The organism is Streptomyces sp. NPDC107454 (assembly GCF_055582885.1).
Window position 1 is genome coordinate 335,818 of sequence record NZ_JBVJPA010000003.1, and the last position, 57,671, is coordinate 393,488.

38 protein-coding genes and 4 pseudogenes (2 of these 42 only partly in view) are annotated in these 57,671 nt (G+C 68.3%); 15 read left to right on the plus strand and 27 right to left on the minus strand.

Annotated features, from left to right (window positions below; all coding sequences use genetic code 11):
* Positions 1–234 carry the 5' portion of a type B 50S ribosomal protein L31 gene (locus ACZ69M_RS09180; protein ID WP_470048071.1) on the minus strand. Its footprint begins 27 nt before the window's first position, so the window shows 234 of its 261 coding nt (coding positions 1–234); the start codon lies at positions 232–234; the stop codon falls past the left edge of the window.
* A gap of 144 nt (positions 235–378) precedes the next feature.
* Positions 379–543, minus strand: coding sequence for a 50S ribosomal protein L33 (gene rpmG / locus ACZ69M_RS09185; RefSeq protein WP_054230143.1), 165 nt, complete (start codon positions 541–543; stop codon positions 379–381).
* Positions 544–1,263: 720 nt separating this feature from the next.
* Between rpmG and ACZ69M_RS09190 the strand changes: the two genes are divergently transcribed.
* Positions 1,264–3,075 (plus strand): hypothetical protein, encoded by a 1,812-nt coding sequence (locus ACZ69M_RS09190; RefSeq protein ID WP_470048074.1) that lies wholly within the window; start codon positions 1,264–1,266, stop codon positions 3,073–3,075.
* Between the two features lie 7 nt (positions 3,076–3,082).
* Positions 3,083–4,213: a serine/threonine-protein kinase gene (locus ACZ69M_RS09195; RefSeq protein WP_470048076.1), complete on the plus strand. Its 1,131-nt coding sequence runs from the start codon at positions 3,083–3,085 to the stop codon at positions 4,211–4,213.
* 94 nt (positions 4,214–4,307) lie between these two features.
* Here ACZ69M_RS09195 and ACZ69M_RS09200 read toward each other — a convergent pair whose 3' ends face one another.
* From ACZ69M_RS09200 to ACZ69M_RS09240, 9 genes and pseudogenes are all read right to left on the minus strand, one after another.
* Entirely contained in the window at positions 4,308–5,549 is a 1,242-nt protein-coding gene (locus ACZ69M_RS09200) for a cytochrome P450 (RefSeq protein WP_470048078.1), read from the minus strand.
* Between the two features lie 200 nt (positions 5,550–5,749).
* Positions 5,750–5,857 (minus strand): annotated as a pseudogene (locus ACZ69M_RS09205) (oxidoreductase); the annotation flags it as partial.
* Between the two features lie 125 nt (positions 5,858–5,982).
* The gene (locus tag ACZ69M_RS09210; protein WP_470048080.1) at positions 5,983–6,525 is read right to left on the minus strand and encodes a heme-binding beta-barrel domain-containing protein; all 543 of its coding nucleotides are present in this window, start codon (positions 6,523–6,525) and stop codon (positions 5,983–5,985) included.
* Positions 6,526–6,905: 380 nt separating this feature from the next.
* Entirely contained in the window at positions 6,906–7,496 is a 591-nt protein-coding gene (locus tag ACZ69M_RS09215) for a hypothetical protein (protein WP_470048082.1), read from the minus strand.
* Positions 7,497–7,687: 191 nt separating this feature from the next.
* Positions 7,688–8,050 (minus strand): BlaI/MecI/CopY family transcriptional regulator, encoded by a 363-nt coding sequence (locus ACZ69M_RS09220; RefSeq protein WP_470048084.1) that lies wholly within the window; start codon positions 8,048–8,050, stop codon positions 7,688–7,690.
* Between the two features lie 737 nt (positions 8,051–8,787).
* Positions 8,788–9,801, minus strand: a complete 1,014-nt coding sequence (locus tag ACZ69M_RS09225; protein ID WP_470048086.1) for a helix-turn-helix domain-containing protein — start codon at positions 9,799–9,801, stop codon at positions 8,788–8,790.
* Between the two features lie 81 nt (positions 9,802–9,882).
* The gene (locus ACZ69M_RS09230; protein WP_470048389.1) at positions 9,883–10,527 is read right to left on the minus strand and encodes a class I SAM-dependent methyltransferase; all 645 of its coding nucleotides are present in this window, start codon (positions 10,525–10,527) and stop codon (positions 9,883–9,885) included.
* Positions 10,528–10,629: 102 nt separating this feature from the next.
* Entirely contained in the window at positions 10,630–12,021 is a 1,392-nt protein-coding gene (locus tag ACZ69M_RS09235; RefSeq protein ID WP_470048088.1) for an amidohydrolase family protein, read from the minus strand.
* A gap of 85 nt (positions 12,022–12,106) precedes the next feature.
* The gene (locus ACZ69M_RS09240; RefSeq protein WP_470048090.1) at positions 12,107–12,868 is read right to left on the minus strand and encodes an Atu4866 domain-containing protein; all 762 of its coding nucleotides are present in this window, start codon (positions 12,866–12,868) and stop codon (positions 12,107–12,109) included.
* A gap of 270 nt (positions 12,869–13,138) precedes the next feature.
* Here ACZ69M_RS09240 and ACZ69M_RS09245 point away from each other — a divergent pair, with 270 nt between their 5' ends.
* Positions 13,139–13,423: an Atu4866 domain-containing protein gene (locus ACZ69M_RS09245; RefSeq protein ID WP_470048092.1), complete on the plus strand. Its 285-nt coding sequence runs from the start codon at positions 13,139–13,141 to the stop codon at positions 13,421–13,423.
* 326 nt (positions 13,424–13,749) lie between these two features.
* Here ACZ69M_RS09245 and ACZ69M_RS09250 read toward each other — a convergent pair whose 3' ends face one another.
* From ACZ69M_RS09250 to ACZ69M_RS09270, 5 genes and pseudogenes are all read right to left on the minus strand, one after another.
* Positions 13,750–14,622, minus strand: coding sequence for a helix-turn-helix transcriptional regulator (locus ACZ69M_RS09250; RefSeq protein ID WP_470048094.1), 873 nt, complete (start codon positions 14,620–14,622; stop codon positions 13,750–13,752).
* Between the two features lie 120 nt (positions 14,623–14,742).
* Positions 14,743–14,985: pseudogene (locus tag ACZ69M_RS09255) on the minus strand (MmyB family transcriptional regulator); the annotation flags it as partial.
* Entirely contained in the window at positions 14,933–15,268 is a 336-nt protein-coding gene (locus ACZ69M_RS09260) for an MmyB family transcriptional regulator (RefSeq protein ID WP_470048390.1), read from the minus strand. The gene ACZ69M_RS09260 and the pseudogene ACZ69M_RS09255, both read right to left, overlap by 53 nt.
* Before the next feature lie 2 nt (positions 15,269–15,270).
* Positions 15,271–15,426 (minus strand): annotated as a pseudogene (locus ACZ69M_RS09265) (DUF429 domain-containing protein); the annotation flags it as partial.
* 70 nt (positions 15,427–15,496) lie between these two features.
* On the minus strand, positions 15,497–15,853 hold the full coding sequence (locus ACZ69M_RS09270; RefSeq protein WP_470048096.1) for a DUF429 domain-containing protein: 357 nt from the start codon (positions 15,851–15,853) through the stop codon (positions 15,497–15,499).
* 368 nt (positions 15,854–16,221) lie between these two features.
* Between ACZ69M_RS09270 and ACZ69M_RS09275 the strand changes: the two genes are divergently transcribed.
* From ACZ69M_RS09275 to ACZ69M_RS09285, 3 genes and pseudogenes are all read left to right on the plus strand, one after another.
* The gene (locus ACZ69M_RS09275; protein ID WP_470048391.1) at positions 16,222–17,430 is read left to right on the plus strand and encodes a L,D-transpeptidase; all 1,209 of its coding nucleotides are present in this window, start codon (positions 16,222–16,224) and stop codon (positions 17,428–17,430) included.
* A gap of 167 nt (positions 17,431–17,597) precedes the next feature.
* Complete coding sequence (locus ACZ69M_RS09280) at positions 17,598–18,500, plus strand: RNA repair domain-containing protein (RefSeq protein ID WP_470048098.1); 903 nt, start codon at positions 17,598–17,600, stop codon at positions 18,498–18,500.
* An 891-nt stretch (positions 18,501–19,391) separates the two neighbouring features.
* A pseudogene (locus ACZ69M_RS09285) lies at positions 19,392–19,721 on the plus strand (helix-turn-helix domain-containing protein); the annotation flags it as partial.
* A gap of 140 nt (positions 19,722–19,861) precedes the next feature.
* Here ACZ69M_RS09285 and drmC read toward each other — a convergent pair.
* The 3 genes from drmC to drmA are packed head-to-tail and all read right to left on the minus strand — an operon-like array spanning position 19,862 to position 26,258.
* A complete protein-coding gene (drmC, locus tag ACZ69M_RS09290) occupies positions 19,862–20,626 on the minus strand; it encodes a DISARM system phospholipase D-like protein DrmC (RefSeq protein WP_470048100.1) in 765 nt (254 codons plus the stop codon).
* A complete protein-coding gene (gene drmB / locus ACZ69M_RS09295; protein ID WP_470048102.1) occupies positions 20,623–22,515 on the minus strand; it encodes a DrmB family protein in 1,893 nt (630 codons plus the stop codon). The genes drmC and drmB overlap by 4 nt, the downstream gene beginning before the upstream one ends.
* Positions 22,512–26,258, minus strand: coding sequence for a DISARM system helicase DrmA (gene drmA / locus ACZ69M_RS09300; protein ID WP_470048104.1), 3,747 nt, complete (start codon positions 26,256–26,258; stop codon positions 22,512–22,514). Before drmA ends, drmB begins: the two co-directional genes overlap by 4 nt.
* Before the next feature lie 265 nt (positions 26,259–26,523).
* On the opposite strand from drmA, the gene ACZ69M_RS09305 reads away from it, so the two are divergent.
* Positions 26,524–28,698 carry a UvrD-helicase domain-containing protein gene (locus ACZ69M_RS09305; protein ID WP_470048106.1) on the plus strand — a complete coding sequence of 725 codons (2,175 nt, stop codon included), beginning with the start codon at positions 26,524–26,526 and terminating at the stop codon, positions 28,696–28,698.
* 97 nt (positions 28,699–28,795) lie between these two features.
* On the opposite strand, the gene ACZ69M_RS09310 is transcribed toward ACZ69M_RS09305, so the two are convergent.
* Positions 28,796–34,801, minus strand: coding sequence for an AAA domain-containing protein (locus ACZ69M_RS09310; RefSeq protein WP_470048108.1), 6,006 nt, complete (start codon positions 34,799–34,801; stop codon positions 28,796–28,798).
* A 332-nt stretch (positions 34,802–35,133) separates the two neighbouring features.
* On the opposite strand from ACZ69M_RS09310, the gene ACZ69M_RS09315 reads away from it, so the two are divergent.
* The 4 genes from ACZ69M_RS09315 (at position 35,134) to ACZ69M_RS09330 (ending at position 41,027) form a co-directional block, all read left to right on the plus strand.
* Positions 35,134–35,973 carry a hypothetical protein gene (locus ACZ69M_RS09315; protein WP_392706657.1) on the plus strand — a complete coding sequence of 280 codons (840 nt, stop codon included), beginning with the start codon at positions 35,134–35,136 and terminating at the stop codon, positions 35,971–35,973.
* 176 nt (positions 35,974–36,149) lie between these two features.
* Positions 36,150–38,696 (plus strand): GmrSD restriction endonuclease domain-containing protein, encoded by a 2,547-nt coding sequence (locus ACZ69M_RS09320; RefSeq protein ID WP_470048110.1) that lies wholly within the window; start codon positions 36,150–36,152, stop codon positions 38,694–38,696.
* A gap of 343 nt (positions 38,697–39,039) precedes the next feature.
* Entirely contained in the window at positions 39,040–40,122 is a 1,083-nt protein-coding gene (locus tag ACZ69M_RS09325) for a DNA polymerase III subunit beta family protein (protein WP_470048112.1), read from the plus strand.
* A 125-nt stretch (positions 40,123–40,247) separates the two neighbouring features.
* Complete coding sequence (locus ACZ69M_RS09330; protein ID WP_470048114.1) at positions 40,248–41,027, plus strand: HNH endonuclease; 780 nt, start codon at positions 40,248–40,250, stop codon at positions 41,025–41,027.
* Between the two features lie 66 nt (positions 41,028–41,093).
* On the opposite strand, the gene ACZ69M_RS09335 is transcribed toward ACZ69M_RS09330, so the two are convergent.
* A complete protein-coding gene (locus ACZ69M_RS09335; RefSeq protein WP_470048116.1) occupies positions 41,094–41,624 on the minus strand; it encodes an ATP-binding protein in 531 nt (176 codons plus the stop codon).
* 226 nt (positions 41,625–41,850) lie between these two features.
* Between ACZ69M_RS09335 and ACZ69M_RS09340 the strand changes: the two genes are divergently transcribed.
* Positions 41,851–42,153: a hypothetical protein gene (locus ACZ69M_RS09340; RefSeq protein WP_470048118.1), complete on the plus strand. Its 303-nt coding sequence runs from the start codon at positions 41,851–41,853 to the stop codon at positions 42,151–42,153.
* Between the two features lie 17 nt (positions 42,154–42,170).
* On the opposite strand, the gene ACZ69M_RS09345 is transcribed toward ACZ69M_RS09340, so the two are convergent.
* From ACZ69M_RS09345 to ACZ69M_RS09355, 3 genes are all read right to left on the minus strand, one after another.
* A complete protein-coding gene (locus ACZ69M_RS09345) occupies positions 42,171–44,948 on the minus strand; it encodes an ADP-ribosylglycohydrolase family protein (protein WP_470048120.1) in 2,778 nt (925 codons plus the stop codon).
* 286 nt (positions 44,949–45,234) lie between these two features.
* Positions 45,235–47,535, minus strand: a complete 2,301-nt coding sequence (locus ACZ69M_RS09350; RefSeq protein ID WP_470048122.1) for a CCA tRNA nucleotidyltransferase — start codon at positions 47,533–47,535, stop codon at positions 45,235–45,237.
* A 134-nt stretch (positions 47,536–47,669) separates the two neighbouring features.
* Entirely contained in the window at positions 47,670–48,929 is a 1,260-nt protein-coding gene (locus ACZ69M_RS09355; RefSeq protein WP_470048124.1) for a hypothetical protein, read from the minus strand.
* A gap of 521 nt (positions 48,930–49,450) precedes the next feature.
* On the opposite strand from ACZ69M_RS09355, the gene ACZ69M_RS09360 reads away from it, so the two are divergent.
* The gene (locus ACZ69M_RS09360) at positions 49,451–49,819 is read left to right on the plus strand and encodes a hypothetical protein (RefSeq protein WP_470048126.1); all 369 of its coding nucleotides are present in this window, start codon (positions 49,451–49,453) and stop codon (positions 49,817–49,819) included.
* 71 nt (positions 49,820–49,890) lie between these two features.
* Here ACZ69M_RS09360 and ACZ69M_RS09365 read toward each other — a convergent pair whose 3' ends face one another.
* Positions 49,891–50,352: an ATP-binding protein gene (locus ACZ69M_RS09365; RefSeq protein ID WP_470048128.1), complete on the minus strand. Its 462-nt coding sequence runs from the start codon at positions 50,350–50,352 to the stop codon at positions 49,891–49,893.
* Positions 50,353–50,650: 298 nt separating this feature from the next.
* Between ACZ69M_RS09365 and ACZ69M_RS09370 the strand changes: the two genes are divergently transcribed.
* Positions 50,651–51,445, plus strand: a complete 795-nt coding sequence (locus ACZ69M_RS09370) for a helix-turn-helix domain-containing protein (RefSeq protein ID WP_470048130.1) — start codon at positions 50,651–50,653, stop codon at positions 51,443–51,445.
* Positions 51,442–51,648: a DUF397 domain-containing protein gene (locus ACZ69M_RS09375; RefSeq protein ID WP_470048132.1), complete on the plus strand. Its 207-nt coding sequence runs from the start codon at positions 51,442–51,444 to the stop codon at positions 51,646–51,648. Before ACZ69M_RS09370 ends, ACZ69M_RS09375 begins: the two co-directional genes overlap by 4 nt.
* Positions 51,649–51,732: 84 nt before the next feature.
* Here the strand turns inward: ACZ69M_RS09375 and ACZ69M_RS09380 are convergent, their stop codons facing one another.
* Together ACZ69M_RS09380 and drmD are read right to left on the minus strand one after the other, a co-directional pair.
* Entirely contained in the window at positions 51,733–56,049 is a 4,317-nt protein-coding gene (locus ACZ69M_RS09380) for an Eco57I restriction-modification methylase domain-containing protein (protein ID WP_470048134.1), read from the minus strand.
* A protein-coding gene (gene drmD / locus ACZ69M_RS09385) for a DISARM system SNF2-like helicase DrmD (RefSeq protein WP_470048136.1) crosses the window boundary here: on the minus strand, positions 56,046–57,671 show its final stretch. The gene runs 1,626 nt beyond the window's last position; only the last 1,626 of its 3,252 coding nucleotides appear in the window; its start codon lies beyond the right edge, outside the window — the gene reads right to left on this strand; the stop codon is at positions 56,046–56,048. Before drmD ends, ACZ69M_RS09380 begins: the two co-directional genes overlap by 4 nt.

Below are 57,671 nucleotides of genomic sequence, written 5' to 3' on the forward strand. Positions count from 1 at the left end.
GTAACGCCGCTCGAAGCGCTCCACGCGGCCTGCGGTGTCCAGGACCCGCGAGGTCCCGGTGTAGAACGGATGGCTCGCCGACGAGATCTCGACGTCGATCAGCGGATAGGTGACCCCGTCCTCCCACTCGATCGTCTTCGACGAGTGCGCGGTCGAACGGGTCACGAACGCCATGTCCGCGGCCCGGTCACGGAAGACGACGGGGCGGGATTCGGGGTGGATGCGGGGCTTCATGAGGTTGCCTCCCTTGGTGACGGTCGACGGTTCCGGTTCCGGTTCTGCTTCTGGTCCCGGTCCCGGTCCCGGTTCCGTGACGGTCGACGGTCTGGTGACGGTCGACCGTCCTGTGACGCTCCGCCCGGTGTCGCCGGGCTCGGCTCAGCGCTCCTCGCGGAACGGGACGTGCTCACCGACCACCGGGTCGTACTTACGCAGGACGAGCCGGTCGGGGTCGTTCCCGCGGTTCTTCCGCGTCACGTAGGTGACGCCGGTCCCGGCTGTCGACCTCAGCGTGACGACGGGTCGCGCGCTGTTGCGTGCCATGAGGTCCTCCTTCCGCCCACATCCGCGATCTTGACTCGCGCATGTCAGCTACGTGGGGTTTAACAGCGGACCTGGTCGGCGCATTCCCGGGCGGCAGGGAGGCTGAGAGGCTGGGGGCGAAACGAAACAAGCCCCGCCTCCGGAACACAGGAGGCGGGGCTGTGGAGCGCCGGGCAGGCCTTGCACCTGCATCTCCCCGCAGGAAGCGGGGCATCTTTCCTTGGACCACCAACGCGAGGCCGTCCGCCGAAGTCCTCCGGCGGGCTGCTCAAGATCAATCATAGCGCAGCCGGAGCGGTGCATGACACCGCCAGGCCCGGCACCCGGGCGGGAGCAGGAAGTCCGACCGGCGCCCCTTGCGCCGACGCGGCGCGCATGCAGGCGCCTCGGCGGTGTGGAGTGGTTCGGCGGGCTCGGTGAGTGAGTCCTCCCGGACCGAGCCGTGTCCGGCCGGCTCCCGGACGTGGTTGCCCCCGGCAGCCCACGAGGATTTCGACGGCGCTCACGCGCCTCGTCCGCGCGCCGGGGAAGCCCGAAGTCGAGTGAACGGCACTCACGAAGTCGAGTGAGCCGATGCAGCTGTCTCCGCGCACCGGCGCCCGTCCGAAGCCCCACATGCGCCGCGCGCGCCGCTACGCGCCCTTGCGCTCCTCCGGTGCGTCGCCAGAAGGTACCTGTTCCGAAGACCGAAACCGCACGGCGGGACGAACGGGGAGCGGTGTGAGTGAGCAGCCCGAGGCCGAGGCCAGTCTCAACGAGTTGAGGGACGGCCTCAAGGAGATACGCGAGGCACAGCAGCGCCGCGAAGGCGACCTGAAGACCCTGCACGACCGGTTCGGCACGCTGTCCGGGGGCCTGGAGGCCCTGCGCGGCAGAGCCAACGAACTCGCCCTTCAGATCGAATCGGTGGGTTCCGCCACCGAAGAGCTGCGGGAGGGGCTGTCCCGGACCCGGTCCGAGATCGGCCAGGTCAAGGCCGAACTCACGGACTTCCGGTCCCAGTACGAACGCGACCAGGCCGTCCTCGCCGCGCGGTTCGAGCTCGACCGGATCACCGAGGACTGGCAGCGCAGGTTCGGCAACCGGGAAAAGGTGCGCTCTCTCGCTCGTGGCCTGGTCAAACAGCTGACCCCGCAGCTCGTGAAGAGCGGGGTGCTGAGGACCGACAACCTCCGGCTCTTCGTGGAGCAACACCTGGTCCACGACCCCGACTTCTGGCTCGCCCACGCAACGCTGGCGGTCGCCGCCCGACTGGACGGGGACGACGAAGTCCGGCTCACCGCGATGGGGCAGGCGCAGGGGCTCGACCTCGGCAAGGCCAACCTGTTCTTCTCACTCGCCGCGGCCAGGCTGGGCGAACACGAGCGGGCCGGGAACTGGATGGACGGCTACCTTCAGCACGCCGTCGACCCGGATCGGCTCGGCAGGGACTTCCTCGTGGTCCTCGACGCCGTCGCCAGCCGCGAACTCGGCGACCTCGCTCACAGCTACGCCCGGCAGGTGATGGTGCGCTGGGGCACCGAGGCGGCGGCGGGCGGCACGGCGGCCAGGGCGAGTGTGCGGCGGTGGACACCCCAGCTGCGCAAACTCCTCGCCTCACCCGGCGACCGGTTCGAGTCCCTGGGCCAGGCGTACGACGGGGACTGGCCGGCGCTCCTCGAACACTGGCGGCTCGCCACCGTCACCACGGGCACCCTCGCCCACCTCCGCAAGGAGTTCCCACCCCCGAACCGCACGGCGTCCGCCCCCGGACGTGTCCGCTACGCCGAGACGGCCATCGACCGCCTCATCCGCCATCTCGAACCCGATGAGGCCGCCCTGCACACCAAGAAGGAGGCGCTGCTCCGGTTCATCGAGCACCGGGGCGACGAGAAGGCGGCACAGGAGGAGCACGCGCTGCGCCAGGAGGCGGACGCCGAGGTCATGGACTTCACGACGCTCCTCGACAACGCCGTTTTCAAACCGAGTCAGATCGCACTCGGAGACGACGCGCGCCGCCTCGCCCTCATGCAGATGCTGCCCAACCTGTGCACCGCCGCCGAGGAGCTGGTGGTGGCCTCGCTGAGCCACCGGCCTGCGAACATCCGTATCGCGATCGACGGCTGGCACGCTCTGCTGCCGACCGACCCCGCCGCGTCCGTCGACGGGAAATCCCTGGCCGACGAGCTGGAGAGCGAACTGCTCGAACGCACGGAGGCCGAGGCCGCGGCGGTCGACCGCAACCTGCCGCGGCGCGTAGGGGGCACCGCCGGTGGACTGTCGGCCGTCGTCCTGGCCCCCTTCCTCCTCGGCGGCTTCTTCCTGGCACTCGTGTTGCTGGTCGGCGCCTTCGCCGGGGTGTGGGGGGTGTTGGACATGACGCGCGTACCGACCGAGCGCGGCAGGATCCGCGAGGCCGGCGTGGTGCGGCGGCGCAGTGCGCAGCGCCGGTTGCAGGATGTGCTGAGCCGGCGCATCGAGTTCTTCGCCGAATGGAACGAGCATGTCGCGCGGCTGCCCGAGCTGTGCGCCTGGGACCCGACGGGCAAGTGACGCAATCATGGAATCAGGACGTGTCCTCGACCGGCGATACAAGCTGGAGTCGCCCCTCGGCCGCGGCGCCCAGGGCTCCGTCTGGCTCGGACTCGACCTCCGCCTGAACCGGCCGGTCGCGGTGAAGGTGGCCACACTGCACCGTCACCCCGGACAGGGCGAGCACTCCGAGGAACTGAACCGGCGCGTCGAGCGATTCCGCAAGGAGGCTCAGGCGATGGCGCGCATCCGTAACCGGCCCCATGTCGCCGTCATCTACGACCACGGCGAGGACGGCGACATCCTGTACTCCGTCATGGAGTACATCGAGGGCAGGCCGCTCTCCGCCCACACCGGGCAGGGTCGGCACCTCACCCTGGAACAGACCGTGCGCTGGACGAGGCACATCTGCGACGGCCTCGCCGACGCCCACGAGGCGGGCGTGGTGCACAGGGACGTCAAACCCGGCAACATCGTCATCGACACCACCGGATCCGCCAAGGTCGTCGACTTCGGCCTCGCCCGCTTCATCGACGCGTCCTCCACGCACGGTCCGGGGTGGGGCACCGTTCACTACGCTTCCCCCGAGCGGCTCCGTGAGGAGTCCGGCAGCGCTCTCAGCGACCTCTACTCACTCGGCTGCGTCGTGTACGAGATGCTCACCGGCTGGTCTCCCTTCGGCCACATCTCGGATCCCTATGCCGTCATGTGGCACCACGTGGAGAAAGTGCCCGCCCCGCCGGGCGCGCTGCGTCCCGGGATCCCCCGGCCTCTCGACTCCCTCGTGCTGAGACTGCTGGAGAAGTCACCCGGGAACCGGCCACCCGACGCCCGAGCCGTGGCCCGGGCGGTCCAGCAGATCGAGTACGTCTCGGACGACTCCGCGGATCCACACGTCGACACGCGCCATATCGCCGAGATCCAGACCTTGGAACGGTTCATCCAGCTGCACGCCGACGGCCCCCGGGCCATGGACACGGACGTCCTCGACGCACGCGCCCGGCACGCCAGGCTCACCGGCGAGTCGGGCGACTCCCGAGGCGCCGCCGCGCTCTGCCAGCGCCTGGGGCAGGACTGCGCGCGCCTGCTCGGCCCCGATCACCACCGTGTCTTCGAGGCCTACCGGGAGGCGTCGCGCTGGAAGGAGGGCACCGGCTGAAGCCCCGTATCTCGCTTGGTATCTCCCTTGGCTTGTCCCTTCCCGCGTCCTGCTGGTGTCAAAGGGCTACGGGCTACGGGCTACGGACTACGGGCTACCAAGTGACCGGCAGCGCGACGACGCCGTACGCCATCGCGTCTTCCTTGAAGTCGATCTCCTCCAGCGTGGTGGCCAGTCCCAGCGTGGGCACGCGCCGGTAGAGCGTGCCGTAGACGACCTGGAGTTCCACGCGGGCGAGTTGCTGGCCCAGGCACTGGTGGACGCCGAAGGCGAACGCGTTGTGCTGGCGGGCGTCGCGGAGCAGATCGAGGCGGTCGGGCTCCGGGAAGGCCTCGGGGTCCCAGTTCGCGGCGGGGAGGGAGACGATGATTCCGTCCCCGCCGCGGATGACCTCGCCGCCGATCTCGATGTCCTCCAGGGCGATCCGGCGCTGGCCGGTGTGGGCGATGGTCAGGTAGCGCAGCAGTTCCTCGACCGCTCCGGCCACGACCTTGGGATCGTCCGTCTCGCGCAGCAGGGCGAGCTGCTCCGGGTGTTCCAGCAGCGCGAGGGTGCCGAGCGCGATCATGTTCGCGCTGGTCTCGTGCCCGGCGATGAGCAGGATGACGGCCATGAGGGACGCCTCACCCATGGTCAGTTCACCGGCCTTGACGAGGGCCGCCAGGTCGGACAGGGCGTCTTCGGCGGGGTTCTCCGTCTTGGCATGGATCTGCTGGGCCAGGTACTCGCCGAGCGCGACGCTCGACTCGCGGTCCTGCTCGGCCGATGACGTCTGGCTGACCGCGACGGTGGCGTGGTGCTGGAAGAACTCGTGGTCCTCGTAAGGGACTCCGAGCAGTTCGCAGATCATCAGTGTCGGAATGGGCAGACCCAGCGCCTGGACCAGGTCGGCCGGCTTCGGCCCGGCCAGCATCGCGTCGATGTGCTCGTCGGTGACCCTCTGGATGGCGGGGCGCAGGGCCGCCATCCGCTTCGCGGTGAAGGAGGAGGTCAGCATCCGGCGGAGCCGGGTGTGGACGGGGGCGTCCGTGTTGAAGAGCGTGTCGGGGTGGTGGTGCGCGTTCTCCGCCATGGCCTTCTTCGGGAACGGAAAGCCGGGCCGCTTGTCGTCGACGCTAACGCGGGGGTCGCCGAGGACGGCCCGCAGGTCCTCGTGGCGGGTGATGAGCCAGGGGGTGCTGCCGTCCCAGATCCGCACCTTGCTGATCGGCTTCTCCTCGCGGATGTCCGCGAGGACCGGCGGCGGCGCGAACGGGCAGGCGGCCGCCCTGGGCGGTACGAACTCGGGGATCTCCTCGGCGGCGCCGCTCGCGGTTCCGGTCAGTGTCTCAGCCATGTCACTCCTCGGTGGGGGGCTCCCCTCAGGGCGGGGAGCGGGGGTCTCAGAGGGGCTCTGGGGCCCATGAGACCGGAGCAGACTGACGGCTACGGGCCACTTCACTGACGGGAACCTGACGTGACTCGGATCACGCGTACGCCCCCCACAACTCGGCGTCGGCAGCCCATGACGCGGCATGGCGTGGCGGCGAACGGACCTCAGTCCTGCGCGGTGGGACGCACCACGATGTCACCCACGTCGACACCGTCCAGCTGCTCGACGGCGAAGGCGACGGCGCGGGCCACCGCGGCCGGCGGGATCGCGATGCGGAACGCCTCCTCGACCTCGCCCTGGACGGCCTGCGGCCGGTGCCGCCACAGGCGCCCGACCACTGACGGCGACGCCGCGGGCGGGTGCGACCGGCGCAGGACTGGGCCTGGCAGCCGCGCGCCTATGCCTTGCGCCGCAGCGTCGCCGAGAGGTGGTGCTGCAACGGCTGCCCCATTGCCGCGAGCTCATGGACGAACGTGAGCGTGTCGTCGTCGGTCAGGGCATAGGTCCGGCGGGTTGCGTCGACCTCCTTGGCCGTGGGCGTGAGGGCCACCTCGTGGCTGGAGAGGTCGACCGTGTTGTCGGCCGCCCGGCCGACGGCGATCTCGGCGATGCCGGTGGGCTGGGTGATCAGTGCCTCCACCCGGCCGTCGGGCTGGAGCCGCCACCAGCCGCTCTCCCGAGCCGACGGGCGCAGCGGTGTGCCGTCGACGTCCAGCAACCAGGCCCGGGCCTCGTACCGGAGGAAGGGGCGGCCGTCGTGGCTGAAGGTGACTTCCTGCGCGTACGCGAACTCCCCGGGGAGCGTGGGATACCCGCCGTGACCCCGCCCGTGCCAGGCACCCAGGAGTCCGATCACCGGCGCGAGAAGCGCGTGCGGAGTGGGCGCCTCATCCGATCGGTGGACGTCAGGGTACGGATACTCCGGTGCGGGGTCGAACACGGTGCGCGCTCCTGGGATCGGGTCCGGTGGGTGCCGGGCCGAAGCCTAGGCCGTCGATGCCGCTCCCCGCGGCGACGGCGCGAAGGACTCTCCGCCGACCCGTCGATGCCGGCGGTCCCGGGGTACGCGATCGCGTCCGCGGACGCGGTGTCCGCGGACGCGATGGACAGCACGGTCGCCGTGAACGAGCAGGGCGCCCAACCAGCCTGCGCTGTACGTACGTTCACGCAGCGACTCGGCTCCAGGCGGCGCGGCGCACGGCGGACCACGTACGCCACGACATCTCGACCTCCACCGTTCCGGCCGCGCCCGAACTCGCCTCCCGCCGGGATGTCGAACCGTGCCCTCCCCGCGGCGAGCCCACGGTCGCGTATCTGGGCTCAGCCCACGCTGGTGGACTTCGTGCCGGACGGGGTGACGGCGTACCACGTCTTGTCCTTGGCCTGGCCGTTCGTCTGTCCGGCCTGTGTGTCACCCACATATCGGTACAGCGGCCAGCCGCCGATGGTGAGCTGTTTCATGCCGTTCCGATGGACCGTTCCGAGAAGGCTCTTCTCGACCCCCATGGTCTGTACGGAGTCCTGCACGATGACGGGGATCCACGTCTTCGTACACGCGCCGGCGCACGTCCACTTGGACGGATTCGCCTCGTCCTTGTCGTAGCGGTAGAGGGTCATCCCCTTGCCGTCGGCCACCACGCTGCCGATGTCGTTGACCGTCTTGGCCATCACCATGGTGGTGGTGGCCGTGTTGCCGCTGCCGGAGTCACCGCCGGCGGCCGGTGCGGAGGGCGTGGATTCCGAGGCGGTCGGAGCAGAGGTCGCGGACTCCGAGGCGGCCGTGGCGACCGGAACGGCGTTGCCGGGGCCCGCACCGGTGGACGCCTTTTCCGTCGAGCTGCCGCACGCCGCCAGAAGGAACGCCGAGGCGAGCCCTGCGGCCGAGAGGACGACGATGCGTCGCTGGATCACGGAGTTTCCCTTCGCCGGTCGTTCTCCTTACTCCCTTAGTACGTTGGGTAACTCCCGCCCGCTCAGCCATCAGTGGCACATGGCGAAGCCTTGACCGACTGCGACGGAGAACTCAGGAGGCTCAGTTGGCGGCCGGCCGGGGCGGACCACGGCCGCCGTGCAGCCGACCAGGACGGGGGCCGCGTTCACGGCTACACCTGTCGGCCCATGCTTCGCAGAGCCCTGCGCAGTGCGGCCACTTCTTCCTGCGACATGTTCTCCACGAAGTGGCGCAGCGCGGCCGAGCGGTCCTTGCTCTCCCCCAGGCCGTCCTCCATGAGTGCGGCGGCGTAGGCCTCACGGCTGCGGACCGGCGCGTACAGCCAGGCACGGCCCTGCTTGCCCCGCAGCAGCCAGCCCTTCGTGTACAGGATGTTGGTGACGGTCATCACCGTGGTGTACGCGACGGGGCGGGTCTTGTTGATGTCGTCGACGACCTCACGCACGGTCGCCGGACGGTCCCACGTCCAGAGGCGATCCATGATCTCCGCCTCGAGATCCCCCAGCCGCCGCATGGCCCGGCTCCCTCACGCCTCCGAATACGTAGGGCCATAGTAGACGGCTGACCTGTCGCATTTCCGGGGACAACATGCTCAGCGGACCTTGACGGCATGCAGCAGTGTGACGCCGAACCATGGACCGCCGTACCAGTACCCCGGGCCGAGTCCGCGCAGCGTGCCCTGGCCGATGTGCGCCGCGTACTTCCTGGCCATGGGCCGACGTCGAAGGAGTCGTCCGCGAACGGCGGCGCGGTCATGTCGGCCGTATGCACTTCCGGTGTCCCGTCGGCAGCCTCCTGGCCGCCTCGATCAGCACCGCGCCGCGACCGCACCCCAGGTCCAGCAGCCGCTCGTCACCCGTCAAGCCGGCCTGGTCCAGCTCCCGCCTTCAGATGCGCGGCTTGCCGCTGCAGACCGTCGGGTGTGCAGACCGTCGAGTGCAGACCGTCGGATGTCGGGTACAGACCCGGGTCCGGACTTGGACAGGTATTCAGGGGCGGCCGACGTCACGTCGTCGACCGTGAGTCACAGCGCACCCGCGACGCTTCCGCGCCGGCTTCGACCTCCTGGTCACGCACACGATGACGTGCCTGGCGGGCAGGCGCTGACACGATCGCCTGATGCCACTGCTGAACAGCTCTCCGACGGGGGTGTTCACGTCGGTGTTCGACGTGACGGGCCAACCGGCGATCTCGATCGCCATCCACCACGACGACGGCCCCGGCTTGCCCGTCGGCTGAGCAGGGAGGTGGTCAGTCCATCGGGGACCGGCTGAGGGTCTGCTCCCGGTCGGACGATGCCTGGATCCGGTACTCCCTCGGAGAGAGCCCGTACGCGGTGCGAAAGGCGCGGGTGAATTCGGAGGCGCGGGGGAAGCCCCAGCGGGCGGCGACGGCGTGGATCGGCGTGGTGCGCAGCGAGGAGTCGGCCAGGTCGCGGCGGGCGTTCTCCAGTCGTCGGCCGCGGATCCAGGCCGCGACCGTTTCGCCGTGCGACTGCTGCTGAAAGACCCGGTACAGGTAGCTTCGGGAGATGTGGTGCGCGGCGGCGATCGCGGCCGGTGTCAGCTCCGGGTCGTGGAGATTCTGCCGGATGAAGGCCTGGACGCGTTGTGCTGTGACCCGCTGGCGGGTCTCCTGCGGAAGGGCGGCCTCTGCGTCCAGCGCTTGGGCGAACCAGGCCGACACCAGGTCGAGTACGACCGTACCCAGGCGTGGCGCGTGGGACGGCTGAAGGGTTTCGGCCTGCCGGTCCAGGCCGACGAGGAATTCGGTCAGCAGAGCGCCGATACCCTCCCGTCCCGACAGCCCCCGGCCCAGCAACTCCCGGACGCGGTACGGCGGCAGGGGCAGCAACGCCTTGGGGAAGTCCACGCCGACCCCCTTGACGGCACGGCGATCCCGCTCGTCCGCCGGCCGGAGATCGTACGGCCGCGAGCCGTCGACCATGTGCAGGTCACGTGGGCCGAACGTGTCGGTCCGTCCGGCGTGCTCGAGCGCCAGACCTCCGTCGAGCAGCAGCGTCAGGTGGTACGACTCGGGGTCGGACCGGCGCACCATTTTTCCGCTCCGCCGGTAGCGGGTCGGCAGGAACGACGACGGCCATACGGTCACCGGCCCCAGCTCCATCAGCCGGTACTCCGCCCAGTAGTCGGCGGTGTGGGCACTGATCAGGTCGCTCGAGCGCGTCCGGCCGACCAGTTCCCGCCAGTACTCGAATCTGTCCTCCGCAGGCACGTCCTCGCTTCGGAACACGGTCCCGATCATTCCGTCCCATCTCCCCTGACGTCTGGCCCCTGACGCCTCGCCCCATGGCCATGGCCATGGCCGCCCGTGCCGACAGCTGAGTTACTTGGCTGCGCGCATCAGCAGATGACCATGGCGGAACTGGCGTTCCTGCTCGCGCGGCGCACGCAGCATCCGGCCGACCTCGACGAACCCGGCTTCGCCCGCGAGCCTCGCGAGGTCGTCGATCGGCCATCGGTACGCCGTCACCACTTTGTGGTCGAACGCTGTGACCGGCTCACCCTCCGACTCGAAGAACGCGAGCGAGAGGTGGCCGTCAGGCGCGAGTATCCGGCGGAACTCGGCGAAGTACGAAGGCACCTCCTGCGGTGGGGTGTGGATGACCGAGTAGTAGGACACGACGCCGTTCAGCTTGCCGTCGGCCAGGTCCAGGGCAGCCATGGAACCGACCTCGAACCGCAGGTCCGGGTATGCCTCGCGGGCGAGATCGATCATCACCGGCGACAGGTCGACGCCGAAGACATCCAGCCCCAGGTCCCGCAGGTGCGCGGTGATGCGCCCCGGGCCGCATCCCAGCTCCGCGACGGGCCCGACGCCGGTGGTCCGTACGAGATCGGCGAACGCGGCGAGCATCGCGCGATCCAGCGGAAGAGCGTCGAGGTCATTACGGAAGAGTTCGGCGTAACGGACTGCGACGGCGTCGTAGGCATCCGCTGTCGCACCGAGATACGAGGAGGGTTCAGTCACAAGCGAGGACATTAGCTCGTCACGCGGGGCCATCTCCTGGAGGGCAGGAAGGAGTTGGTGGAAGCCCTGTTCCATGCGGAGGGGGCACGGGGGCGGCGATGCTCAGGCGGCCGGAGTGTTCAGCACATACTCGCGCGAGGCGTGCACCTCGCTGCGCAGGGCGGCCAGGTTGACGTCGAGGACCTGCCCGTCCCACTTGCGGGGCACGCCGTTGATGAGGACGGCGGTGATGTTGCGGGCGTCGGAGCCCAGCACGAGAGTCCCGACGGGGTCGTTGAGGGGCATGTTGTTGAGAGCCTCGGCCTGGACGACCAACAGGTCGGCCTTCTTGCCCGGGGTGAGTGAACCGGTGACGCCGGCCAGGCCGTTGGTGCGGGCGCCCTGGAGGGTGGCGAAGTCGAGGACGTCGTGGGTGGTGATCCGGGAGGGCTGCTGGTCGATGCCGTACACGGCGTTGACCGCGCGCATCCGCTGGATGGCGTGCAGGGCCCGCATCTGCGAGAACATGTCGCTGGCGAGGGCGACTTCGACGTCGATGCTCAGGCCGGGGCGGATGCCGACGGACAGCGCCTCGTCGACGGCGGGGATCGCCGTCTCCAGGCCGATCTGTGCGTCGGACGTGGGGGCAAGGGCGACCGTGGTGCCGGTCTCCCCCACCGCCTTCCACGCCTCGGAGGTCAGTCCGGTGGCGTGGATGAGGGTGACGTCGGGGCCGAGAACGCCGTCCTCGGCCCAGCGCAGGACCGCTTCGGAGGAGGACGTGCCGAAGACGGCGTCCACGCTCACTCCGACACCCAAGTCCTTTGCCACGCGGGCGAGTTCGGGACCGTAGGCGAGAGCAGGTCCGGCGATCTCGTCGGTGGCCAGGGTCGCCAGACGCAGCGTGAGCAACTGGTCGTCGCTGCTGAAGTACTGGTCCTTGATACGGGTCAGGTCGCCCGGCCACTGCCGGTCCCACTCGCCGAAGTGCGGGCCCATGGAGGCGTGCACGCCTCGGATGCCGGTGTCGACGAGGGCCTTGATCGCGGCGTCGGAGTGCTCGCGGGTGCGGGAGTTGTGGGAGAAGTCGAGCATGGTCGTGACGCCGCTGTCGATCGCGGTCAGGGCGGCCAGCCGGGTGCCGATGTACATGTCCTCGGGCCGGTAGACCGTGGCGTAGCCGGCCAGGGTGGCCATGACGTAGCCGCCGAGGTCGTCGACGTCCGGCATGATCCGCCGCAGCTGGGCCTCCCAGGCGTGCCGGTGGGTGTCCACGAAGCCGGGGGTGAGGATCGTGCCGGTGGCGTCGACGACCACCGCATCGTCAGCGGTCAGGTTCGCCCCGATCGCGGCGATGGCGTCACCCTCGACGAGGAGGTCGCCGCGGTCGATGACACCGAGGCCGGGGTCCATGGTGACGATGGTCGCGCCGGTGAACAGGATGCGCCGCCGGTCGGCGGGCCGACGCCGGAGCTCTTCGAGCACGGCGGGGCTGGTGGTGTCGCTGAGGTTCATGAGGGGTCTTCTTCCGGTACGTCGGAGAGGGCGGGGGAAGAGGGTGGAGGTCGAGGGTGGAGGGTGAAGGTGGGGGCGGGGAGGGTCAGCCGAGCTTCATGACGTAGCCCGCGTGGCGGAGTTCGTCGCCCCGGAACTCTCCGTAGGCCCAGAAGCCGAGGTCGTCGAGGTAGTCGATGCGGTCGCCGTCGATCCAGTAGCTGCCCTGGTAGGCGTGGGGGCGTCCACCGCGGGTCTCGTCGTAGCGGCCGTCGGCGGTGAGCTCCTGGTGGAGGAAGTCCTTGACGTCGATCCAGACGCCGACGCGGGGGCTGCCGGTCAGGTCTGCGGCGGCAGGGATGCCCGACTTGGGGGCGGTGGCCCGGCCGGGGACGGGCAGCCCGGCCCACAGGACGGGGCGGCCGGCCGCGATCAGTGCGCGGACCTGCTCCGGCCGGGTGAAGAGTGCGGCCAGGGCGCTGGGCACGTCGTCGGCGAGTTCGTCGGGCACCACCAGGAAGTCGGTGGTGTTGCCCGGGGTCAGTGTCGCGACGTACTCCGAGCGGCTGCTGCGGCCGCCGGCCAGCGCGATGGCGTCCATGACGGCGGGGACGACGGTCGTGCCGGTGCCGTCGACGACGATGGCGTTGTCGTCCCCGGCCGCGGTGACGATGCCAGGGCCGACCCCCACGATCAGCGAGCCGACGAACAGGATGTCGGCGCCGACTACGGCTCCGATCAGCGGGTCCATCGTCAGGATGCGGGCGTTGGTGAACAGGACGGGACGTCCCTCGTCGTTCGAGAGGATCTCGTCGAGGGCCTCGGGGTTCCAGCTCACGGCAGCGGTGATGGTGGCGGTGCTGGTCATTGCGTGCTCCTCGATGGAGTCGCCTCATCGGTGTGTCCGCTGCGGCGGTGAGTGTCGACGCGGGTGCGAGGCGAGTGTCCGGCGGCTACGGCAGCCGCTCGACCACCAGGTTCGTCGCGCGGCGGAACCGGAACCAGGCCGCTCTGTCCCCAGGTGTCGGGCACCCACGATCCGGCCGGCCGACGATGCTGGGTGCACGGCACCCGGAAAGCCCTCACCTGGGGAGACGGCGGCCTGGTTGTCACCGGCCGTCGGGCTGACCGTAGAGCCATGACCAGCAACGACACGCCCCGCGACCCACACCCGTACGTCGGGATGTGGGTGACCGCGGACGGCTTCATCCGCCAGGAACTGCTGCCGAACGGCCGCTACGACGAGGCCCGCGGCAACCGCCGGAGCGCCTACACCGGCAGCTACACCGTCACTGGCAACCACCTCGACTACGTCGACGACACCGGCTTCACCGCGACCGGCGACGTGCGCGACGGCGTTCTCTTCCACGAACACCTGGTGCTCTGCCGCGAGGGCGACGAGCGCGACCGGCGGCGAGCCTGAGCACGACCAAGATCCACCGTTGAGCCTCCGCACCCTCCGCACCTTGTTCACCCCTTGATCGGCGGCCGACGCGGTGCGATCCCGAACAGGTACGGGCGTTCATCGACGCCGCCCACCGCCGCAGGGCCGCGTCGACGTCATCGTGAGACCCGGCACCAGGGGCACTTCGTCAACGTCGCCTCGATCGGCGCCCACCAGGTCTCCCCGACCTCGGCCGTCCACGACGCCACCAAGCACGCCGTGTCGGCCACCGTCTCCCCGGGCGTGACCGAGTCCGAACTCACCGGGTCCGTCTCCGCCCCGGAGGGCGGCGAGAGGATGTGTACCTACCGCAGCGTCGTCACCCCGGCCTGGTCCGCCGCGGCGGCGATCGCGTCCCCACGGGCGGCCCGGGAACGGAGTTCCGCGAAGGCAGCCGCGGTGGAAGAGGCGGGCTCGGCCTGGTAGACGACCAGTTGCTGGTGCGGAGCACCATTGACCGTGAATGCCGAGAACTGGATCTCCAGAGCCCGGACCTCGGAATGCGTGAGGTTCTTCGCCTGCTGGGTCTTGCCCTTCACCTCGTGCCGCGCCCACAGCTCGGCGAATGCCGGGCTCTTCGAGCAGAGCGTGTCGACGACCTCGGCGATCCGCGGAGCATCGGGGTCGTATCCGTAGGCCGCCCGGATTTCTGCGACGCAGGAGTTCGCGGCCCGCTCCCAGTCCCGGTAGAAGCTGCGCCCGGCCGGGTCGAGGAAGACCATGCGGGCCAGGTTGTCGAACCGCTGGAATCCGCTGTGCAGGGCCGCGGCGAGCGCGTTGTGCGCCAGGACGTCCAGGGCGGGTCCCAGAACGAAGGCCGGGGTGTCGGGCCAGTTGTCGAGCAGTCGGAGGAGCTGCGGGCTGATCCTGTCGTGACCGACGGAGGTGCTACGGCGCTGCTGAGGTGCCCTGGTGAGTCTGCGCAGGTGGTCGAGTGCCTCGTCGTCGAGGTGGAGGGCGGCGGCGACCGCGTCGATCACCTGCGGCGACGGACTGGTCTCACGGCCCTGTTCCAGGCGCATGTAGTAGTCGGAGCTCACACCCGCGAGCACGGCGACCTCCTCGCGGCGCAACCCCGGTACCCGCCTGCGGCCGTGCTCCGGCAGCCCTACGTCCCGCGGCTTGAGCGCTTCACGCCGGGCCCTGAGGAACTCTCCCAAAGGAGTGCCGTCGCTCATGAACCCCACCTCATCGTGATCCGGGTCATGGCGTCATTCTCCTTCGCGTCCGCGTGGGTGGGGAGTCGTGATCCTGGCCCTGGCACACCCAGGAAACACCGGGCCGGCTCGTACGCGGTCTCAGTCGGTGCCCATCGTGGTGTCCTGGGCGGGCACGGGGGCGACGCTCAGCGAGCCGAGCCGAGCCGAGTCGAGCCGAGCAGGGTGAGGGCGTCGGCGGACGTGCTGCCCGGTCGACCGCGGGTCCTCGGAGTCGATGCCGACGGCCCGGCGCAGGGTGGCCACACTCGATTCGGCGGCCCGGTCCCAGTCACGGTAGGAGTGGTGCGCGGCGGGATCCAGGAACGTCATGCGCAGCAGGTTGTCGGAGCGGGTGAAGCCGGCTTACAGGGCCGCCTGCGAGCCGGTTGCGGGCCAGGACGTCCAGGGCGTGGCCCAGGACGAAGGCGGGCGTGTCGCTCCAGGTGCCGAGGAGTCGCCGCAGGTGCGGAGCACCGCGTTCGACGCGGGGGGGGCACGGCGCGTACGGCGGGCGGTCGGGGTGGCCACGCGGTACAGGTGGGCCATGCGGCGGCCCACCGCGTCCAGCTCGGGCACCATGGGAATCCGCACTGCGATCCCGAGTCCGATCCGGTGCGCCGACCAGGCGGCGGCAGCGGCGTCGAGTACATCGTCCACGGCGATCCGATCAGCCTCTCCGAGCTCGTCCGGGAGCACGAGTCCGGCCTCGGCCGGCAGTGCGCGGCGCAGGTTCCGGCCGCGCCAGGTCTTCTTGGCGTATGCCAGTGGCACCCCGCCGGCCATGGCATGGAACGACACCTCGGGGTGCACCTCGTGGATGCGCTCCTGGCACCGGTTTACGGCCGCCACGTCATCAGGCTCCTGCCATGCCGACCATGGTGCGATGAGGAAAGCGCTGCTGCGGTCGTATCCCGAGCAGCGCCTTGGCCGCGAGATCAGCGGCACGCCGGCCCTTCTCGACAACACCCAGCGGCATGTCCACCGCGATTGCCTGTACCTCACCGGCACGCTCGATCAGCGCATCGAGGGATACGTCCACCGGACTCCCCGCGTACCCGCTGTCCGTGAGCCGGATCCCCACCCACGGACGGGACGGCAGCTGTGACAGTTCGAACACGCCGACAGGCCGTCCGCCGGCAGACCTCAGCGCACGCCGGCCAAAGTTGCAGTTGCCGACCATGACGCCGCCGAAATCTCCGGTTTTGCGCATATCACCGATGACGTGCGCGCACCCCTCCCGGACGACACGCGCGCCGCCACCGGCCTCGACGCCGGCCTCCAGATCTGCGGGCTGTCGCCCCTGACCGGCACCACGCCCCGTCGCAGCGTCACTGCCCTGGCCCGCACCGATCGGCGAGAGCAGACCGGCTACGGGCCGCCCAGCCGCCGAACAGAGCCTCGGCAGCGTTCTCGCGGCACGTGGAATTCGCCACAATTTACTCCCTCAAGTACGGACGAATGCATAAATGTGCTTCTTTAGATCTGGTTGCACTCATCGGGTGACCGGCTTCAGGGATTCAACGACCAGTGGCATGGGAGAAGCGTTTGATCACGGCACGTAAGCGACGCACCGGGCTGATGGCTACGGCCGGCGTACTCGGCGGCGTACTCGCACTCACGGCCCTAGGCGGCACCAGCAACGCTGCCACCAGCGACAACGGCCCCGGGAATGACCCGAAATCGCAGGCGCAGGCAGATCAGACGGGCACCCAGGACACTTCCGATGCCCGAATAAAGATCACGACCGGGCAAGGTGTCCACAACGTCGGGATCAACACCCCCGTCAAAGTCACCGTCAGCAACGGCAAGCTCACCAAGGTGACCATGACCGCCGTCGCGACCGGTGCCGAGATTCCGGGCACCGTGTCCGCGGACGGCACGTCCTGGCAGCCGAACGGCCAGCTGGAGCGGGCCACCAAGTATCAGGTCACCGCGGAGGCCGAGGACGCCCAGAGCCGCTCCGTCACCGGGAACGCCACGATCACCACGGTCTCCCCGGCCAACAACTTCATCGGGCACCTCTCCCCCGAGGACGGCTCGACCGTCGGCGTGGGCATGCCGGTGACGGTCAACTTCGACAAGGCGATCAGCAACAAGGCCGCCGTGCAGTCGGAGATCCAGGTCAGCTCCAGCAGCGGCCAGCAGGTCGTCGGTCACTGGCTCAACGACAACCGCCTGGACTTCCGCCCCGAGACCTACTGGAAGTCCGGCTCCACCGTCACCGTCAAGCTCAACCGCTACGGCATCCAGAAGACGGTCACCTTCAAGATCGGCCGGGGCCAGATCAGCACCGTCGACGCCAAGACGAAGCAGATGACCGTCGTACGGGACGGCAAGACGATCAAAACCATCCCGATCTCGTCCGGCAGCCCCGAGCACCCGACGTACAACGGTCAGATGGTCATCTCCGAGAAGTTCGGGCAGGTCCACATGAACGGTGCGACCGTCGGCCTCACGGAGAAGGACGGCAAGCCCTCGTACGACCTCAAGGCCGTACCGCACGCCATGCGCCTGACCGACTCGGGCACGTTCATCCACGGCAACTACTGGGGTGCCGACTCGGTCTTCGGCAAGGTCAACACCAGCCACGGCTGCGTGGGCCTGAAGGACGTCAGGGGCGGCGGCGACGGCAGGCAGCCCGCCGCATGGTTCTTCGACCACTCGATGATCGGTGACGTCGTGATCATCAAGAACTCCGCGGACAACACCAAGTTGGCCCCGGACAACGGTCTCAGCGACTGGAACATGCCGTGGAGCGAGTGGGTCGCGGGAAGCGCGACCCACTGACACCACGTCCCTCCACGCACATGAACCTGGATCCCTTCCCCGCCTCGGCATACACCGCCTTTGTCACGCACCGCACCTGATCCATCACGGTACGAGCGGGACAACCGTCCAGGACAGGGTGGGCGGCACCCTGGAGGAGAAGGTGTGAAGGCGGGAGAGGAGGCGTGATGCGAACCAGTGACGAGATCTATCACCGGGTCCGCTGGGACCCGCGGTTCGCCCCGGCCCGGTTCGTGCTGGGGATCAGCCAGCGCGGGGATGTCACCAAACGCATCCCGCTGCCTTCCTTCGTGCCCGGGGGCGACATCCCATGGCACCGGGTGGTGTTCATCGAGGCGGACGGCGAGGTGGTCTGGGACCGGTCCACGGGGGTGGACCGCATCGACGCGTCGGGCGCCGGCCGGGTGCGGGACCCGCAAGCGGACCTGGGCTTCGGCGGGGGCGAACCCGTCGGCGTCCTCGCCGTGTCCCCGACGGCCGACACGGCGGTGGCCTGGATCCCGCCTGCGGAGCTGTGGCCGCCGATCCAGGACATCCGCCGGGATTACGATCCGCAGATCCACCGCTGGCCGCCGCACGTCAATGTGCTCTTCGGCTTCGTGCCGGAGCCCGACTTCGAGCGGGCCGCCCCGCTGCTCGCCGCGGCGACGGCCCAGACGCCGGTCTTCACCGCTCGGCTGGACGGTGTAAGCACCTTCCGGCACAGGGCGTACTTCACCGTGTGGCTCGACCCGACAGCAGCCGGCGAGGCGCCGTGGGCGGACCTGCACCACGTACTGCGGCAGCGGTTCCCGCGCTGTCGCGGGCCCGCCGAGAACTTCACCCCACATCTGTCCCTGGGCCGGACCCGGGATCCGCGGCGAGTCAGCGCCGACTGCGCCACCCGGCTCGACGCCATGACGGCGACCGTCTGGGAACTCGTCCTGCTCTCACGCAGGGGCCACGGGCCGATGCGGCCACGAGCCACGGTCGCCCTGCGCACCGGCGATATCCGCTGGCTGCCCGCACCCGGCCTCGACGCGCCGGACCCGGAGGACACAGCATGGCTCTCCAAGATCAACGACAGGTAGGGCCACAGCCAGGCGGGGAAGGCATCTGAGCCACTGCTGACGAGCGTGCCCTGCTGGGTGGATCCACTCCACCAGCCCGGACCCGCCCAGCAGTTGGCCCGCTCGCTGGGCCACCGTAGTCACTGTCAGGCACACACAGGCTGCCACCCGGATTCCATGGCTACATGGCCCAAGTGCCCGGATGGCGCGGCGGGTCGGTGGAGAAGTGCAGCAAGGAAAGCACGACCCGCCGGGGCGACCCGCTCCGGCCGACGCTCACAAGAAAGGCCCACCCGGCGAAGCCCTGGGCATCACCATCAGCTACGAACACGCAACAAGGACCGCAACCGTAAGGTTGAGGCCCTCGTCACTGTGTCGTCAGTAGTTGTGGGTCGTTCACGAGTTCCGCTGACCAGCGGCGATGCGACCGGTCGATCATGCGCTTCCCGTCAGCGTCAAGATCACTCCCCGAGTAGTTGCGCATGCATGCAATCCGCCAGGCGACTCGGGGAAAACGTGCATGGTCCGGCGCAACGTGTGCGCGGCCGGTGACCCCTCGGTCCGCGCCTTCCTTCCCGTCGTCTCCGGCGTCGCGCGATGCGCCCTGGAGTCATAGGCCTTCCGGGCTCCTGATGGACCCGGTCGGTCGAGCCCAGCAGTCATTCCCCATGAGCATCGCGGTTCCTCGCCTGTCGAAGCATTTCTGCTTGTCAGTCGTGCAGACCACCGCGACCACGGTGGCTCGGTCACCGACTGTCACGGTTACAGTCATCGTCGTACCTCTCCTCGGTTCGTAGCTGCCGTGCACTTCGCATGCTGGTCGCCCGAAGGAACAGCGGGGAGTGCCGGAGAGGGTCTGCAGGCGGGCCCGCCCGGCCCCAGTCCGAGGGCCGGACGGCCCACCAGCCTCCCTCTGCACGGACGGTGGCCTCGGGCCAGTCGATGCTCGCCCCGACGACCACGGCCCGCCTGATGCGCTCGCTGCGGGCAGAACCCACGGACGGCCCTGCCGTGCCGACCGAGGTTGCAAGCCTGTCACCGCGCGAGAGGGAGATCCTGTCCCTGATAGGCGACGACCTCACCAATCGCGAGATCGGCCAGGAACCCTACCTGTCGGAGAAGACCGTCAAGAACCATATCTCGCGGCTGCTGGCCAAGCTGGGCGTGCGGCGCCGGGTCCAGGCCACGGTCCCGAGCCCCCACATGACAGCACGGCAGTCCAAGCTGTCCACACCTTGCTGACCTGCACCAACTTAGGATGAAAACGGCTCGTGATCATAGACCTGATGAGCTGACAGAGGCCTGACACTCAGTTTGGGGGCTCCCGCCTCTGCCCAGTCTCGGCCGACCGGTGTCCACTCGAAAACCAGTTGGTTCGCCGCTCAGGGCCGAAAGGGACGGAGCACACCCAGGCGTTGCAGCTCGACAATGTGCTCTGCTGCACGCCGTGGCGCTTCGCCACCGTTCACCAGTACTCCCGCCTCGATATTGCGCCGCGCCGCCGACTCGGTCAGGTTGGCGCTGCCCAGGAAGAGCATGCGCCTGTCGGCTACGGCGAGTTTGGCGTGCTGGCGCGAGTGCGCATGCCCGGCTGAATCACGTTTCCAGTGCCATAGACGCACCCCCGGTACAGACGCGAACGCATCGGCGGGCTCCCTGCCCGAGAGAAGACCACGGGCGCCTGCCAGGGTCTCGACCACGACGTGGGTTTTCACCCCCCTTGCCGCAGCCTCGGTCAGCGCACGCGTCAACGCTGGATACGGACGGGCGGCGTACGTCATGGCGAGAAGTTCGTCACGAGCCTCATTGATGACTTCGACAAGTACCTGCGCAGTCGCCCGCACTGGCACTGCAGGCGTCGAGGGGCCGCTCCACACCGTCCGGACCTGAATCGCGTTCCGGGCACGAAGCATGGCTGCCGCATAGCCCCGAACATAGGCGGCTGCCTCTGCGGCAGGAATCGACTCCGTCTGCAGTACGTCGTACAGCTTCTCGACGGCTCCACCGATTCCCGGCGTTGCCAGTTCGGTCAGTGCCCATTCCCTGCTGCGCCCTCGGGCCAGCAGTCCGGCGAGATCCTTGGCCCGGGAAAGCCCCAGGGCCAGAACGACAGCTTCGGCGGCGGCCTCGAACTCCTTTCTGCTCACGGCAGCAGGCTGACCGGTGTCAGTACCTGATCCTTGTCTCCGGAGAGCGGGACCAGGAAACGACGGTCCAGGAACCGGTTACCGCGTTCGCATGTCGTCTCGGACACGAAGAGGCAGACATGGCACGCGGCGCCGTGAAGATAGTCGCTCGGGTCGTGCGGCAGCCGCTCGGAGCAGAGTGGGTCGGCCGAGCAATGCGCGGCATCAGCAAGGGCACGTCGGACGATCCGGTCGAACTCGCGCTCCTCGGCAAGGGAAACAAGACCACCCAGTGTGCCTTCCGAGTCCGGAACAGCCGTGTAGATGAGGAGGCCCGTCTTCGGGTTCTGTTCATCTCCCGCATAGATCCGCTCGGCGAGTGAGGCGGAGTTGTATCCACATTCGAGGGCGATCGTACGGATCAACAGGTGAGAAAGGGTGTGCAGTGCGATGTACCGCGCCCCTGGCCAGCCGTAGTAGGGGTCGAAGTCGCTCGTCTTGCGGTCCGACTTTCGGTTGGCGCGGAAGCGGCCGAAAGCCTCCCTGTGGGCCTCCATCTGCGGCGACTTCTCCACACGCGCCACCCAGTCGGCCATGAGGTCGTCCCGCACGCGCACAAAGATGCCTTCACCGCGCACCTCGCTGGCCGGAACCCAGTTCAGCACGCCACGTGACAGGTCCACTCGGTCGGCGATCTCCGGCGACTCGGGGTCGGGGGCATCGAGCCGGGTGAATCCGATCAGGGCGCGTGCCTCACGCAACCGTTCGACCTGGCGGATGTCGGAGAAGAGGTCGTCCAGGGGGGTCCGCACGGAAACCTGCCTCAAGGCGAAGTCATCACTGGGCAGCGGAACAGGGCCGGACAACGCGTCCCATTCAGGGCCGAACAGGTCGGCCTGGACATCGGGCGCGGAGGGAGCCGGAGCGTCGGCTCCCTGCTTGCGTGACACGATCGCCGCGACAACCGCGTCAGCGTCGAACTCCTTGAGAAACCCGAATTTGGGCATACTGGCCATGAAGTCGAACTGGTTGCGATCGCCGATGACTTGCAGGTCGGGCCAGTGGTCGTCGAGCAGCTTGTCGATGTCCCCGCCCTGCCCCTTGGGCAGGGCCAGGGCGCTGAGAGTGAGCGGGAACCACTGATTGGAAGCGCCGGCGACCATCAGGACCGAATCCTGATCGCAACCGTTCGTCGCGTACGTACCCACGTGCGGGTGACGTCCTCGGCACCGGGGCAGGTTGTGCCGGCCACGCTCGCCCATCGCCTCACGGATATTGCGCTTCGCACCGCAGGCTACGCATTCGATGGTCACGTTGGCGGCCTGGTTGCCGCCATGGTCCTTCATTCGCAGCTTGGGGCGGGGGGTCTTGGTGCAGGACTGCCCGTGGTGGACGTATGCCGTGTAGGGAAACTCGTCGAGATGACCCCTGGTGCAGACCAGGGTGAATCGAGCAGCCACCGCGAGAGGCTTCCCCCGCTTGCAGTCGTGGACGAACTTCGCCTCGTGCGGCGTACGCGGATTGGAGTTGATGAAGGTGAACTCGGCCGAGTCGATCGCGGCCAGCACATTGCAGGCCGTACAACGCAGCCATTGGGGAAACGGCGTGACGGGCACCCCCACCCCCTGTGCGGCCCATCCCTTGGGGTCCGTGTCCCCGCCCTCCAGCCAAGGGGCGGCCCGCAACTGCTCGACCTGTCCACGCCCGTAGCGCTGGAGGGACCGGTTGACAGCCGCTCGCAGCCGAGGCTCGTCAATGTCGTAGTCGGTGATGCCGGAGTAGCTCCAGGAGTCGAGCCCCTTGACGAGAACCGAGAAGTTCGGCAGATCTACGAGGGAGCCGATACCGGCGGTGAACATGAGGTGGCTGGGACGGACGGCGCCGACCCTGCGGTTGCCGTTGGTGCTCATCGCTGTCCTTTCTTGGCCGCATCGGCAGTGGCGGGTCCGAACTCGTCGCTGTCCACGGTGGCTGCCACGTCCTGGTCTCCATCGGAGTCGGTGTCGGACGCCCCGAAGTTCCAGTCCGGTCCTCCACCGGAGGATTCTTCGAGAAAGGCTCCGCCGCCAGGAAGGAGGAGGTTGATCTCGTTCTCCGTCTCGCGCATCGACATTCCGACGGTGAGCTCGGTCCACTGGGTGCCGTCCGCCCTCCTCAGCAGCCCGCTCACGATCGTCGTCTTGCGCTTCTCCTTGCGGTAGCCAAGGGCTGAGCTGTTCTCATCGCGCTTGCGGCGCCATTCGTCCTTGAGTCGATCCAGGCGTTCGCTCAGATACTGGCGAGGGCGCTCACCCCCCACGCGTTCGGCCCGTTCCAACAGACGACGTTCCACCTCTTGGGCAAGGGGTCCGTCGAGGTCGACGCTGTGAGCGTCCAGGTTGCGTGACGTTTCGAACGACGCCTGGCGCAGCGCGGCCACATAGGTGGCGGCCACGCCCCGGTCCAGGGCCCGGCGGGTGAACGGCGTGACGGAGAGCGCCTCGACCTGGCGGTAGAACGTGGCGTGGTAATGCTCGAAGTCTTCGTAGTGCGCGAGGTCTCGGGGACGTGACCAGTTGTACAGGGTCACGACGAGGCCTGGGCGTTTGGCATCACGGCCGACGCGCGAGGACGCCTGGATGTATTCGGCCGTGTTCTTCGGCTGACCGACGACGAGCATCAGGCCGAACCGGGAGACGTCGACACCGACCTGCAGCATGGAAGTGGCGAGGACGACATCGACTGCTTGCCTGGCGGTCGGCGTCATGGCGGCGCGTGGTTCTCGTTTCTCCTTCATGGCAGTCGCGTACTCGCGCAGGAAGGCGCGTCGCCGGTCCGAAGTGTCGCGCTCCGGATCGAAGCCGACTTCCAGGCGTTTGAGGGCAGCGCCGATGTCGGACGAGGAGATGCGCGAGGTCAGCTCCTGGATGCTGAGCATGCCCGCTCTGCTGACGATGCGATCGGACAGTGTGTCCTGGCCTCGGCGACTGCCGTTGGAGCGCACTCGGGTGGTGATGTCGTCGTCCATGTACCGGCGCATGCCGGCGAGTTCGCGGGTGGCGTTGAAGTAGCCGACGAGAGTCATGTAGGGGTCTGCCGGCTTGCCGTAGTCGTCGAAGAGCTGTTGTCCAGCGAGGAGAAGGATCTCGGCGACCCGGATCTCGGCCGCCTTGAGCCGGGTTCCGTGCGCGCAGACGCCCAGGTAGCGTCGGCCGGGGTTCTCACGGCTCAGTTCGACCTGTCGGGAGAAGAAGGTGTCGCCGACGTCGAGGACCTGCGGTGGGAAGACGGCGACCTTGCGGCCGAAGACGCCGAGCACCTGATCCGCGGCCCGTTTGGTGGTCGCGGTGGATGCGACGATCTTGGGACCGACCTCGCGGCGCTGACCGTGGACATCGGTGACGCTCCAGGTACAGAGCTGATCGACGGCGGACTCGAAGAGGCCGACCATGGTACCGAGCGCACCCGAGATCAGGTGCAGCTCGTCCTGGATGATCAGGTCCGGGGGTCGCAGACGGTTGACGGGCTGTGCGGTGACGCCGGGGAGGTCGCCCTTCGCGTTGTGACGGCTTCCGCAGCCTGTTTTGGCGTCGAGGTCGTCGTGGCGGTAGCCATGCCGGGGGCAGAGCTCGGTGACCCTGCCGAACAGGAGCCCGGCGTAACCGTTCCAGGGGAGCTGGGCGAACTTGTCCACGGTGGCGATCAACAGTGCGGGGGCGAGCCGGTAGATCTCCTCGTCGACGGTGAGGACGGGAATGCCTTCACCAGGCGATTCACGCCGCGAGAAGGGGCAGCGGTCCTTGCCTTCGGCACGCGGACAGTAGAGCAGGACTCGACGCCGTCCCTCGTCGTACTCCATGTGGGAACGGGCCGTCAGCCCGCTCCCGCACCAGGGGCACGTGAGGACTTGCAGAACTCGGGCGTGTTTGTCGCTCGCGCTCTCTCTCGCGTCGGCGATCTGCTCTTTGGCCTCGTCGAACCAGTTGGGCGAGACCGATGTCCCGACCCAGAGCCCGATACGAAATGGAGTCGCGCCCCAGCGGACGTCCCGCGCGAACTCCTCGCGCCGCAGTACCTCGCAGGCACTCACCAGCGCAGCGGCACGTTGGAACTGCTGGGCGGTCAGGAGACGCAGGGTGTAGCGCATCAGGACCCCGACGCCGGCCTCGCCGCTGCGTGCGTCGATTCCCGAGCCGAGAATGCCTTGCAGGCGTCGCAGCGCGAACGTGTAGGCGGCCAGGCCGAGGTAAGCCTCGGTCTTGCCACCACCGGTCGGAAAGAACAGCAGGTCGACGAGGGCTTCACGGCCGGTTCCACGGTGGGCGTGTCCGGGCTGGGTGAGGGAGTCGAGATTCAGCAGGACGAAGGCGAGCTGGAACGGACGCCAGCTGGCAGCCTCCTTGCCCTTGGCGTAGACCTCGTCGTACGCCTCCTGATAGGAGCTGTTGTCCTCTTCACGACCGGCGCGCGCGGCGGCGATGGCTGTGTTGCGCCGCTGGAGTGCCATGGCGCGGTTGGCGAACCGGAAGGCGTCCAGGGCGACGTCGTCGGCAACGAGTCTGTCGATCCCCAGCGTTATGCGGTCGCAGATCTCCAACGCCTGCTCGATGGCGACGCCTGCCGATTCACGCAGGTCCTCCGGGAGCGAGCGGGCCTTGCGACGCTGCTGTTCGAGCCATGCGCCGTAGCCGTCGGCCAGCGGTGCGAGTGCGGCGCTGAGTTCGTTCCGGCGGGCCGGCACTGCGAGTGCGGCGAGTTCGTCCATACCGAGCTCGAGCCCGCGAAGAAGGTCCTGCTCTTCGAGAGTCGGCGCGGTGGTGGCCCGGACATCGTATTCCGGGAGCCAGGTGGTGGTGAGCCGATGCGCGTTGCGCTCGCCGTCACGCACATGTGCGTGCACGGCGACATTTCGGCCCTTTGCATGGCTGAGGCTGTCCCGGTACAGGAGACGGAGCCGCCGGTCCTCGGAATCCTCGGGGGCATCACCCCGGTTCGCGAGATCGAGAGGGTCGTCCACCGGAAGGAAGATCGCGGCCTGATCGTCCGGAAAGGCAGTGATGTCGATCTCGGTCTGGAAGAGCCAGTGGGCATCGCGCGCCTCACGACTGTCCTGCTGCCTGTTCACCAAGGTCAGTTCGACGACACGCAGCTCTTCGGCGCCGGCGCGTCCGACATGCTGCCGTACTTGTACGTCGAGAACGACGGCTTCGCGTTCCAGTTCGACGATCCGGCCGGCCATGCTGGTCACGTCGATGTCCACGGGATGCTCGATCGGCTCGCGCGACCAGACCCTGCGGGTCGTCCCCCGGTCAGTGACTTCTTCGGACTGCGTGTAACGGCCCCAACGGACATGGGCGCTGAGCGTGCCGACGGAAGCGGGAACCGTGAAGGACAACCCCATCGAGGATGCCCAGATATGGCCAGCCGCCTGCGGGGTCAGCCGGTCCCCGGGCCCCTCGTCGTCGCCCTCCTGTTCGTCGCCCGACTCGCCGTCAGCGCTCTGGGCGGCCGCGACGGCGATCTCCTCTCCGGTGACAGCCTGGGGCTGCGGCCCGATCATGCCGACGAGGTAACGGTCGCGCGGCCCGGAGGAAGCACTCGTCAGGGTCTCGGTCTCTCCGTCCCAGGGCCCTTGGAGATCACGGCGGACATAGGTGACGAGTCCGTCTCGCACAGCGTACGAGTCTCCGGCACGAAAAGTCTGAGGCACTTCGTCGAGCGGGTGCGGGACAGCGGCCTGGGCAGGCTGGGCCGGCATTCGGTGGGTCCTTCCGGACAGGTCCGATGGGTCACGAGCGTGGATCGATCGCAGGACAGCATCAGCAATATAGACCGTTGACTCAGTTCACACAATGACTATGCGGCGCACCGTCGCTCCTGGCGGGACAAGTCTCTAGGCTGGGCCTCGACCACCGCCCGCTCACGACCCGAGGACGCCCATGCCCCGACTCGCCCTCTCCGACGACTTCGTCGCGGACCTCATCTCGCTCCAGAGGCCCGTCCAGAAGGAAGTCAACGACGCCATCCAGATGTTCCGGAGCATGTCCGTCCCACAGCTCCACGCGAGCAAGGGCATGCACCTGGAGAAGCTCGAGCGGGCGCGCGATCCCCGGATTCGCACCATACGCATCACCAAGTTCTACCGGGGAGTTCTCCTCGCTCCCGACGACGGAAGTGAACTCTTCACGCTCCTTCGGGTCGCCCCTCACGACGAGGCGATCAACTGGGCCTGCAAGCGCGCCTACTCGGTCAACGGCGCCACCGGCGGCCTCGAGGTGCGCAACGTCGAAGCCCTCGAGCAGATGGAGACCTACTTCGAGACGAAGGCGGTCGCCACGCCTTCCCGCCTCTTCGAGGAATACTCCGACACAGTGCTGCGCGACCTCGGCATCGACGAGCAGGTCCTGCGCCTGGCGCGTGTCTGCGTGACGGCCGACGACCTGACGGTCATGGCACCGCCCATGATGCCGGCCGATCAGTACGAAGTGCTGGAGTATCTGGCCGCCGACTACTCCCCCGAGGATGTCTGGGAGCAGCTGATCGCTCCGCGCGGACAGACCGTGCGGACGGCGGAGGACCGGCCGACGGTCACCCTCACCGAAGCAATTCTCAACACGCCGAACCGCATCGTGGAAGTGACGGGCCCCGGCGAGCTGGAACGCATCCTCACCGAGGACCTCACTCGCTGGCGCATCTTCCTCCACCCTGCCCAGCGCCGGTACGCCTATCACCCGGGCTTCAACGGACCCGCTCAAGTCACGGGCGGCCCTGGCACCGGCAAGACGGTCGTCGCTCTGCACCGCGTTCGGCATCTGCTCCGTACCGGCCGCGAAGGCGACCGAATTCTGCTGGCCACGTTCACGAACGCCATGGCGGCCGCACTGCGGGACAGTCTGGCGCTCCTGCTCGGCGAAGCGGACGCCCACCTTCTGGCTCGCGTCGACGTCACAACGGTGGACTCCCTCGCCGCACGGGTCATACGAGAGGCGCGGGGCAGTTCACCGAAACCCCTTTCGATGACCGCGGAAAAGAGCGCCTGGACCCGTGCCGCCGCTCGCGAAGACCTCCCTTGGCCGGAGCAGTTCCTGTCCCAGGAGTTCCGCAACGTCGTCCTGGCCCAGGGCCTGCGTACGCCCGAGGAGTACCTGCGCTGCATACGACGGGGGCGCGGTACTCAGGTAGGTCGGGTGCAAAGAGCCCGGCTGTGGCGCGTGATGGAACGGTTCACCGCGGATCTCTCGTCGCGCGACTCGGCGACGTACACCCAGTTGTGCGACCAAGCCGCAGGAATCCTGACCGACGACGGACCGCGATACCGCCATGTCGTCGTGGACGAGGCCCAGGACCTCCACCCGGCCCAGTGGCGGGTACTTCGCGCCTGCGTGGCTCCGCAATCCGACGACATGTTCCTCGTCGGTGACCCTCATCAGCGGATCTACGACTCTCGCGTCTCGCTCCGCTCGCTGGGGATCAATGTGCGAGGACGCACGTCCCGGCTTCGCCTCAACTACCGCAGCACGGAAGAGATCCTGCGCTGGTCCGCGTCCTTGCTCGACGGCCGGCCCGTGGGCCGCCTCGGTGAGGATGACGACGATGACGGTGGCCGGGATTCGCTGCGGGGCTACCGTTCCCAGTTGCATGGTCGTACCCCGACGGCCCACGGATACGGCAGTCAGGACGAGGAGCTTCGGGCACTGACCGAGCAGATCCGCACCTGGATCGAACAGGACGGTGTCAAGCCGTCGGAAGTGGCGGTGTGCGCCCGGTTCAACACGATGGTCGACGCGGTCATCGCACGCCTGCGGCGCGAGGGCATCCCGGTGGTCGCGGTCAAGGACGATCCAGGGCCAGAGGCATCGGGCGTGCGAGTCGCCACCATGCACGCGATGAAGGGGTTGGAGTTCCGTTGTGTGGCAGTCGTGGGCGTGACGTCCAGCGTGCTGCCTTTCGCTCCGCACGTGACGCCGGCCGACGTGGATCCCGTTCAGCACCAGTCCGATCTCCTGGCCGAGCACTGCCTGCTGTTCGTGGCGTGCACACGGGCCCGCGACGCGCTGGCCATCTCGTGGAGCGGTGAACGGAGTCGCATGCTGGACCCGGTCGCTGGTCGATGAGCACATACCCGCTGCCCGAACCGCCTTGCGGTTCGGGCAGCGGGGCTCATCGGTATCGGCAGATCCTCAGAGCTGTCGTCCGGCCTTGCCCAGTGCCTCAGACGCGAATCTCCCGGACGACGATCGTGTGGGTCTTGCCCTGAGAGGCGTCGTACGAGATCTCACGTCCCGGCGGCTGCCACATCAGCGCGTGGCCCAACGGAGAGGACGGAGAGACGATGTCCGCCTCGTCCGTGGGCAGTTCAGCGACCGTGTACAAGGTGTCGTCGTCGACCTGCCCGTCGAACTCGAGGACGAGCAACGCACCAGGAATGACAACCTGCGGAATGCCCGGCTCATGTCCGACGCGGACGGCATCGAGGAATGCCCGCAGAAAACCAAGGCGCTTCGTTCGACGATCGCGCTGATCGGCTTGTGTCTTTCTGAGAAAGACGAGGTTGGCCGCGTCCATTCCCTTCGGAGCCTCGTCCGCAGCGTCCACAGCGACCTGCAGCCCCTGTATCTCTCGGACCAGCCGCTGGAAGGCGGCGGCGGGAATCTCCTGAACGGGGACTGAAGCCTGCGGTGCTCCGAGTGAGGCCTGTTCCCGCTGCTGCGGCATGGATGTCACGGGCTGTACGGCAGGCCTGGTCGCCGGTGCCGATACGCGCGCGGGCTCCGAAGTCCGGACTCGCCGCTGCACCGGAGCAGGACCAAAGGGCACCGCCTTCCTTGCAGAGACCGGCGTCGGCGAACGCAGCCCCCGGGACTGAACGACCGGGTCCACCGACGGGGTCGGCATGTCGGCGGCTGCCTGGGTATCAGGCTGCGGGCTGTTGCCGTCAGTGGCCTCGTGCTCCGGAATCGTGCTCGCTCGTTCGTCGCCAGCCGGACCGCCGACCGGCGAGGCCTCGGTCCGCGCCACCTGTGACGAAGGGGCGGGCTCTTCCGCTTCTTCGCGAACCGGTTCGATCCCCAGCCGTTCCAACTCTGCCCAGAGCGGCGCGAGCGCCTGTTCGCGGTCCAGGTGGAACCGGCTTCCGCGGATGCGCACGAAGGTCCAGTCGACACGCTCCAGGTCACGCTGCCTGGCCGCCGCGGTCGATGCGTCCTCGCCCTCCGCGAAAGCGTCGCCGTCGCAGGCGACGGCGAGTCTGCGTGTTCCGCCCTCGACGACCAGGTCGATGGAGTGCCGGCCGACCCGGTACCCGGGACGCACGCGATAGTCGCGCGCGGTCAGTTCCAAATACACCTTCTGCTGGAAAAGGCTGTCGAACGCTTCGTGCCGTACGTCCGCGAGCACCTCACCGTTGACCGCGACGGTGTCCTCCTCCGCCGGCCGTGTGAGGTGGTCGAGCCACTGCCGGCGCAAGTCGTTCTCGTGGAACTGTTCGGTGCGCGCGCTGTGGAACACCCACACCTGGTCCTGGGCACGTGAGGCGGCGACGTTGAGCCGCTGCTCGTACGTCTTGCCGTTGAAGCCTCCCGGCACCGATCCGGCGACGGTGGTCGCTGAGTTGACGCAGGAGACGAACATGACGTGGCGTTCGTCGCCCTGGAAGTCCTCCGCGTCGCCGACCCGAATGCGTCGCTCCTCACGCTGCTCGTAGTCGAGACGTTCGGCGAGCAGGTTCTCCAGTTCCGCCAAGTGTCCCTTGCTGGCACGGAGGCTGATGACGCCCATGGTCTTCCCGTCGTATGCGGGGTCCGCGCAGCAGCGCACGATCGCGTCGACGAGCGCTTCGGCCTCGGCGGTATTGGCCAGTCGGGTATTACTTCCGAGGGCTTCGCCGTCCTCGACAAACACGGTACGGACCGGGGCCAGCCGATCGGCACCGTACTGCCGCAGCGGCTGCAGCCGCCCGTTGTAGCACAGTTCGTTGGAGAAGGAGATGATCTCCGGCATGCACCGGAAGTGCTCCTTGAGCATGAGTGTGCCGCGGCCCGCAGAAAGCGCCTCCGTGAGATCGAAGAAGCTGGAGTCGGGCCCGAAGAGGCTGCGGACATCCGGCTCGAGTGCGGTGAGCAGTCGGTCCCTCAGATGGAAGTACTCGTCCTGCTTGAGGCCGACATTGGAGGGGCTGACCTGCTTGCTGTCGCCGACGACGACCATCCGGTCGGCGAGCCAGCTCAGCAGCATGGCCTCAAGACCGGACTGGCTTGCCTCATCGACGATGACGACGTCGAACATGCCGGGGCGGTCCATGGGCACGGTCTCCGCGACCTGATGCAACGGCATGATCCAGGCCGGCACCGCGGTCTGTGCTTTCCGCAGTGCGGCCTGTGCGTCACGGCGATAGCGGTGCTGGTACTTGCCTTTGATCCGGCGGGCGGCCTGCTGGTACGCGCTGAGGGCTCGGGACTGGTCACCGGTGAGCAGTCCGAGACAGCGATGCCAAGCGCGGGCGGCGGCGAGCCTCGCGAGCATGATGCGTGCCTCGTCATCGGCCTCCGTCAGCCGCTTGCGCAGGGCACGCTCCGCCTGCGGATCGGTGAGCCGTTCCATGCGGTCGCGCCACGCGGACCAGGCCCAGGCTTCGATGAGGAGGGGCAGTCGTGCGTCCCACGTGGCGTCCTGCGGGGCGTCCGTGATCCGCTCGGCGAGTGAGGGGAACGCTTCCTGCACACGAGTGAGCGCAGCGTGTTGTTCAGCCCGGAGCCGGGCGGCCTCACGGACTTCGGCGATCTCGAAGCTGAACTCTCGGTAGCCATCGGGGTTCTGGGCGCGCACGGCGTCGAGTGCGCGCGTGACGGCGGGCGAGACATCCGGCCGGTCGTTCCAGGCGCGCAGGAGTTCTTCGGCGTCCGCGATGACCCGGCGCGATCGTTCGGCGGCGCGCAGCGCGGTGGCCGCGCGGAGCAGGGCCCGTACCGCGTTCTCGACGGACTGATCGTGCCAGGTGGCGACGGTCAGTACCGGCGACGTCGCGGCAGCGGTGAGCACATCCGTGCGGGCGGTGGCAACGGCCAGAACCGCTTCGAGTGCCTCCGCGTCCTGCCGCAGGCGAGCCAGTCGAGGACCGTGCCCCTGCCAGGCTCCGGCAGCACTTCCCCACTCGGACTCGACCTGCGCAAGGCGCAGTTCGAGCTGTACACGGGCGAGAACGACAGCCGCGGTTTCGACATCCTCCGGAGTACGTCCGTCGACCCGGACCGCCTCCACGAACGAGCCGACGGCTTTGGCCAGTTTCGAACGGATACCGAGCGGGCCGCGCAGCTTCTGCCCCTGACCGAGTCCGTCGTGCAGGGTGGTCGCCTGGCCGAGGGCCACGGCCGGGTCGTACTGCTCAAGGCCGCTCACCATCGCGGTACCCAATGTGGAAAGCGAGGCATCGACCACCGCGAGAGTCTCGGTGACGGCTACCTGCCGGCTGCGAGCCTGCCAGTCCTGACCCGCGTTCACTTCCTTCAGAAGTGCCCCGGCCCATTCTCCGGCCGCGGCGGCGAGTGACGCGGCACGGGCACGAGCGGCGGTGAAGGCGTCGAGAGCCGTCGAGAGCCGCTGTTGTTCGGCCTCCGTGAGACCGCGCACCGCGGTGTCGTACTCCTCGCTCAGCGGATCCTGCCGCACCGTCGCGTGCGCCTGTTCCACGGACCGTACAACGGAGACGGCTTCCTCGAAGTCACCGGGGCTGGGCAGTTCCGTGGGGCCGGGAACTTCGGCCGCCAGGGCCTGGTGGTGCGGTGTGAACGCCCGCGTGGTGCGGAGGAGGCCAAGCACGTCGTCGGCACTCAGCGTGGGCCGCTCCTGCGGGACCTGGCCGAGCCACTCGTACTTCTCGGCCTCGGAGGTGAGGCGTTCAGCGATCGTCTGGAGACTGCCGCAGTAGTCGCCGATCTCCCCTTCGAAGCGATGGGTCTCCTGTTCACGCAGCACGGCAAGATCGTGCAGCATGGTCTGCTGGGCGGACCGTGCCGCGGTGAGTCTTGCCTGCAGGACACGGATCTCACGCTGTGAGGCCTTCTCGTCGTAGCCGGCGTACTCACTGAGGATCTTCTGTACCGACGCCTCCAGCTCACGCTGGGCGGCGGCACCGTCCTCGGTGCGGCTCACGCACAGGTCACGGATGGACTCCGGCAGCTTGTCGCGCAGCACGCGCAGGGCACGCGGAGTGTGGCTCGTGATGAGGACACGCTTGCCCTGCGCGAGCAGGTCGGTCACCAGGTTGGCGATCGTGTGCGTCTTGCCGGTCCCGGGCGGGCCCTGGACCACGACGAGGCGGTTGGCGCGCAGACGTTCGGCGATCGTGCGCTGCTCCTCGTTGGCGGGGAGCGCGAAGTACATCTCGCCCGTCTCCGCCTCTGCCCCGCCGTCCTCGGCCGCCGCCAGGTCAGCCGCGGTCAACGCCCCGTCCCGGCCTGCGATATAGCCGAGCAACTCGGTGGGAGGGGTGCCACCGTCGATCTGGCGGGCGATGGCTTTGAGAGCGTCCATCGTGGAACGACGGTTGCGTTCACGCAGCACGAGTGCGGGGGTGAGCCCCACCTGCGGCACATCGAGAGTCCGCGGTTTGGCGCGCTCCACAGTCGGGAGGTAACTTCCGGCGCTGTGGGCGGCGTTGGACCAGCTGCGCAGGGCGGTGTGCAGAGCTTCGAGGTGTTCGGGATCGGTCACGTCGGAGGCGCCTTCGAGCACCTCGACGATTTCCTCCCGCACGGGCCCCGGGACATGCTGGGCTCCTTCCAGCATGCCCTCTTCCAGCTCCAGGCCTACGCCGGTCGGGTCGGGTGCGGCGGTGAGCGTACCGGTGGACGGGTCGAGCTGAATGGTGGCCCGGTGGGTGACCAGGTGCCGCTCCACACGCTGGCCGCTCGTCGTCTGCCAGGTCAGCCGGCCGAGCCCAAGTACGAGTTCGTACGCTTCGCCCAGGTTGGCGGCGTCCTCGTGCATCTTGTGAAGCCGGTCGTACAGTTTGACGAGGGGGTCGATCGCGCGCCGCCGCTCCGCCCACGCGAGCCACGCCTGTTCCCAGGCGGCATACAGCTTCTCGATCGCCTCCCGCTTCGGGTGTTCGTCGAGCTCGTGATAGGCCTTCTCGAGCGGTATCCCCTGGGACCAGTCCGGGAACTCGGGCTCGATCCGGCGACGCAGGTGCGGAGCGCGGGACTGCTTGAAGTCACGGATCCGCGCCTCGTCCACCCACGGCGCGAGCATCGCCGCGGGGTGAGGAGCGTCCTCGCGTTCAGGGCGCGCCACGGTCAGCCAGGCCGGGTCATCCGTGATGAGCACCCCGTCGAGCATCACCTCGACGCCGGGCATGTCCGGAAGCTCCTCGAACCACACGGTGCCGGCCGCGCCGTCGAGCGTGCGGACAGGCCGGGCCTTCGATTCTTCGGCCTCTGCGAGGAAACGAAAGATCTGACGCACCCGCGTGGCGTCCGTCTCGTCAGTGGCCAGCACCTGCGTCCGGGCGTGCGTGGCCCTTCGGCTTGTACCACGCGGCTGCGTCGGTACGCCCCCGAACACCCCCCGGGCGGGAGCCCCCGGATATTCGCTGACGTCGGCAAGGCCGTGGCCGACCATGGCATCCGGCTCCTCGTCCGCGAACAGGGACTGTTGCCGGTCACCGAAGAGCAAAGTCTGGTCAGGGAGCGGCGTCGCCGTGGTTCGCGCCAAAGCCCCTTGTGCAGGGGCAGGAGCAGCCGAAGCGGCAACGGCCGTGGTGAATGTGACACTCTCACGTTCATGCCCATCGGGGAAACGCACCTCGATGTCCAGCTCCGCGGCCGTACCTGCCGGAATGCTGTAGGCCCAGGTCGCCGAGATCCTGCGACCCTTTCGCAAGGTACCGTCGAGCGCCTCGTCCAGGACTTCGGTCCGGTAGTCCTGGACCTGACGCCCCGTCTTTCCGTACGGCCCGCTTCGGACGAGCAGGCTGATTCCGTGGACGTCGATCGGCTGTCCGGTTGCATTGCTCAGGTGCAAGGTGCACCTGACAATGTCGTCGCCCTGTCGGTAACCGTACGAGTCATCGGGATCGACGAGCTCATACGGCACGACGTCGTCGACTCGGACGTAGAGCCCGTCGTCGCACTGATGGACGGAGCCGACCGGCCTCATGCCGTCACTCAGGCCACTCTCACCCTGGCTCACACGCCACCCCACTGTTTTCAAGGGCCACATGGTGGCCACCTGGTGAAATCCCGCCCCGGCCACCCGAGTTGCGAGCACAACGCGCCCCCCGCCGCGTCAACTTCTAGTGTGAACTGAGCACACGGATCGAGAGTATCAGGAACGCCACCCCGACGACCCCTCGAGGGAACACTCGCCATATCGCAACACACACAAAGCGCCTCAGCGGCACCCGAAGCCGGTCGACCAATCCTCACCACCGATGCCACAGCGGGTACTTCCAGCGCACATCTACATGTTGACTGAGTTCACACTCATCTGCATGATGGTCGTCACGTCACCCGATCAGCCTCCCAATCGTTCCAGGGAAAGGCGCACACGCCATGCGCATGGAAGTGGTCCACGTGTCACCCGAGCTGGCCGCCCGGTGGCTCACCCAAAACACCAACAACCGGCCTCTCAGCAAGAACACCGTCCAGCAGCTGGCCGACCAGATCCAGCGCGGCGAATGGCAGTTGACGCACCAGGGCATCGCGTTCGACGAGGACGACGCACTCATCGACGGTCAGCACCGGCTGGCAGCCATCGTCAGAGCTGGGCTCACAGTGCCGCTGACCGTCACACAGGGCGTCCCCCGCACCGCCTTCACGGTGATGGATACGGGTCGTAAGCGCACCGGCCGGGACGCACTCGCACTCGCGGGTGAAGCCAACGCGACGCACCTGGCCGCGGCCCTGCGCGGACTCCACCTGTACCTGCACGCACCGAACTCCGCATGGAGCGGGGGCTCATCCGTCACCAGCAACGATCAGCTCCTGGTCGTCCTGGAGAAGCACCCCGGCATCCGCGACGCACTCCTTCACGGCATCGCGCTCAACCGCGCATGCCGTATCACTGTCACCGCGGCGACCATCGGCTGGTACGTCACCACCGCGGCGCGGCCCCACATCGACCAGTCCTCCTGGAAGGACGGAGTCGTCACCGGCGCGCGGCTGGAATCCGGCGATCCTCGCCTCACCCTGCGCAACACCATGCTCAGCCTGGCCGCGGGCAAGACCCACCGCCGCCGCGATGATTCACGCGAGCACCTGCTCTACTACCTCAAGTCGTGGAACGCCTGGGCCGAGGGCCGCACGATCAAGCTGCTCCGCCGGTCCCCCAACGAGACGATGCCCAGGATTTCCGACAAGTCGGTGGCCACGCTGGGGGACAGGACTGCCTAGCGGGCAGCCTGACGACCCGCAGGAAGTGGCAGAGAGGGCCCCATCGGCTCTGCCGGGATGGCCAAACCCTCCTGCCATTGACTGAGTTCACGCTAGATTCAGGTAACCGCTGTCCCCCCAGCACGCACCATCGGGCACATGGGACATACCCGTGCGCCCGGCAGGAAAGGAAGCACATGCGCGCTCAGGAGATCACCTTTCTCAAGCTCGTCCAAGGGGACAAGCAGTTCCAAGTGCCGCTCTACCAAAGGACATACAGCTGGGGCCGGGACCAGCTGAAGCGCCTGTGGGAGGACGTCGGCGAGCTCGTCGAGCAGCACGTGTCCGGCGAATCCGCGACGCCTCATTTCCTGGGGTCGGTGGTGCTGGCTCCGGGCCAGATCCAAGCCGGCGGCGTACAGAGATGGCTGGTCGTGGACGGTCAACAGCGCCTGACCACGCTCATGCTGGCGTTCACCGCCTTGCGCGACCACCTCAAGGAGAGCGGTGACTCGCGCGCCGCCGACAGAGTGCACCGGCAGGTCCTCGTCAACGAGTTCCACGAGGGTTCCGATCACTACCGGCTGCTGCCCACCCAGGCGGACCGAGAGGCGTACACCGCATGTGTCCAGTCCCGGGCCGAGGCGGGCGGGGGTGACAACATCGGCGCGGCCTACCGCTTCTTCCGCGGTGCGCTCGCCGAGGGGCACGAGGCGGATGTACAAAGCTGGGTGGAAACAGTGGAGACCGTCCTCAAGGACCTGCTCTCCATCGTGGAGATCACCGCCGAGCCGGGCGACAACGTGTACCGCATCTTCGAATCGATCAACAACACGGGCGTCGGGCTCAGTCAGAGCGACCTGCTGCGCAACTACGTGTTCATGCTCCTCCCCAAGCGCGGTGAGCGGGTCTACCAAGAACTGTGGTTGCCCATGCAGCAGGCTCTCGGGCCGAAGAACCTCGAACTCCTCGTCTGGCTGGACCTCGTCGTGCGCGGCCACTACAAGACCAAGCAGAGCGAGATCTACCGCGAGCAGCAGAAACGGCTCCAGCCGCTGGCCGGGGACGAGGACGCGTTGCAACGTGAGGTCGAACAACTGGCCGAGCGGGGTAGGAGATTCCTGCGCATCGTCGACCACACCCGGGAGCAGTCCCCCGCCCTCCGTACGGTCCTGGAGCGCCTGGCCTCCTGGGGCGGCCAGACCCACTATCCGCTCGCGCTGCATCTGCTGGACCTGCTCGACGCCGGCAGGACGACATCCGAGGACGTGGCGCAGGCGCTGGGCTACGTCGAGTCCTATCTGGTACGACGCCTGATCTGCCAGACGTCGACGGCCGGCCTGAACAGGATCTTCATGGAGGCACCGAAGGAGCTGGAGAGCGACCGGCCGGTCGCCGAGGCGGTCCGGCGGTTCCTGTCCGGCCGACGCCGACGCTGGCCGAGCGACGAGGAGTTGCGCGAGGCGGTCCGCAGCAAACCGTTCTACTGGAGTGGGCGCCCTCCACAGCGCAGCTACATCCTGCGCCGCCTGGAGGAGAGCTACCGCGCCTCCGAGCCCGTGGACTTCGCCAAGGCGTCCCTCAGCGTGGAGCACGTCCTGCCGCAGCGGCCCGCTCCCGCGTGGTTCGACCTGCTGGCCGAGGAGACGGAGCCGAACCAGACACCGCAGGAACTGCATGATCTGCTGGTACACACGCTCGGCAACCTCACTCTGACCGGTGACAATGCCAAGCTCTCGAATCACCCTTTCGAGCGCAAGCAGCAGATCCTCGACTCGAGCGCCCTGCGGATGAATCTGGAGATCTCCTCGGCGCAACGCTGGGGCAAGGCCGAGATCTTGAAGCGTGCCGACCGTCTGGCCGACCGCGCGGTGGAACTGTGGCCCGGACCGATCGGCGGAGTCAGGCCGGCCGCCGAGGAATCGCCGGGCTGGGCCGAACTGCGCGCCGCGTTGGTGGCGATGCCCAGTGGTACATGGACGACGTACGGCGATGTCGCCGAACTGATCGGCAGTCACCCCGTTCCCGTCGGGGCTTATCTGGGCGCCAACACGGTCGTGATCGGCGCCTACCGCGTGCTCACGGTGGAAGGCAAGGTCTCCCCGTCCTTCCGCTGGGCTGACGGCAGTGACCGTCCGCCGCCGCAGGATCTGCTGACGAGCGAAGGGGTGCGCTTCGACTCCCTGGGGCGAGCCCATCATTCCCAGCGCCTGTCCGCCGCCGAACTGGCCACCCTACTGGGGAGAGACGTGGCCCCGCCGGTCGCGCACGACCCACTCCCCGAAGGGGAGGACGAGGCAGCGGCCGAGCGGTTCCGTACGCAGCTGCGGGGGAACTGGCCGGACGCGTACGAAGGAGTCGTGGCGGCCCTCGACTTCTGGCGCCGTCAGGGCGGCCATGTGACCTACGGCCGGCACGAGGAGACAAGCTGCTTCCCGATGCTGGACGCCGGAACCAGCCGTCGGCCGCACCTGGTGTGGCCGGTCGGGATCTACCCCGTCAGCGGAACGGTCGAGGTGGTCTTCCAGTACCTGAAGACCCGCAGTCCCTTCGACGACACGGAACAGCGCCGGGAGCTCCTGAACCGCCTGAACAAGATCGACGGCATCGACCTGCCGGAGGCGAAGCTGGAGCTGCGTCCGTCCTTCCCGCTGACTGTCTTCGTGCGCCACAGTCATGAGATCTGCGAGGTGCTGGACTGGTTCGTGCAGGTGGCGGCGCTGGATCTGGCGCGGCGGGGCTGACGGTCGACCCGCCGGTGAGGCCCCCTGCGACGGCGGTACGAGCCTCGGTGGCAGCGGAGCTCGGGCTACGTGCGGTGGAATGAGAAACAGGTGGCGTCCTGGGCAGACGCGGCCGCCCGAGAGGCATGCCGGGCTCTCGTGAGCGAACGGGAGAGCGCGGGAATCGCCTGGCCGTACTCTCGCTATGCCGTGGCGGAGATCGGCGGGTCCCATTACATGATGATCCGTTGGGGCACGGCCACCACTCAGGCCGACTGCCCGGCCTGAGCCGCGGATCCGGGCCGTGACCGAGGTTGACCCTCGACCTTGTCGAGGGCTCAGAGTTCCGGGTGTGGAGAACGAGATGCGCAGCATTGGGGAGATGGCCCGGGACGGCGGACTGAGCGTGAGCGCGCTTCGGTTCTACGACCGGGCCGGTGTCCTGGTCCCCGCCTGGGTGGACCCGGTCAGCGGCTACCGCTGGTACGAGCCCGAGCAGCTGGAGGAGGCCCGGTTGCTGGCCCGGTTGCGTCGGGCCGGCATGCCCCTGGCCGACATTCGGCTCGTCCTGGCCGCCTGGTCCGGTACGGACACGGATCTGGTGCGCGCTCTCCTTCAGGCGCACCTGCGCCGTCTCGAACTGGGGCTGTCCGATGCCCGCAGTGAGTTCTCCACGCTCCGAGCTCTACTCGACCACAGGGAGAACCCCATGACCTCGCTCCGCAGCGCCCCCGTCCGGCTGTCCGTCCCCGCGCCGAAGCTGGCCGCCGCGCTGGACGCCGTCCGCTTCGCGGCCCGGACCGACCCGGATGTGCCGATGCTCGGCGGGATCCTGTTCGACATCGAGGGCGAAGGACTCCGCCTCGTGGCCACCGACCGGTATCGAATGGCCGTCGCGCAGGCCCCTACGACAGGGCACAGCGGCTCTCGTGTGCAGGCCATCGTGCCTCTGCCGCTCGCCGACGCGATGCGGGCGCTGCTGACCGGCGAGGAACCCGTCCAGCTCGCGCTGGACGGTGACCGCGTGACGTTGGAGACCGGGGATCGGCAGGCAGCCGGACAGAGTCTCGGCCACGAGTTCCCCGACTACCGTCGCCTCGTCCACCTCCCCGCCGGTCATCGGGCCCACGTCGATACGGCGGCCCTCCGGGAGGCGCTGGAGACCGGCCCCGTTCGCGCGGGCGAGACGCGCAAGCAGGACGGCGAGTCCCAGGACCTCAGTGTGCTCAGGGTGGCGGAGAACGGAACCGTGATCGTGTGCGACGACGGTGACGACGACCAGAACGACGTCGCCGTCAACCGCGAGTTCCTCCTGGACGCGCTCGCTGCCGGGGCCCGGGACGAGCTGATCCTGGAACTGGGCGCGCCGACGGCGCCGCTCGCGATCCGCCGGCCCGACGACGAAGACGCCTTCTCGCTCCTCATGCCGGTCCGCCTGACGGACTGACGGTACGTCCTCATGGAGGCGACGGAAGCGGCATCGTCACCCCAGCGGGAACGGGGTGGCAAGTCTTCCGACCAAGCACCGAACCAACCACTGGCCACACCGACAGAAGTCCTTATGCTCTGCCCATGACATCCGGATTGACCCCTCAACACATTCTTCACGGCTGGCTGTTGAACGTGCTCGGGGAGTTGGGCGGCAGCGCACCAACCGCTCACGCGCTCGAGCGCATGGAACAGCGTTACGGAACACTGCTCTCCGCCGAGGACCACGAAGGAACGGAGCGAGACAATGAACCCAAGTGGCACAACAGAACCAGGTTCGAACGAAAGAGAATGGAACGATCGGGTCTCCTGGTCCCGGCCCGGGAGTCGCGCGGTGTCTGGACACTGACTGAAGCCGGCTGGGAACAGTTTCGCCTCGTTCGAGACGCGAACGCCGCATCACAAGTCAGCATGGGGATGCAGGGCTCCCCCTCCACACCGTCCCCCCACCCGCCGGAGGGGAACGGTAGGCCCTCTCGCGCCGTAGAGACAACTCAACGCATAATCCGGAGTACAGCCGTTGCCGACTACGTGAAACGAATACACGACTACAGCTGTCAGGTTTGCGGGACTCGACTCGCAACCTCAACAGGAGCGTACGCGGAAGCAGCGCACATCCGAGCCTTGGGACGCCCTCACGATGGGCCCGACATCACGGCCAACGTACTGTGCCTGTGCCCCAACCATCACGTTCTCTTCGACTTCGGCATGTTGACCATAGGTGATGATTTGGTCGTCACCGATCGCTCTTTTGGATCTTCGGCATACCGACTCAGAGAGATACCGGAACACAGAATCGACCGCCAGTACCTGGCTTACCACCGTGCCCACCACAGCGGACCGGGGCTTCCTTTCAGCTCGTGACAAGGGCCCGGGCTTACCCTCGAACACTGCGGTCGTGTGGCGGGGCGCCGCCCGCGTCGTGAGTCCCTACGTCTCGCGCACCCGGCCGACGACCTTGGTCCGGGCACCGTGCGGCCGGGGATGCGGAGAGAGGGGCGGCTGCTTATGTCGCACCTCAGCCCAGACGGTCTTGGTGTAGGCGTCGCCGATGTCGCATCCCCACTGGTCTGCGTGCGCCTCCACGAGAAGCAGGCCACGGCCCGACGGGGCGTCGACGGCCGAAGCTACAAGGTCCGCGGGACGAGGAGGACGGCGCTCGGGGCGGGTGTCGGTCACCTCGACGCGGAAGCGGTCGGGCAGGAGGAGTAACGCGAGGCGGAAGTCCCGGCCGGGGAGGCTGCCGTGGCGGACCGCGTTCGACGCCAACTCGGCAGTGACGAGGGCGACGGCACGGGCCGGGTCGGAGTCGTACGGGAGGCCGGTCCACTCGGTGAACTGCTGCACGGCGAGCTGGCGGGCGAGGCGGGCGCCGCGTCTCGTACTGCTGAAACGCAGGGACAGTTGGCGGACGGGAGTGACAGGCGGCTTCGTCTCGTCGGTGAGGTGCTGGTGGGTCACGGTGTCAGCGTGGTGGTGTGCATGGCCCGCTGACCAGGTGCGACGGCCGTACGTCGTCTTCGTCGTACGGAGTGGGCGGGTGGCCGTGGGCTTGGTTGTACGGGGCTTGTACGGGCGTTGTACGGGTCCGGCGCGTGTCCCGGTTCCCGCGCGTCGCGTTGGACATGGACCTGCGGCGAGCGCGGCCGTGGGCGGGGCGCCGAGCGGGATGGAAGGGCGTGGGACTGTGAGGACGGTACGGGACGCACGGGAGACGCGGACGGGACTGAGCGCGAAGACCAAGGGCGAAGCCTTCGACCTCAGTGTGCTCAGGGTGACGGAGAACGGGACAGTGATCGTGTGCGACGACGGTGACGACGACCAGAACAACGTCGCCGTCAACCGCGAGTTCCTGCTCCACGCGCTCGCCGCCGGGGCCCGGGACGAACTGGTTCTGGAGTTCGGCGCACCCACGGCTCCCCTGGCGATCCGCCGGACCGACACCGAGGGCACCTTCTCGATCCTGATGCCGGTCCGCCTGGAGGACTGAGACCGACCGGCAGCGGATCACCAGCCGGGGTAGCGGTCCCGCCAGTTCGGATCCCAGCCCAAGGTGTACTCGGTGCCGCTGGGGCGGTCGGCGATTTGGGCTACGAGGTCGCGGGCCAGGGTGTCGAGGACCCAGGCCAGTTCGTGACGGCTGACCAGGCCGACGGGCAGGGCCTCGGCACCGTGGGCCGCTCCGAGCAGCGCACCGGCCACGCAGGCGACCGAGTCACCGTCCGGTGCCCCGGCTGCGAAACTCAGCGCGTTGGCGACCTGGTCCCGTTCGGGGAAGGATGCGGTGACATACACGCCGCCGAGCAGGGCCGACGGCGCGGTGGCATTCGGCGCCAGCTTCGCGAGCCGCTTGGCGTCGGCCGGGTGAGCGACGGCCATCTCAAGTGCTTGGCCGAGCCGGTCGAGTTCCTTGGGAGCGGAAACCAGGTCGATACCACGGAGGGCACGAAGGCCTTCCTGTAGCGCGTGCTGTACCTGGGTCCGACTGCCGGACGAAGCCTTTGCCTCGGTCAGGTCGGTCAGGCAGTGCTGGGCCAGTACCACCGCCTGGGCGGTAGCGGTGTGCGCGGCGGGGTCGCCGTGGGTGAGGGATGCGATCTCACGGGCCGTGTCGACTGCCGGCTCGGAGCCGTAGGCGGCACCGAGCACGGCGACCGGAAGGGTACGGGTGAGCGCGTGGCAGCCGCCGCTGGTCGTCGGCTTCTCCACCTGGCCATGCACGCTCTTGGCCAGCGCGGTCACGGTCGCCGGCGCCGAACCACGCCGTTCGGCCAGGACGGGCACCTGGGCGAGCCAGCCGTCGGGCCACACCTCCCCGTCCGATCCCCAGCGGTGGGCCTTGAGACCTTGCATGGCGGCCCACCGGCAGTAGGCGTGCCACACCCCTCCTGACGGGGCGTAGGGAAGACTCCTGTAGTCGCCGCGAACCCACGCGCGGATGATGCCCTCGGTGGTGAAGCAGGCCAGCTGGGTGCTGACCCCGGCCCGCAACGTGCCGTCGACCGGCAGCTTGCCCTTGGCGTGGCCGAGCGTGTCGCCGATGGCCAGGCCGAGCAGCAGCCCGCGTACCCGGGACACCGCGTGCTTCTCCTTCAGGAACTCCCGCGGTATCCGGTCCGCATCCGGCTCGTCGGGCTCCACGGAGAACAGCGAATCCTGTTCCGCGGAGGTGTCGTCGCAGGGGCCGCCGGTCTTGTCGTCCGTCGTTCCCGCACTCCCTGTGGCGTCGTGCGCCTGGTTCTTCCGAGAAACGGTTCCGGCCGTCTTCCTTCCAGCGGCCGTCGGAGTGGCCAGCTCGTGAACCGCGTCGTGCAGTTCGGGGTGCGCCGACAGATGCCAGCCGTTCACCAGCGCGGTACGCAAGTCCTTCAGCGCGGTCTTGGGGTCGGTGCCGGTGGCCAGGTGGCTGTAGACGGCGGCGACGGCCGGGGTGCGGCTCTGTCCGGCATAGCAGTGGAGCAGGACCCGCTTGCCCTCCTGACGCAGCCGCAGCACTTCACGGGCGGCCTGGTCCACCACGTAGTGGAGGTTGGCGTTGTCTCCCTGACTGTCCACCAGCCAGACGCGGACGTGCTCGACGTCGGTACCGGGCAGGACCGAACCCGTGCCCATGCGGCACAGCGACACCACCGCCTCGACGTCGACCGCCTCGGCGCCCTGGGCCGTGGTCAGATTGCCCAGCACCACCCCGGGGTCGTGCGGGTGGGCTATGGCGAAGCCAGGGTGGGAGGAGGGCAGGTGCGGCGTCGAGGGCCAGCCGCTCGCATCGTCGCTGCCGCCGCGGGCGGTGAGCAGTGCCAACCGGACCAGATCGGCCCCGTTCAGACCCGGCCAGCCGTTGACGGCGCGCTGCCACTCCAGCGGAACGCCGGAGCAGCCCCAGCGCGCGCCGAGCAGGGCGCCGGCGATCGCCGCGACGGTGTCGGTGTCCGTTCCGGCGCGTACCGCCGCTTCCAGGGCCAACTGAAGGTGCCGGGCGGGGAAGTTGCGCTCGGTGGAACTCAACTCCGGGACGGCGGTACGGGTGATCGCCGACCAGGCGGCCTGGAGTGCGTGGACGACCCAGCCGTTGTTGGTGAAGTGGCGCGGTGGGTGGGCCTCGGCCTCGTCCAGCCGCTCGGCCCACAGGTCCCGGCGTTCGGCGGGCAGGAGGTCCAGACCGGCGCGTACGCCGTCGAAGGTCCCCTCCAGTACGGCGGTACGGATGCCGGAGCACCACAACACGCATGCGTCGGCGCAGTCAGGGTCCGGGTGGGTGAGCGCGCTGACGGCGATGGCGGCATCGGCCATCGCGGCGGGGTCACCGAGGTGGGCGAGGGCGACGATCCCGGTCCGCATCAAGGATCCGTTCCCCGCGCTGCGCGCGTTGCCGGCGGTGTACTCGCGGGCCGCCTCCCGCATCGCCGTGCCCGCCGACCCGGGTGCGCGGGCGGCGATGCTCAGGATCAGGCTGGTCTGGTTGCCGACATCGCTGGCGCCTTCGCCAAGCCAGTCCTGGAAGTTGGCGGCGATCGCGTCCAGGGCTTCCGGGTCGCGCAGATCCGCTCCGGTCGCCGCGACCTGGGCGATGCAGACCTGCATCTGGGTGTCGTCGGAGTACTCACCGGGCTCGTACGGCCCCAGGCCGCCACCGATCATCATCGGCTGCTGATCCTCGCTCAGCGTCGCCTTGAACTCGTACGGCACGCCCAGCGCGTCGCCCACCGCTGCGCCGAGCAGCACTCCGGCGGCCCGATCGGCAGTCCGTGCGTCCAGCTTGGGGTTGGGTGAGGGTATGCGTGCCATGCGGACTCCAGATGGTGCGATGGCCCGCGTAGACCGGGCCCGGCGGGTGGCGTGAGGCGGTGTGGAGTGGTCGGTCGTCCTGATCGGAACGATCAGAAGGGCACTGGACACAGCAAGATGCTCGTGGAGGACATCTCCGGTGTGACGGCGACGTCAGCCTCGCACGACGACCCACTTATCGTCAATGGGACGCTTATTGATGCTCGACGCTTGCTGCTGTCGTAGCCCCGGTCGAGCCGAATCGACCGGCTCGATCCCCCTCTTGGGATCGGTCCGCGAACTCGAGTCAGCGGACCCGCCGGTCCCGCCATGCCAGCAGAGCGTCCCTGGCCGTCTCGAAGTCCATGGGGCCCTTCTCCATACGGAGATCCCGCATGTACTCATAGGCTCTTCCGAGTTCGGCTCCGGGACGGATGTCCAGAATCTCCATGATCTGGTAGCCGTCGAGGTCCGGGCGGGCGGCCTGCCGTTCGTCCTCGACCGCCAGATGCTCGATGCGCTCTTCCAGGGAGTCGTAGGCGCGCGCGAGCGCATGCGCCTTCCGCTTGTTCTGCGTGGTGCAGTCGGCGCGGGTGAGTTTGTGCAGCCGGTCGAGCACAGGGCCGGCGTCGCGGACGTAGCGACGCACTGCGGGGTCGGTCCACCTCTCCTCGGCATAGCCGTGGAACCGGAGATGCAACTCCACCAACCGGGAGACGTCCTGGACGAGTTGTTCTGGATAGGCCATGACGAGCAGGCGCCTGCGTGCCATCTTGCTCCCCACCACTTCATGGTGGTGAAAGGAGACATGGCCGTCCCGTCCGGTTCGGCGCGTGCGTGGCGTACCGATGTCGTGGAGCAACGCCGCCCACCGCAGTGTCAGGTCCGGCCCCTCTGTTTCGAGGGCGATAGCTTGGTCCAAAACCTTCAGCGTGTGCTCGTAAATGTCCTTGTGACGGTGATGCTCGGCACTCTCGAACCGCAGCGCCGGCAGTTCCGGCAGGACGTGCTCGGCGATTCGTGTGTCGACCAACAGGCGCAGACCGGCACCGGGCCGGGCCGCGAGCATGGTGGCGGTGAGTTCCTCTCGCACATCTTCGGTGGGGATCTCGGTGACCCGTCGCGCCATCGTCCGCATCGCGTCCCTCAGCTCCGATACCGGTTCGAAGCCGAGTCGGGCGGCACAGCGAACCACTCGAAGCATCAGCGGCGGGTCGTTGGCGACCGACGCCATGGGCACGCGCGGCGTACGCAGTACGCGCCGCTCCAGGTCCTGAAGGCCACCGAAGGGATCCTTCAGGGTCACGTGCGACAGTCCGAGGGCCATGGCGTCGATGGTGAAATCACTGCGCCGCAGGTATGCCACCAGCGCCTTTTCGTGTTCCGCCGCACGTGGCGATCGGGAGGCACGGTCGCGCGGCGGTGCCGGGCATGAGCTGATCCGTACCGTGTAGCTGTCGGCGCCCACCACCTTGCGCAGGCTCACGACATCGGGCGGGTCGGCTCGATGGACCCGAACCTCGTCCCCCCAGCCACGAATTATTTGCCGCACCTGCTGCGTGTCGGAGTCAGTGACGAAGTCGAGTTCGCGCCCGACGCGCCCCTCCAGCGCCTGGCGCACCGTGGCGCCGGCCAGCACCAGGCCGAATCCCGCGGTGGTGAAGCGGAGGAGGAGATCGTCGACGAGTGGCGGGAGCCCCGACCGCGCCGCCTTCACCCGGGGATCGACAGGTTCGTCGAATGCGGACTCGGCCGTCTCGCGTGACGGGACGACAGCGGCCAATGGCTGCTCCGCCCGCCCTCCCTCTTCGCCCCGTTCGGTTGCCGGTCGCCGCGGCTGAGGCACCCACGTCCCCCTCCCCTCCGCTCTCTTGAGGCGCAGGACATCGCTCCCGGGAACTGCTTCGAGGGACGGCGTCACGATTCCCAGGTCGCTGAGGCGGCACCGTTCGAGAATCGTCCACTGAACCTTATGGTCAGGCGACTGCGTACCGATCGACACCTCACGCGTGCCGTCACGCGTCTCGCACCGGAAACGCAGTGCGTGTCCCGCAGCCTGCACCTCGTACAGGGAGAGTTCGCTCTCGGGGCCGTACGTGCGAATCGTCGGGCTCTTGCCGGGCGCGGCTTCGAGCCTCCTTCCGTCGTCCTTCCACTCGGAGAAGGAGCGGCGGGCCATCTGTACGTGCAGGAGGCGGCGTCGCCCCTTTGGGCCGAACCGGATCTCGATCGAGTCGCTGCGGGCATGAGCCTGCCGGACGTACGCGACCGCGACTTTCCCCTGTCCCCGCCCGCGCAGCCAGCGGACGAGCGCCTCTCCGATGTACAGGTGGTCCGCGCTGTTCTCCCCCACGGCGGTACGGCGGCACCGTACGGGCGGGCGGTGGGCGAAATGGGACTTCCGGTCACCGCAGGCGCGCAGGGTCAGCACCTGGCCGCAGCCTCCCAGGAGGACGCCGCAGCTGAACGCATCGGCGCCATGGAGCCGCCGGAGACTATCGGCATCCTCCTTCTCGAAGGGAAGGAAGACGGGCCGATGCCCCTGGGATCCGCCCAGGACGGCGGTCTGCACCTTGCGGTTGTCCTCTTCGGTCACAGCCGAGGCCATCTCCACGCACCCCCATGTCTCACACGAACGTCGCCGGATTCGGCGCCGCTGCCTTCAGCCGCCGGCACCGACCCCGGTCCGGCACTCATGGACCGCCGAGGACGGACGTGCCGCCGACTCGACACACCCGGCGCTCACTCAGCCGCGCCGTCCCCTTCCGCCTCGTCCGCGCGTAGACGGCGCACCCGCTCGGCGATCTCCCCGGCGATCTTGCCCTTGACCGAACCGGCCCGGTCGAGGGTCACCTTGCCGCGGCTTCTTGCGGCACCGACGCCCTTCGCTCCCGTCTCGAGCGCCCTGTCCCTCACCTCGGCAGCCGCTTCCGCCCATCGTTTCGCCTCCGACGACCCGCGGCCGGACTCGATCCCGAGCAGTTCGTGGAAGTCATGGACGCCGATCGCGACGTGGTTGCTCGACCGCACCACGGCCGGGGACTTGCCCGGGTGCAGCAGCACCCTCGCATTGGCCGTGCCGGCGACGGCGTCCATCCGCGCCACCAGCCGCCCGGTGCTTCGCGAGATGAGTTCCCGCCGGTCCTGGCGGGCGGCCCTCAGTCCGAGGCGGTGAGCGTCCACCTCCTCCGGGGAGGCGTCCAGCACCCGGTCGAGTTCGAGCACGGCGACCGCGTCCTGAAGCTGGAAGCAGCGAGCCAGAACGGCGAGCCACTCCCGAACCGGGGACTCGGCTTCCCTGACCGTCGCGGCGAGATCACCGATCTTGGACTGCCGCTCCATCTTCTCCGCGACAGCGTCGAGTTGACGCAAGGCATACACCTGAGTCTCCGCGATCGCCGTCGGCGCGTCCTGCACCTTCGACCACATGGTCTCGTCGACCCTGCCCCTCTTCTCGCGGATGGTCATGGTCTCGTCGACAACGAAGCCCACTCCGATCATGCGGGACAGCACCGTGTCCTTCTGGGCGCGCAGCACGTCGTCGACCTTCGCGCCGATCGTGGCGAGGTAGTCGGTGATCTCGTCCATGCTCTGCTGCATCGCGACCTGCGACATGAGCTTCGCGGCATTGGCGAGGGCCGCCGGGTTGGTCAGGAACGTTCGGGGCCCCTTCACGAACTCCACGAATCCCCTGATCTGGCCCTTCTGCCCCTTCAACACACCCGTGCCGAGACCGGTCTTCGAGCTTTCCCTCAGCCCCCACTTCTTGACGAGCTGTGCCGACTTCGGCGTCAGCTTCACCCAGCGACCGGAGTTCTCGGCAATCTCCGAACCCGCCTGAGCGACCGCGGCTCCGGCGCCGAAGACGGACTTGAGCCACCGCGGTCCGAGATCCTTCGACGACGACAGCCCCTCCGAGACGAGGAAGCGGTCGACGTCCGCCGCGTTCCCTATGACCATCAGCCCGTCATCGTCACTGATCAGCTGGATCTCGCTGTCCATCGCCCGCTCCTGAAGTCGCTTCTCGCAGTGGCTGGTGGGGTGGTCAGGGTGCGCGCGGCGATTACCGGGTCAGCCGAGCTCTTCAGATGACGGGAGAGCGGGGTGCCTGCCGTCCGGGCGGAGCCAGGGCGCGCTTCCCTTGCGCCGACGTGGAGTCGACGTCCGTGCGGACAGCGGTTCCTGATGGTCTGGTGCGCGGGCCTGCGAGTCGTCGGACCGGCGGCGACCCACGCCCGACCGCGCCTTCCCGGCCTGCCGCGTCGTGGCACTCGACGACCGGTGCCGTCGCTGCGGAACCGGAAGCGCACACGCTGCCTGACCGCGCCCACCCGTTCACGCATTTCCCCCCGGCCGCGCACGCCCGCCCGCAGAGAGGGCGGGCGGCGTTCGATCGCCATCAGTATGGAACCCATGCACTCAGTTCACAAGGGGTGCATGATCTCTTCGCGCATTCGGACAGTGCTCGTGCCGTCGGTGGCATAGGTTCGGCAGTCGTCGGGATTCCGGGGCGGGGAGGGCACATGCAGAAGGGCACGCATGAGTACGAGCAGGCTCTGGACGCCGTGATCGAGATCCTGCGTTCGCGGGCACGTCAGGACGCGACGCCCATTCCGTACGGTGATCTGAGCAGCGAACTGGTACGCCTCGGACATCATGTCCCCGCCCACGAGGGCCCCATGCCTTACCTGTTGGAGGACGCCTCGGTCCGAGAGAGCCCCGATGGATCACTGCCCCTGCTGTCGGCCCTCGTGGTGCTGAAGGACACCGGCTGGCCGTCCGGCGGCTTCTTCAAGCTGGCCCGGCGCGAGCCGTACAAGCGGCCGGGAGACAACTTGCTGCTGTGGACGCGGGAGATCGAGAAGCTGGCGGAGCACTACTCCGGTCGGTGACGGTCTCGTTGGTCGGCCTCGGCGGGGGCTTCCGCCGGGCCTGACCCGGACGAGGAGTGTGCCGGCCGGTCTCAAGAGCCCGCGGCGGGGAGCAGTACCTCCGCCCAGACCGTCTTCGTGTACGCGTCGCGGACCGTGCGTCCCCAATGGTCGGCGTAGGCCTCGACCAGGAGCAGACCGCGGCCCGACGTCTCGTCGGCGGGCCGCGCCGTCACGGGCGGGGGGAGGTGCTCGGGGCGGGTGTCGGTCACCTCGACGCGGAAGCGGTCGGGCAGGAGGAGTAGCGCGAGGCGGAAGTCCCGGCCGGGGAGGCTGCCGTGGCGGACCGCGTTCGACGCCAACTCGGCGGTGACGAGGGCGACGGTGCGTGCCGGGTCGGAGTCGTACGGGAGGCCGGTCCACTCGGTGAACTGCTGCACGGCGAGTTGGCGGGCGAGGCGGGCGCCGCGTCTCGTGCTGCTGAAAGGCAGGGACAGTTGGCGGACGGGAGTGACAGGCGGCTTCGTCTCGTCGGTGAGGTGCTGGTGGGTCACGGTGTCAGCATGGCGGGGCGCATGGCCCGCTGACCAGGTGCGACGGCCGTACGTCGTCTTCGTCGTACGGAGCGGGCGGGCGGCTGTGGGCTTGGTTGTACGGGGCTTGTACGGGCGTTGTACGGGTCCGACGCGTGTCCCGGTTCCCGCGCGTCGCGTTGGACATGGACCGGTGGCGAGCGCGGCCGTGGCGGGGCGCGGAGCGGGATGGGAAGGGCGTGGAACTGTGAGGACGGTACGGGACGCACGGGAGACGCGGACGGGACGGGGCACGAAGACGAAGGACGAGGGGCCCGATGTGCCCGGCGTGTGGTCGGCGTACGGGGTGCTGTTGCAGTACCTGCGCAAGCGGGCCGGGTTGAACCAGCAGCAACTCGGGGACGCGATCGGCTACTCGCTGGAGCAGGTCGCCTCGGTGGAGCAGGGGCGACGGCCGGCGAAGGCGGCGTTCACCGTGGCGGCGGAGCGGGTGCTGGAGGCGGGTGGGGTGCTGGAGGTACTCCAGGAGGGGGTGGATCGGGCGAAGTTGCCGCAGTTCTTCAGAAACTTCGCGCTGATCGAGGCGGAGGTGGTGAGCCGGTTCTCCTACGATCCGCTGCTCGTGCCGGGCCTGTTGCAGACGGAGGGGTATGCGCGGGCGGTGTTCGCCGGGCACTGTCCGCCGCTGAGCGAGGAAATCATTGACCAGCACGCGGAAGCGCGGCTGAGTCGGCAGAAGCTGCTCATGCGGGTGCCACTCGCCGAGTTGTCCTTCATCATCAGTGAGGAGGCGTTGCTCGATCCGGTGGGCAGCCCAGAGGTGATGCGCGGCCAGTGGCAACAACTGCTGAAAGTAAGCACGTTGCGGAACGTGGAGGTTCAGATCTTGTCCGCTCGGCGGGGCTTCCACCCGGGCAAGAACGGTCCGTTCGTGGTGGTGGAGACGCACGAGCACAAGCAACTTGGGTACTTCGAGTCCCAGGGCGTTGGGTGCATCGTCTCAGAGCCCGCCGAGGTCAGTGCCTTTGCCTTGCGGTATGGCAAGCTGCGATCGCAGGCCTTGAACGTCGAGGAGTCTGCGCGACTCATCGAACGGATGGTTGGAGAGACATGAGCGTGGAGCAGGTGGCCGAGAACGTGGAGGGGCTGCGCTGGTTCAAGAGCAGCTACAGCGGATCGGACGGCGGCGACTGCGTAGAGGTGGCCGCCAGCCTGGACGCCGTGTACGTGCGTGACTCGAAGGCCGTGGGTGGCGGGCCGGTGCTACGGGTCGGCCGGGGCGAGTGGGCGGCGTTCGTGGCGCTTGCGGTGAAGTAGGGCCAGGTACAGCTTCTGAGCGGAACAACGGGCTTGCTCACTTCACTTGGGTGACGTGAGCAAGCCCGTTGCCATGCTGTCGGCTCAGAACAGGGCGCCCTCGTCACCTTCACCGAAATCCGACCCACCTCGCGCGGCAAGCTGCTCCTTGCGCTCGCGGATGGCTTCGGGAGACAGCGAGGGCAGGTCGGGGTGCTTCTCCCTCGCCGTCTTCTCCGTCACTCCCTTGTGCAGGCCGAGGTGAACCTCGTCGGCGTAGGCCTGGTGATTCAATTGGCGCAGACGATCGATGATCTCGGTTCGGGCGAGCAGACCGATGGTACGGCGAGTACCTTGATCGGTTTCATGGAATCCATGATCGAGCGGGAACGTCTCGTGCGTCGGATCGGTCGGCAGGGTCTGCCTGGATTCGTCCAGCAGGTCGAACCAGCCGTACGCCTCGACAGTCGCCTTGTCGATCTCCTCGTGGATGCGGCGGAGTTCAACAATGCTCTCGTCCTGGCAATCGGGCTCGTGGACCAGGTTGTATACGGCAGTGAGGCCGATACCACGGGTGAGCATGAGGTCACGACGGTAACCGTCGAGGCAGGTTCCAGCAACTCGAAGGCGGTCCGTAAGCGGAGGCCGCAGGAGCGTTTCGAATACATCCGTGGGGGTGTACCGAAGGTCACCCTTCATAGTAGATGCACGGTCAAGGGCCCACCAATAATGTGGAGCGCTCGACAGAACAGCCAGCAGTGCAGGGTCGTCAGACGCGATCACGACCGTGGCGTCGCTAAACACCTGAGCAGTCGTAACCATTGCTGGCATCACGACATGCGTATGTCGAGTGATAACCATGCAGCGATCAAGTCGTTCGATAGATTTACGCATCTCCGGAGCGGGACGAGTGAATCGCCACCAAATCTCACGTCGACTCTTATCCTTGCTCTTCTCTCTCTCCGGCTTCACCTCTCGAATGACTTTCGCAATAGCCCTGTCGTAGCACTTCGCCTCTTCAAGGGAACGCATCTGGAAGTCAATAATCCAACGGTCGGTAGCATGCCTAGGATGCTGATTGACATCCTGCCCATTGAGATAGGGAAAGAGGATCTCTGCGTATCGATTGTCCTCCACAATCCACGCGCGTGCCTCTGACTCATCCAGTGTAAAACCCATACCCAGGACATACGAACCGATAAAGGATACTCCGTCGTTGCTTTCCAAGGGCTCTACCCACGATGGCTCCCTGGTTGCCGGGTTCAGCGACGTGGAAATGCCTTTTGGCACCACGGCATCACCCAGGACGTAACCAGCTTCCTCCGCCACTGGCGCCCTACTGGTCCACACCGCACAGTACTCAAGGACCGCTGAATTAGACGGCCATCGCCTACTCTTGATAGCGCGGCGAATCGTGATCCCCGCCGACCTTAGCTGGTCGAGACCGACCTCGCGCGAGTCGCCCTGCGCCAAGGTATTCGTAGCGATCAGGCCCGTCTGCCCACCGACGTTCAACAATTGATGCACTCGTAGCTCAAAGTACGCGACCAGGTCAGCACTGCCGCGCTTGCCGCTCGCGAGGTAGTCGATCATGTACTCCCGGTAGGCCTCACCCATCGCACTCGTGAGCTTCTGTCCGCCTAGGAACGGCGGGTTCCCCACAATCGCATCGAACCCGCATCTCGAAGTAAACACTTCCGGAAACACCAGGGTCCAATGCACCGGCCGCCGCTCCAACGCCCCCTCCGGCAGCTCAGCCCCCAGCCACTCCTCCGCCGTAGCCCGAGCCGCTCGCACCACCTCGGAGTCGTCCTCGACCCCGTCCTCCATGATCCGCTGCACGATCCACGCAGCCCGAGGGAACAGATCCCTGACCCGATCCCCACCCTCCTCCTCGTACCAAGGCATCCGCCCCGAAGCACAAGTAGCGATCGCCGCCCCCGCGATTAGATCCCCCACCAACCGCAGCCGCCGCGAATGCCGGTTGACCTCTTCCAGGCGCTCCCGCTTCTCCTGAAGCGCAGGCAGGTCCACGCCCTTGATAGCCGTGATCGCCAACCGCTCCCGGGTCAGCTGGTCCACCAGCTGACGGGCCTGCTCGGCCAGGACGTCGGTCTGCCCGCTCGGCTTCATGTGCACGGACTGGATCTGCTCCATGTTGTGCACGCCCAGCAGCGAGTCCCCCGCCACCAACCGGTCGTCCAGAAACGTGAACGGCCGCCCCGGGTCCATCGACACCAGCCACAGCGACAGCTTGGCCATCTCCACGGCCATCGGGTTGATGTCGACGCCGTACAGGCAGTGTTCGATGATCTGGCGGCGCGCCTCGACCACGACCGGGTCCTGCTCCGCGTCCACCGCGGTCACCGCGTCCACGGCCCGGCCCGCCCGGTACGCCATCGCGTCGGCGCGGCCCTCGGACTCCCACGCCTCGATCAGGCGGTCACCCAAGTAACGGCAGGCCGCCACCAGGAACGCCGCCGAGCCCATCGCGATGTCCGCGACCTTGAGGTCCAGGATCTGCTCGGCGGACTTCAGGCGCCACTCGCCCGTGTCCGCCGTCTGGAGCGGGCCGGGCTCGTACACCAGCGGCTCCAGCGCGTGCAGCACAACGTCCTCCGCCAGGAAGCGGGGCGTGTAGTGCGTGCCCGTGTTCTTCCTCAGAGAGGACTCCGTGACGTACAGCGCGCCGTTCGGGATGACCGTCGGCAGGCCCCGCAGGTCGTCCCGGAGGGTGCCGACGAACGGCAGCAGCCGCTCCGTGAGCGCCACGTCCTTCGTGACCGCGTTCAGCCGGCGCCGCGCGTCCGTCGCGTCCTCCGCGCCGAGCGGAGCCAGCTTCTTCTCCAACTGGCCGACCGTCGCCGGAGGCTTCGGGTCCTTCCACTTCTCGTGGATGGACGTCGCGAGCGTCTTCAGGGAACCGCCCGCCTTCGCCGCCAGCGACTCCAACTCCCGCAGCGGGACCTCGTGTTCCAGGCCCTCCGGGCCGATCAGGCCCACCATGTGCTCAGTTGCCCGGCGCCCGTCGAACGACAGCAGGCCCTCATACACGTAACCGATCTGCTCGACGTCCAGGGCGCGGAAGCTGAGGGTGCGGACCTCGCGGTCCCTGCCCTTGCCGACGCGGACCTCCTGCACGGCCTGGAGCATGTGCAGGACCGTGCGGTCGTCGATGGGGAGGAGTGGGGTGGTGCGCTCCAGCCACGGGTACTTCTCCGGGTCGAAGATCGAGCCGTCGTACGCCGGCAGGTGGAAGCCGGAGCCGGGGTGGTCCACTCCCCCGTGCACCGCGTGGAAGAGGGCGATGAGGCGGTGCCATGCCGACGTCGTGTGTTCCAGGGAGGTCTCGCCCTCCTCGTCCGCCCGTGCCTTGAGCTCGTCGCGCAGGAAGCGGGCGGAGTAGGAACGGGCGTACACCTCGTTGTCCGCCGGGAGCAGGCCCCGCTCCTCCGCGAACAGCAGGAAGACGATGCGCATCATGACGGCCACCGCGCCGCGGTAGACCTCACTCGCGCTCGCTCCGGAGGCGTGCAGTCCCGGCGCCCCGTGCTCCACCGCCCGCGCATCGGCCCGCCCTATGGCGTCCACGAGGAGTTCGACCGCCTGGCGAACCTGGACGCCCAGCGCCTCGGTGACGTCCTCGCCCGCCGCGAGGCTCGCCTTCAGCAGGCCCACCAGCGTCTCGGCGTCGTCGTACTCGAAGAACCGGCGGCGGCGCAACAGCGAGACGAACGCGCGGACGACGTTGCGCTCGGCGGCCTCGTTCCAGCCGATGGAGTCGTAGACCGCCGTGGTCGTGACGCCGCCCAGCGGGGCCCAGACCAGGCACCACCAGCGGCCGTCGGTGACCAGGCCGAGCGGTACGCCGTGATGGCGCAGGAGGCGGGCGAGACGGTCGGCGGGGGCCGCGGACCAGTCGCCGCCACCGCCCACGCGGGCGGTGGGTGCCGTACCCGACGGGACCGTCATGCCGAGCAGGCGTACGCGCTTGGCGGCCGACTCCACGTCCGGCTCGACCGCGAGGTCCGTGCCCGGTTCGACCAGGGCGAAGTCCGGGCGCACCTCGGTGTTGTGCTCCGCCACCCGCAGGGTCAGACGGTCCAGGCCGTCGTGCTCTGAGTCTCCCTGGCGGAACGTGAGGGCGTCGTCCCAGCCGAGCAGGCGGCGCAGTACGTACGCCACCCATTCGTCGCGGCCGGCCGTCGTGTCGGTCTGCCAGTCGGCGTGGCGGGCGCGCAGCCTGGCGCGTTCGTCCTTCTCCAGGGTGTCCAGCTGGGGCCAGGCGCGCAGCAGGACGGGCATGGTCAGGAAGGGGCCGGACACCTCGGTGAGGTCGAGCCACTCCTGGTGCTGGCGGCGGCCGTCGGCGGCTTTGGCCTTGGCGGCGGCGACTCCGGCGCTCATCTGGCGGGGGCTCATCGGCGGGCTTCCTTTGCGGGGATCACGAAGACGACGGCGGCGGGGAAGAGGTGGGAGCGGGGCTCGCGGTAGCGGGCGGCGATCGCGGCGAGTTCGCGTTCGCGTTCGGCGGGCAGGCCTTCGAGTCGCTCCTGCCAGCGGCGGCGGTCGTCCTCGAACTGGCGGCGCTCGTGGCCGGAAAGTTCGTGGGTGGAGAGGAGGGCGAGCTGTTCACCCTCGCCGTCGCCTTCTTCCTTGAGCTTGGCACGCAGGGTGGCCTCGAAACGGTCGAGGGTCCCCGTGATACGGCGTTCCTCCTCCGCCCGACGGTCCGTGAGCCTGCCCTCCAACTGGCGGCCGAGTTCCTCCTTGCGGGCTCTCAGAGACTGATAAAGGGGGTCGCGAAGCTTCGACCAGGCCTCAGTGAGTTCCTTACGGAGGTGCGGGGCGGCCTCGATGCCGTCGGTGAGTGCCTGGGAGAGGACCCTGCCCTGTTCGTTCACCGACTCCCAGCGGCGGAAGCGGCCGGTGTCGCCGAACCAGCCGCCCGCGTACAGCACTTCCTCGTGCAGGCGGGTGCCGTCGGCGCCGACGAGGACGTACCGCGCGTACGCGGAGACCAGGGTCGTGGTCACCGCAGGGTCGTCGGAGACGACGGCGGTGACGCGGTTGAGGTCGATCAGGTCGGCGTTCCAGACGGCAGCCGTCAGCAGGCGGGTGGAGAGAGCCACGAGCGGGTGTTTGAGGTGGGCGAGGACCACGTCGTCCCTGCCCTGCGCGGCCACCGCCGGGGAGAAGGTGAGAGGCCGCTGTTCGCCCTCGCGGAGTTTGTGCGCGAGGCCGCGGGTGGCCCGCTCCCAGCTGCCGGACAGGTGCTGTACGTCGAAGAGATCACCGGGCTCGAAGTCCTCCGCGCGGAGCGTGGACGGCAGCAGCGGCGGCTGGTTGTCCAGAGCCAGGGCGGTGTCCACGACCCGCTTGACGTTGGTCGGGGTGAGGCCGAGCGCGGTGACCGTGTCGTCGTACTGGTCGGCGAGCCGCTTCGTCTGCGCGGTGACGTTCTGCTCCGGCGCGACCTCGCCGCCCGTGCGGCGGCCCTTGATCGGCTTGGGCTTGGCGTTCTCGATGTCGACCGGTGCGGTGTCGCCGGTCATCCGGCGCTGCACGGCGTCGGCGAGGACGGCGTTGACAGAGCCGAGGTCGTGCTCCATGCGCGCGACCTTCTTGGCGACGCGGGAGAGGAACTCCAGGTCGGCCTCGTAGGAGCCGGCCTGGGCCTGCTGCCAGCCGGAGCCGATGAAGTGGGTGATCTCCGGGTCCTTCTTCTGGCCCCAGCGGTCGATGCGGCCGATGCGCTGTTCGAGCTTGTTGGGGTTGAAGGGGATGTCGTAGTTGATCAGGCGGTGGCAGTGATTCTGGAGGTCGATGCCCTCGCCAGCGGCGTCGGTGGCCAGGAGGATGCGGACCTTGCCCTCCGCGCGGGACGGCTCGGCCTGGAAGCCGAGGCGGATGCGCTCGCGCTCCTCGGCCGGCAGGCCGCCGTGCAGCCGCTCGACGCGGCCCCCGTCGGTGAGTCGCTCCTGCTGGAGGAGGTCGTGGAGCCACTTCTGGGTGTCGCGGTACTCGGTGAAGACGACGACCCG

Bases quoted from the DNA above. Each gene is read 5' to 3' on its own strand.
- rpmG (WP_054230143.1), bottom strand. From the start codon at position 543: ATGGCACGCAACAGCGCGCGACCCGTCGTCACGCTGAGGTCGACAGCC.
- ACZ69M_RS09195 (WP_470048076.1), top strand. From the start codon at position 3,083: ATGGAATCAGGACGTGTCCTCGACCGGCGATACAAGCTGGAGTCGCCC.
- ACZ69M_RS09200 (WP_470048078.1), bottom strand. From the start codon at position 5,549: ATGGCTGAGACACTGACCGGAACCGCGAGCGGCGCCGCCGAGGAGATC.
- ACZ69M_RS09220 (WP_470048084.1), bottom strand. From the start codon at position 8,050: ATGCGGCGGCTGGGGGATCTCGAGGCGGAGATCATGGATCGCCTCTGG.
- ACZ69M_RS09225 (WP_470048086.1), bottom strand. From the start codon at position 9,801: ATGATCGGGACCGTGTTCCGAAGCGAGGACGTGCCTGCGGAGGACAGA.
- ACZ69M_RS09235 (WP_470048088.1), bottom strand. From the start codon at position 12,021: ATGAACCTCAGCGACACCACCAGCCCCGCCGTGCTCGAAGAGCTCCGG.
- ACZ69M_RS09240 (WP_470048090.1), bottom strand. From the start codon at position 12,868: ATGACCAGCACCGCCACCATCACCGCTGCCGTGAGCTGGAACCCCGAG.
- ACZ69M_RS09245 (WP_470048092.1), top strand. From the start codon at position 13,139: ATGACCAGCAACGACACGCCCCGCGACCCACACCCGTACGTCGGGATG.
- ACZ69M_RS09250 (WP_470048094.1), bottom strand. From the start codon at position 14,622: ATGAGCGACGGCACTCCTTTGGGAGAGTTCCTCAGGGCCCGGCGTGAA.
- ACZ69M_RS09270 (WP_470048096.1), bottom strand. From the start codon at position 15,853: ATGCGCAAAACCGGAGATTTCGGCGGCGTCATGGTCGGCAACTGCAAC.
- ACZ69M_RS09275 (WP_470048391.1), top strand. From the start codon at position 16,222: ATGGCTACGGCCGGCGTACTCGGCGGCGTACTCGCACTCACGGCCCTA.
- ACZ69M_RS09280 (WP_470048098.1), top strand. From the start codon at position 17,598: ATGCGAACCAGTGACGAGATCTATCACCGGGTCCGCTGGGACCCGCGG.
- drmB (WP_470048102.1), bottom strand. From the start codon at position 22,515: ATGAGCACCAACGGCAACCGCAGGGTCGGCGCCGTCCGTCCCAGCCAC.
- ACZ69M_RS09305 (WP_470048106.1), top strand. From the start codon at position 26,524: ATGCCCCGACTCGCCCTCTCCGACGACTTCGTCGCGGACCTCATCTCG.
- ACZ69M_RS09310 (WP_470048108.1), bottom strand. From the start codon at position 34,801: ATGTGGCCCTTGAAAACAGTGGGGTGGCGTGTGAGCCAGGGTGAGAGT.
- ACZ69M_RS09315 (WP_392706657.1), top strand. From the start codon at position 35,134: ATGCGCATGGAAGTGGTCCACGTGTCACCCGAGCTGGCCGCCCGGTGG.
- ACZ69M_RS09320 (WP_470048110.1), top strand. From the start codon at position 36,150: ATGCGCGCTCAGGAGATCACCTTTCTCAAGCTCGTCCAAGGGGACAAG.
- ACZ69M_RS09325 (WP_470048112.1), top strand. From the start codon at position 39,040: ATGCGCAGCATTGGGGAGATGGCCCGGGACGGCGGACTGAGCGTGAGC.
- ACZ69M_RS09330 (WP_470048114.1), top strand. From the start codon at position 40,248: ATGACATCCGGATTGACCCCTCAACACATTCTTCACGGCTGGCTGTTG.
- ACZ69M_RS09345 (WP_470048120.1), bottom strand. From the start codon at position 44,948: ATGGCACGCATACCCTCACCCAACCCCAAGCTGGACGCACGGACTGCC.
- ACZ69M_RS09350 (WP_470048122.1), bottom strand. From the start codon at position 47,535: ATGGCCTCGGCTGTGACCGAAGAGGACAACCGCAAGGTGCAGACCGCC.
- ACZ69M_RS09355 (WP_470048124.1), bottom strand. From the start codon at position 48,929: ATGGACAGCGAGATCCAGCTGATCAGTGACGATGACGGGCTGATGGTC.
- ACZ69M_RS09360 (WP_470048126.1), top strand. From the start codon at position 49,451: ATGCAGAAGGGCACGCATGAGTACGAGCAGGCTCTGGACGCCGTGATC.
- ACZ69M_RS09375 (WP_470048132.1), top strand. From the start codon at position 51,442: ATGAGCGTGGAGCAGGTGGCCGAGAACGTGGAGGGGCTGCGCTGGTTC.
- ACZ69M_RS09380 (WP_470048134.1), bottom strand. From the start codon at position 56,049: ATGAGCCCCCGCCAGATGAGCGCCGGAGTCGCCGCCGCCAAGGCCAAA.